55 protein-coding genes (1 of these 55 running past the window's edge) are annotated in these 57671 nt (G+C 36.6%); 37 read left to right on the forward strand and 18 right to left on the reverse strand.

The window, feature by feature from the left end:
* The first annotated feature begins 15 nt into the window (after positions 1 to 15).
* Genes ACO052_RS05855 through ACO052_RS05865 form a run of 3 tightly spaced genes read left to right on the forward strand, consistent with a single transcriptional unit; the run spans position 16 to position 2928 of the window.
* Positions 16 to 393, forward strand: coding sequence for a BlaI/MecI/CopY family transcriptional regulator (locus tag ACO052_RS05855; protein WP_422107066.1), 378 nt, complete (start codon positions 16 to 18; stop codon positions 391 to 393).
* A complete protein-coding gene (locus tag ACO052_RS05860) occupies positions 386 to 1564 on the forward strand; it encodes a hypothetical protein (RefSeq protein ID WP_422107067.1) in 1179 nt (392 codons plus the stop codon). The genes ACO052_RS05855 and ACO052_RS05860 overlap by 8 nt, the downstream gene beginning before the upstream one ends.
* Entirely contained in the window at positions 1561 to 2928 is a 1368-nt protein-coding gene (locus ACO052_RS05865) for a serine hydrolase domain-containing protein (protein WP_422107068.1), read from the forward strand. The genes ACO052_RS05860 and ACO052_RS05865 overlap by 4 nt, the downstream gene beginning before the upstream one ends.
* 72 nt (positions 2929 to 3000) lie before the next feature.
* Here the strand turns inward: ACO052_RS05865 and ACO052_RS05870 are convergent, their stop codons facing one another.
* Genes ACO052_RS05870 through ACO052_RS05890 form a run of 5 tightly spaced genes read right to left on the reverse strand, consistent with a single transcriptional unit; the run spans position 3001 to position 6816 of the window.
* Positions 3001 to 4038, reverse strand: a complete 1038-nt coding sequence (locus tag ACO052_RS05870) for a S1C family serine protease (RefSeq protein ID WP_422107069.1) — start codon at positions 4036 to 4038, stop codon at positions 3001 to 3003.
* Between the two features lie 12 nt (positions 4039 to 4050).
* Positions 4051 to 4806 carry a LytR/AlgR family response regulator transcription factor gene (locus ACO052_RS05875; RefSeq protein WP_422107070.1) on the reverse strand — a complete coding sequence of 252 codons (756 nt, stop codon included), beginning with the start codon at positions 4804 to 4806 and terminating at the stop codon, positions 4051 to 4053.
* Positions 4803 to 5810, reverse strand: coding sequence for a sensor histidine kinase (locus ACO052_RS05880; protein WP_422107071.1), 1008 nt, complete (start codon positions 5808 to 5810; stop codon positions 4803 to 4805). The genes ACO052_RS05875 and ACO052_RS05880 overlap by 4 nt, the downstream gene beginning before the upstream one ends.
* A gap of 47 nt (positions 5811 to 5857) precedes the next feature.
* A complete protein-coding gene (locus tag ACO052_RS05885) occupies positions 5858 to 6241 on the reverse strand; it encodes a hypothetical protein (protein WP_422107072.1) in 384 nt (127 codons plus the stop codon).
* A 20-nt stretch (positions 6242 to 6261) separates the two neighbouring features.
* Positions 6262 to 6816 carry a DUF6515 family protein gene (locus tag ACO052_RS05890; RefSeq protein ID WP_422107073.1) on the reverse strand — a complete coding sequence of 185 codons (555 nt, stop codon included), beginning with the start codon at positions 6814 to 6816 and terminating at the stop codon, positions 6262 to 6264.
* Between the two features lie 399 nt (positions 6817 to 7215).
* On the opposite strand from ACO052_RS05890, the gene ACO052_RS05895 reads away from it, so the two are divergent.
* The 4 genes from ACO052_RS05895 (at position 7216) to ACO052_RS05910 (ending at position 10887) form a co-directional block, all read left to right on the forward strand.
* The gene (locus tag ACO052_RS05895; RefSeq protein WP_422107074.1) at positions 7216 to 7419 is read left to right on the forward strand and encodes a hypothetical protein; all 204 of its coding nucleotides are present in this window, start codon (positions 7216 to 7218) and stop codon (positions 7417 to 7419) included.
* Positions 7420 to 7770: 351 nt separating this feature from the next.
* Positions 7771 to 7944 carry a hypothetical protein gene (locus tag ACO052_RS05900; RefSeq protein WP_422107075.1) on the forward strand — a complete coding sequence of 58 codons (174 nt, stop codon included), beginning with the start codon at positions 7771 to 7773 and terminating at the stop codon, positions 7942 to 7944.
* Positions 7945 to 8074: 130 nt separating this feature from the next.
* The gene (locus ACO052_RS05905; protein ID WP_422107076.1) at positions 8075 to 10105 is read left to right on the forward strand and encodes a sensor histidine kinase; all 2031 of its coding nucleotides are present in this window, start codon (positions 8075 to 8077) and stop codon (positions 10103 to 10105) included.
* A 113-nt stretch (positions 10106 to 10218) separates the two neighbouring features.
* Entirely contained in the window at positions 10219 to 10887 is a 669-nt protein-coding gene (locus ACO052_RS05910) for a DNA-binding response regulator (RefSeq protein ID WP_422107077.1), read from the forward strand.
* 253 nt (positions 10888 to 11140) lie between these two features.
* Here the strand turns inward: ACO052_RS05910 and ACO052_RS05915 are convergent, their stop codons facing one another.
* The gene (locus ACO052_RS05915; RefSeq protein WP_422107078.1) at positions 11141 to 11638 is read right to left on the reverse strand and encodes a DUF456 domain-containing protein; all 498 of its coding nucleotides are present in this window, start codon (positions 11636 to 11638) and stop codon (positions 11141 to 11143) included.
* A gap of 117 nt (positions 11639 to 11755) precedes the next feature.
* Here ACO052_RS05915 and ACO052_RS05920 point away from each other — a divergent pair, with 117 nt between their 5' ends.
* Together ACO052_RS05920 and ACO052_RS05925 are read left to right on the forward strand one after the other, a co-directional pair.
* Positions 11756 to 12889 (forward strand): tetratricopeptide repeat protein, encoded by a 1134-nt coding sequence (locus ACO052_RS05920; protein ID WP_422107079.1) that lies wholly within the window; start codon positions 11756 to 11758, stop codon positions 12887 to 12889.
* Between the two features lie 41 nt (positions 12890 to 12930).
* Positions 12931 to 13407, forward strand: a complete 477-nt coding sequence (locus tag ACO052_RS05925) for a hypothetical protein (RefSeq protein WP_422107080.1) — start codon at positions 12931 to 12933, stop codon at positions 13405 to 13407.
* On the opposite strand, the gene ACO052_RS05930 is transcribed toward ACO052_RS05925, so the two are convergent.
* The 4 genes from ACO052_RS05930 to ACO052_RS05945 are packed head-to-tail and all read right to left on the reverse strand — an operon-like array spanning position 13400 to position 17152.
* A complete protein-coding gene (locus tag ACO052_RS05930; protein WP_422107081.1) occupies positions 13400 to 14140 on the reverse strand; it encodes a Bax inhibitor-1/YccA family protein in 741 nt (246 codons plus the stop codon). The genes ACO052_RS05925 and ACO052_RS05930 overlap by 8 nt on opposite strands.
* A 2-nt stretch (positions 14141 to 14142) precedes the next feature.
* A complete protein-coding gene (locus ACO052_RS05935; protein WP_422107082.1) occupies positions 14143 to 15006 on the reverse strand; it encodes a hypothetical protein in 864 nt (287 codons plus the stop codon).
* Between the two features lie 53 nt (positions 15007 to 15059).
* Positions 15060 to 16187 carry a glycosyltransferase family 2 protein gene (locus ACO052_RS05940; protein ID WP_422107083.1) on the reverse strand — a complete coding sequence of 376 codons (1128 nt, stop codon included), beginning with the start codon at positions 16185 to 16187 and terminating at the stop codon, positions 15060 to 15062.
* Entirely contained in the window at positions 16184 to 17152 is a 969-nt protein-coding gene (locus ACO052_RS05945) for a lysylphosphatidylglycerol synthase domain-containing protein (protein ID WP_422107084.1), read from the reverse strand. The genes ACO052_RS05940 and ACO052_RS05945 overlap by 4 nt, the downstream gene beginning before the upstream one ends.
* 27 nt (positions 17153 to 17179) lie before the next feature.
* Between ACO052_RS05945 and ACO052_RS05950 the strand changes: the two genes are divergently transcribed.
* The 21 genes from ACO052_RS05950 to ACO052_RS06050 all read left to right on the forward strand — a co-directional run bounded on the left by ACO052_RS05950 (position 17180) and on the right by ACO052_RS06050 (position 37620).
* Positions 17180 to 17818 carry a cell envelope biogenesis protein OmpA gene (locus ACO052_RS05950; protein WP_422107085.1) on the forward strand — a complete coding sequence of 213 codons (639 nt, stop codon included), beginning with the start codon at positions 17180 to 17182 and terminating at the stop codon, positions 17816 to 17818.
* A gap of 17 nt (positions 17819 to 17835) precedes the next feature.
* Positions 17836 to 18477 carry an energy transducer TonB gene (locus ACO052_RS05955; protein WP_422107086.1) on the forward strand — a complete coding sequence of 214 codons (642 nt, stop codon included), beginning with the start codon at positions 17836 to 17838 and terminating at the stop codon, positions 18475 to 18477.
* A 48-nt stretch (positions 18478 to 18525) separates the two neighbouring features.
* On the forward strand, positions 18526 to 19080 hold the full coding sequence (gene ruvC / locus ACO052_RS05960) for a crossover junction endodeoxyribonuclease RuvC (protein WP_422107087.1): 555 nt from the start codon (positions 18526 to 18528) through the stop codon (positions 19078 to 19080).
* A 104-nt stretch (positions 19081 to 19184) separates the two neighbouring features.
* Positions 19185 to 20852 carry a hypothetical protein gene (locus tag ACO052_RS05965; RefSeq protein WP_422107088.1) on the forward strand — a complete coding sequence of 556 codons (1668 nt, stop codon included), beginning with the start codon at positions 19185 to 19187 and terminating at the stop codon, positions 20850 to 20852.
* Positions 20853 to 21980 (forward strand): radical SAM family heme chaperone HemW, encoded by a 1128-nt coding sequence (hemW, locus tag ACO052_RS05970; RefSeq protein WP_422107089.1) that lies wholly within the window; start codon positions 20853 to 20855, stop codon positions 21978 to 21980.
* Between the two features lie 64 nt (positions 21981 to 22044).
* The gene (locus tag ACO052_RS05975; protein WP_422107090.1) at positions 22045 to 22329 is read left to right on the forward strand and encodes a GIY-YIG nuclease family protein; all 285 of its coding nucleotides are present in this window, start codon (positions 22045 to 22047) and stop codon (positions 22327 to 22329) included.
* Between the two features lie 42 nt (positions 22330 to 22371).
* Positions 22372 to 23121: a cyclase family protein gene (locus tag ACO052_RS05980; RefSeq protein WP_422107091.1), complete on the forward strand. Its 750-nt coding sequence runs from the start codon at positions 22372 to 22374 to the stop codon at positions 23119 to 23121.
* A 41-nt stretch (positions 23122 to 23162) separates the two neighbouring features.
* Entirely contained in the window at positions 23163 to 23774 is a 612-nt protein-coding gene (locus ACO052_RS05985; protein WP_422107092.1) for a DUF4230 domain-containing protein, read from the forward strand.
* 91 nt (positions 23775 to 23865) lie between these two features.
* Complete coding sequence (locus ACO052_RS05990) at positions 23866 to 24165, forward strand: hypothetical protein (RefSeq protein ID WP_422107093.1); 300 nt, start codon at positions 23866 to 23868, stop codon at positions 24163 to 24165.
* Positions 24162 to 24863: a hypothetical protein gene (locus ACO052_RS05995; protein WP_422107094.1), complete on the forward strand. Its 702-nt coding sequence runs from the start codon at positions 24162 to 24164 to the stop codon at positions 24861 to 24863. The genes ACO052_RS05990 and ACO052_RS05995 overlap by 4 nt, the downstream gene beginning before the upstream one ends.
* Before the next feature lie 2 nt (positions 24864 to 24865).
* Positions 24866 to 25228 carry an MmcQ/YjbR family DNA-binding protein gene (locus ACO052_RS06000; protein ID WP_422107095.1) on the forward strand — a complete coding sequence of 121 codons (363 nt, stop codon included), beginning with the start codon at positions 24866 to 24868 and terminating at the stop codon, positions 25226 to 25228.
* A 126-nt stretch (positions 25229 to 25354) separates the two neighbouring features.
* On the forward strand, positions 25355 to 25765 hold the full coding sequence (locus ACO052_RS06005) for a response regulator (RefSeq protein ID WP_422107096.1): 411 nt from the start codon (positions 25355 to 25357) through the stop codon (positions 25763 to 25765).
* Positions 25766 to 26305, forward strand: a complete 540-nt coding sequence (locus ACO052_RS06010; RefSeq protein WP_422107097.1) for a heme NO-binding domain-containing protein — start codon at positions 25766 to 25768, stop codon at positions 26303 to 26305.
* 3 nt (positions 26306 to 26308) lie between these two features.
* Positions 26309 to 27904, forward strand: coding sequence for a sensor histidine kinase (locus ACO052_RS06015; protein ID WP_422107098.1), 1596 nt, complete (start codon positions 26309 to 26311; stop codon positions 27902 to 27904).
* Positions 27901 to 29034 (forward strand): FIST signal transduction protein, encoded by a 1134-nt coding sequence (locus ACO052_RS06020; RefSeq protein ID WP_422107099.1) that lies wholly within the window; start codon positions 27901 to 27903, stop codon positions 29032 to 29034. Before ACO052_RS06015 ends, ACO052_RS06020 begins: the two co-directional genes overlap by 4 nt.
* On the forward strand, positions 29031 to 30098 hold the full coding sequence (locus tag ACO052_RS06025) for a sensor histidine kinase (RefSeq protein ID WP_422107100.1): 1068 nt from the start codon (positions 29031 to 29033) through the stop codon (positions 30096 to 30098). Before ACO052_RS06020 ends, ACO052_RS06025 begins: the two co-directional genes overlap by 4 nt.
* Positions 30085 to 30402 (forward strand): Hpt domain-containing protein, encoded by a 318-nt coding sequence (locus tag ACO052_RS06030; RefSeq protein ID WP_422107101.1) that lies wholly within the window; start codon positions 30085 to 30087, stop codon positions 30400 to 30402. Before ACO052_RS06025 ends, ACO052_RS06030 begins: the two co-directional genes overlap by 14 nt.
* 9 nt (positions 30403 to 30411) lie before the next feature.
* Positions 30412 to 31125 (forward strand): LytR/AlgR family response regulator transcription factor, encoded by a 714-nt coding sequence (locus tag ACO052_RS06035; RefSeq protein WP_422107102.1) that lies wholly within the window; start codon positions 30412 to 30414, stop codon positions 31123 to 31125.
* A gap of 361 nt (positions 31126 to 31486) precedes the next feature.
* On the forward strand, positions 31487 to 34090 hold the full coding sequence (locus tag ACO052_RS06040) for a DUF6923 family protein (RefSeq protein ID WP_422107103.1): 2604 nt from the start codon (positions 31487 to 31489) through the stop codon (positions 34088 to 34090).
* Between the two features lie 256 nt (positions 34091 to 34346).
* Positions 34347 to 36794 (forward strand): DUF4114 domain-containing protein, encoded by a 2448-nt coding sequence (locus ACO052_RS06045; RefSeq protein ID WP_422107104.1) that lies wholly within the window; start codon positions 34347 to 34349, stop codon positions 36792 to 36794.
* A 520-nt stretch (positions 36795 to 37314) separates the two neighbouring features.
* Complete coding sequence (locus tag ACO052_RS06050) at positions 37315 to 37620, forward strand: GIY-YIG nuclease family protein (RefSeq protein ID WP_422107105.1); 306 nt, start codon at positions 37315 to 37317, stop codon at positions 37618 to 37620.
* Positions 37621 to 38170: 550 nt separating this feature from the next.
* On the opposite strand, the gene ACO052_RS06055 is transcribed toward ACO052_RS06050, so the two are convergent.
* Positions 38171 to 40228, reverse strand: coding sequence for a tetratricopeptide repeat protein (locus ACO052_RS06055; RefSeq protein WP_422107106.1), 2058 nt, complete (start codon positions 40226 to 40228; stop codon positions 38171 to 38173).
* Positions 40229 to 40384: 156 nt separating this feature from the next.
* Between ACO052_RS06055 and ACO052_RS06060 the strand changes: the two genes are divergently transcribed.
* The 3 genes from ACO052_RS06060 to ACO052_RS06070 all read left to right on the forward strand — a co-directional run bounded on the left by ACO052_RS06060 (position 40385) and on the right by ACO052_RS06070 (position 43441).
* The gene (locus ACO052_RS06060) at positions 40385 to 40657 is read left to right on the forward strand and encodes an STAS domain-containing protein (protein ID WP_422107107.1); all 273 of its coding nucleotides are present in this window, start codon (positions 40385 to 40387) and stop codon (positions 40655 to 40657) included.
* Positions 40658 to 40682: 25 nt separating this feature from the next.
* A complete protein-coding gene (locus ACO052_RS06065) occupies positions 40683 to 41939 on the forward strand; it encodes an oligosaccharide flippase family protein (protein WP_422107108.1) in 1257 nt (418 codons plus the stop codon).
* Positions 41940 to 42214: 275 nt separating this feature from the next.
* Entirely contained in the window at positions 42215 to 43441 is a 1227-nt protein-coding gene (locus ACO052_RS06070; protein ID WP_422107109.1) for a glycosyltransferase, read from the forward strand.
* Here ACO052_RS06070 and ACO052_RS06075 read toward each other — a convergent pair.
* The 3 genes from ACO052_RS06075 to ACO052_RS06085 are packed head-to-tail and all read right to left on the reverse strand — an operon-like array spanning position 43431 to position 49247.
* Positions 43431 to 44951, reverse strand: a complete 1521-nt coding sequence (locus tag ACO052_RS06075) for a cellulase family glycosylhydrolase (protein WP_422107110.1) — start codon at positions 44949 to 44951, stop codon at positions 43431 to 43433. The two genes, ACO052_RS06070 and ACO052_RS06075, sit on opposite strands and share 11 nt — an antisense overlap.
* A complete protein-coding gene (locus ACO052_RS06080; protein WP_422107111.1) occupies positions 44944 to 46158 on the reverse strand; it encodes a hypothetical protein in 1215 nt (404 codons plus the stop codon). Before ACO052_RS06080 ends, ACO052_RS06075 begins: the two co-directional genes overlap by 8 nt.
* A complete protein-coding gene (locus tag ACO052_RS06085; RefSeq protein WP_422107112.1) occupies positions 46158 to 49247 on the reverse strand; it encodes a hypothetical protein in 3090 nt (1029 codons plus the stop codon). The genes ACO052_RS06080 and ACO052_RS06085 overlap by 1 nt, the downstream gene beginning before the upstream one ends.
* A gap of 183 nt (positions 49248 to 49430) precedes the next feature.
* Between ACO052_RS06085 and ACO052_RS06090 the strand changes: the two genes are divergently transcribed.
* The 4 genes from ACO052_RS06090 to ACO052_RS06105 all read left to right on the forward strand — a co-directional run bounded on the left by ACO052_RS06090 (position 49431) and on the right by ACO052_RS06105 (position 52727).
* Positions 49431 to 50618, forward strand: coding sequence for a response regulator (locus tag ACO052_RS06090; protein ID WP_422107113.1), 1188 nt, complete (start codon positions 49431 to 49433; stop codon positions 50616 to 50618).
* A 7-nt stretch (positions 50619 to 50625) separates the two neighbouring features.
* Positions 50626 to 51126: a glycosyltransferase gene (locus tag ACO052_RS06095; RefSeq protein WP_422107114.1), complete on the forward strand. Its 501-nt coding sequence runs from the start codon at positions 50626 to 50628 to the stop codon at positions 51124 to 51126.
* A gap of 9 nt (positions 51127 to 51135) precedes the next feature.
* Positions 51136 to 52137, forward strand: coding sequence for a type I phosphomannose isomerase catalytic subunit (locus ACO052_RS06100; RefSeq protein WP_422107115.1), 1002 nt, complete (start codon positions 51136 to 51138; stop codon positions 52135 to 52137).
* A 296-nt stretch (positions 52138 to 52433) separates the two neighbouring features.
* On the forward strand, positions 52434 to 52727 hold the full coding sequence (locus ACO052_RS06105; protein WP_422107116.1) for an STAS domain-containing protein: 294 nt from the start codon (positions 52434 to 52436) through the stop codon (positions 52725 to 52727).
* Positions 52728 to 52824: 97 nt separating this feature from the next.
* Here the strand turns inward: ACO052_RS06105 and ACO052_RS06110 are convergent, their stop codons facing one another.
* The 4 genes from ACO052_RS06110 to ACO052_RS06125 form a co-directional block, all read right to left on the reverse strand.
* Entirely contained in the window at positions 52825 to 53292 is a 468-nt protein-coding gene (locus ACO052_RS06110; protein WP_422107117.1) for a YybH family protein, read from the reverse strand.
* 42 nt (positions 53293 to 53334) lie between these two features.
* A complete protein-coding gene (locus ACO052_RS06115) occupies positions 53335 to 54435 on the reverse strand; it encodes a DUF4407 domain-containing protein (RefSeq protein ID WP_422107118.1) in 1101 nt (366 codons plus the stop codon).
* A gap of 115 nt (positions 54436 to 54550) precedes the next feature.
* Complete coding sequence (locus ACO052_RS06120; RefSeq protein ID WP_422107119.1) at positions 54551 to 57319, reverse strand: M56 family metallopeptidase; 2769 nt, start codon at positions 57317 to 57319, stop codon at positions 54551 to 54553.
* Between the two features lie 83 nt (positions 57320 to 57402).
* Positions 57403 to 57671 carry the 3' portion of a BlaI/MecI/CopY family transcriptional regulator gene (locus ACO052_RS06125; protein WP_422107120.1) on the reverse strand. 97 nt of this gene lie beyond the right edge of the window, so the window shows 269 of its 366 coding nt (coding positions 98-366); its start codon lies beyond the right edge, outside the window — the gene reads right to left on this strand; its stop codon occupies positions 57403 to 57405.

A 57671-nucleotide genomic window follows, 5' to 3' on the forward strand; every position in this document is an offset into this window, starting at 1 on the left:
ATCTATGAAAATAGTATGAAAAAATTAACAGTGGCAGAAGAGGAATTAATGAAGTATTTATGGGAAATCGGTCCCTGTTACTTCGGGGATTTAAAAGATAAGTACCCCGAACCAAAACCGGCAACCACGACAATTAATACCTTAATAAAACGATTAATCGATAAGAAATACATACGATACAAGCTCAATGGGCATAGTAGAAAGTACTACGCGATGATTAAAAAGGAACGGTATTTTTCCACGCATGTGAAAGGGCTGATTTCAAATTATTTCAATAATTCGATCGAACAGTTTGCGTCTTTTTTTACAAGGGAGTTGGAGATTTCGGATGAGGATTTAAAGAAACTTAAGAAGGTGGTGGATGAAAAAATAAAATCGAATCCAAATGATTGAGTATATCATCGAGTTTGTTATCGTCTCCTTGCTGAGTTATCTGGGATGTCGTTTATTGATCAACTACTGTTTAAATCATAAAATAAATCGGTTTTGGTTGCTGTTCTGTCTTTGCTTTTCTGTTTTAATACCCCTAATACATATAAAGATTGCCACTGATAGTACTATTGGGGCTATTAATTTAGATCAGGTGGTCAACGGGGCCAATGTAGAGGGGTTAGTCAGTGATGTCTCCAAAACTGATAGTGGAATACGACCATTGTACCTATTGATCCTCGCGCTTTATCTTGTCGTTGTCTTAGTATTACTATTTAGGTTCTATTTTAATATTAAAATCTTATTGAACAAAAAAAACAATGCTGAGTCAGTAAATTATAAGGGGACTGCTATTTATCTGTTAGACGAAACTATAAAACCCTTTACATTTTTGAATTTCATTTTTATGAGTAAAGTCGACTGGACCAATCATAAGAACAAAGATGAATTAATCAATCATGAGCTTTATCATAAAAACTTTAAGCACTCGCACGATATTTTATTTATAGAATTACTTAAGGCTGTGTTCTGGTTTAATCCGGTATTGTATGCCTATAAATTACTCATCTTATCCAATCACGAATATGAAGTAGATAAGGCGATTATTTCTGGTGGATTTGATCCTAAGTCTTATACGCACATCTTAATTGATTACACCTTTAAACCAAAAACAAAAAACTACAATTTATCCAGTGGTTTTTCCCTATCCTTAATTAAAAATAGAATTCATATGATTTCAAAATTTAAGCAAAACACCTCGTCTTTTAAACACTATCTCGCGATGAGTTCTTTGATAGTTTTATTATTTCTTTCATCGGCATTTACGCTGGACACCTCAGGATATTTCTTAGCGGAAAAAATCGCATATTCTCAAAAAGAACACAAGTTGTATTTACAGGGCGATCGTATAGAAGTTAACTTTCAGGGGAATGATATTTCAGGTAGAGGATCCTTCTCATTTTTAGGTAAAGTAGACTATTTAGAGATCGATAACCAAACAATAGAGCGTGATATCACTATAAACGTAGCTGGTAAAAAATGTTTAATTAACCAAATAGTAGATCAAGAGGTCCTATCTGGCTTGGGCCTTGATGACCAGGCAAAAGCCTTTCAAGTTAAAACAGTTGCGGAATGATAAGAGTCTTTTTGTCGGTGCTTCTTACGTGTTCTGTTTTTTTAATAAGTCATAGTCAAGTCTCAGATAGTTTAGCTATTAGCGGCACTTTATTATGGGATAAAGAGGGTATTTCAGGGTTCCCAAATACGTTAAAGGTTACAGACGTGGCTGATAATACCCATGTAAAAAATGTCACTGTTGACAGTTTAGGACACTTTAAAACACAATTAACAAAAGGTAAATACCGGTTAGAACCGTTGCGCAGTTACCATTGGCAGGGCGAAGATATCGTTCGAATTGACATGATCAATACGCAACACCAATTTGAGGTTTCAAGTAGACAACCCAAATCTGATATTGTTTTAACCTTAAGGACAATCAATAAGCCACAACGCATTCCGGATCAGGGCATACTTCACAAGTTTAACACCGATGCTGCAAAGGATATCAATGCTTTTGTGCAGGCTTATATGTCCTATTATGAAGTGCCAGGGGCTTCTTTGGCCATTATCAAAAATGGGGAAGTTGTTTTTCATAATCATTATGGGGTGAAAAACAGCGCTACCAATGAAGAGGTCAATGCTGAAACGTTGTTCGAAGCTGGTTCTATAACAAAGACCGTACTGGCCTTTATCGCTATGCGAATTTATGAAAAAGGGCTTCTTGATTTGGACCAACCCTTATACCAATATCAAAGCTTTGAAGATATTAGCCATGATGATCGCTATAAGAAAATTACAGCGCGTATGGTATTAAGTCATCGCACCGGATTTCCTAACTGGGCAAGAGGTAAATTTGATTTAAAATTCGAACCAGGGACCAAGTTTGGTTATTCGGGTGAAGCCTTTGAATATTTGAAAAGGGTATTGGAAGCTATGACGGATAAGCCCATGTCTGAGCTGATTAAAGACGAATTCTTAAATCCCTTAGAACTCGAAGATATTTATTTTAAAGGGAGCGAATTTGAGATAGGACTGGCGGCCAACGGCCATAAGTTTGGTGGTGATGTGTCTGAAAAACGCGACATAAAGTCTCCCATGATGGCGTTCAGTATGGTTACAAATGCTTTGGCTTTTGCACAATTCGCTTTGGCCCTAAGAAATCGAAAAGGTCTCAAGGCGGATACCTATAACGAATTATTTAAAATCCACTCAACAAGAGACGACGGCACGCACTGGAGTCTCGGCTTTAGAATAGAGGAAACGAAGTTCGGCCGGAGGTATGGCCATAGCGGAAGTACAAATCCAGGTTTTATAGGTAATTATGTGTACTATGATGCCTTGGATATGGGGTACGTGGTCATAACCAATAGCCAAACGGGAGGCTGGTTGTCTTTACCATTGCTAACACAGTTCTTAATCACAGGAAAGGATAACCCCTAGAGGAATTAGAATTATGAGGTCATAGCAAGGAATTCTCCTTGATTTTAGGATTAACATCAATTCTAAAACATCTTAGTCCTTAAATGAGAGCGTCATGTCTTGGATTTTTCCGCCGCGAAGTACCTTCAGCGTAAAGGAGTTTTGATTAAGAAACCCTTCGCGCATACTTTCCGTCGAGTCAGATGCCACCTGATTGAGTTGTTCAAAGATATCACTTGTAAGCGGATAGTCATTAACCGCTATGATAATATCACCACCCAATATTAAATCTTCTCCATCGATAACCGTTTTTTCAAAGCCTCCTCGCAATCCGGCGAAGTCGGCCGGAGAAAAGCGTACGACGGATTCTACAAGTAAGCCCCCTTTAATTGGTACATTCAGTAACCATGCGGTTTTTGCATTTAGAAAATAGCCATTAATACCTGTCCAGCGCCGTTTGCCATCAACAACGATGTTTTTTGCCAAATTGATAGTCGCTGCAAAGCCTAAACCTTGAAATCCACCTGATTCGGTGATAATATAGCTAGAGATGCCAATAACTTCACCATCGAGATTGAACATGGGCCCTCCTGAATTGCCTTGATTGATGGAGGCATCCGTTTGAAAAAATTCATTTAGCGTAAACCCAGAGGTTCTCGTTTTTTGCTCTTGCCGTCCACTAATATGGCCTACGGATAGTGAGTGTTCTAAGCCATAAGGCGCACCGACAATGATAATTTGATCACCAACAGACACTTGGTCAGAATCTCCCAGTTCAGCCACCTTATAGGCTTTGGGCATCCAGGATAATTTAATAAGCGCCAAGTCTGCCATAGGCGCAGACCGAATAACTTTGGCCAATATTTCTTCTCCGTTTAAAAAGCGCACTGTGATTTTTTCGGCGTCATTGACCACGTGTGCTGCTGTGAGAATCTCACCCTCGTCCGAAATTAAGACTCCAGATCCTAGACCTTCATCCGTTGCCATTTGAAGATTGTCTTTCAAGACCTTAGTCTCGGTGAGTATGGTAACCACCGATGGGTTAACCTCTTTATAGAGTTCGGCTATGCTTTGGGAGTGTCCAGTAAGTAGCACTAAGTTGAGGGCTAAGAGTAGGGTTAGTTTTTTCATTGCTTTAATATTTCAATTCATCCATTTTTTTAATTGTGGGGCCTTAGCTTTACTGACGACGATTTGTTCGTCTGGTTGCGGGGCAATGTTTAAAATCAACTTTCCATTAAAGTAGAGTTGTAAGTTTTCAATTGCTTTTTTCTGAACAATAAACTGTCTATTGGCCCTAAAGAATTGGTCAGGGTCCAACTGTGCTTCAATATCTTCTAACTTTTCCTCAATGATATAGCCTTTTTTATCAAAAGATGTGGCTTTAACGATTCCGGTATCAATAGTGAAATAAGCAATATCATTGACACTTAGCGGTACTAAAGTGTCGCGCTGTTGTACTAAATAAGTGGCCTTGTAGCTTTTCTTTTCGGTGTTGAGCATCTGCAGCATCTGCTGAAATTGTTCGTTGACTGGGACCTGTTGTTTGGTAGATTTATACTTGGCTATAGCTTCCTTTAACTCATCCTCGTCAATCGGCTTTAATAGGTAATCCACACTATTCACTTTAAAGGCTTTAACCGCATATTCATCATAAGCCGTCGTAAATATGACGGGAACATCAACCTTTACGGTATCGAAGATTTCGAAGGAAATACCATCTGCCAAATGAATGTCAAAAAAGGCCAGCTCGATATCATGAGCTTCCGAAAAATAGTCCACCGCCCCAGAAACCGTATCAATAATCGTATCGACATGAATGGAGGCATCCACTTCTGATAGGAGAATTTTCAAATTTTCGGCAGCGGCTTTTTCATCTTCTATAATAAGGACTCTCATACTAATGGTATTTTTACGCTAAAGTGGGTGTCATCTTTTAAAATCTCAATGTTTTTATCCATCTGTAATTTAAATCTGGTATTTAGGTTGCTTAAACCTGTATTGGTACTTTCGATGTGTCCCGTTCTTTTCTGCAATTTATTTTTTATAACCAACCAGCCGCCTTCATCAAATACATCGACATAAAGCGGTTTATCATTTGAAATCTCGTTGTGTTTTACGGCATTCTCCATGAGTAACTGCAAGGCCAAGGTCGGGAGCTTCTTTTGAAGCAATGCGTCGTTGATATGGATGTTTACATTAAAATTGTCGCGATAGCGTTCCTTGATGAGATGCACATAGCTCTCTAAAAACTTCAGTTCTTCTTTCACCGTGACCAGATCCTGATCTTTGCTTTGTAATATGTATCGGTATAAAAAAGAGAGCTTATTAATAAATTTTCCAGCTGCTTTTTGATCCTCTCTTACCAATAAACTCAAGGAGTTAAGTGAGTTGAATAAAAAATGGGGATTGACCTGATTCCTCAATGCGGCCAATTCGTTCTGAAGACTTTGCTGTTTCAGACGTTCTTTTTCAATAACATCGAGTTTGGATTGGTTATTAAGCAAAATGGCTCTACTAATAATTAAAAGCATGACCATAACAAAAAAGTAAACGAAAGCATTAAGTCGTGGGTTAATAGAATAGTCGTTAAAACTATAGATGAGATCATTGACCAGCGTAAAGGACAGTACCCATACCAATAAGATCAATAGATTTAGGCCAAGGTAGGCCCAAACGCGATGTTTAACACGTAACTTTTGCAACCAAAGTAAATTGAATTTTAGGACGATATAACTAAACCCAAAAAGCATAACAATCCTAAAAATGGTATCTTCTACAGAGACTTCTAGAAGACTATTCATCACTGGGCCTTCACTTCCAAATAAGAAAATGATTCTTGGGATGTTGACCAGAAGCGAAAAGCTGGTAGCGATGATAAGAATGAGTCTGTTGGTTGTCATTTTAGATGGAAAAAGGCTTGCTTGGCAAGCCTTTAAATTTATGAATTCTAGTTTTTATTCTTATGTCTTTCTTTCATTTTCTGCTGCATTTTTTCTTGGGTTTCCAGATATAGGGCATATTGCTCTTTTGAAAGTAAGGCATTCATTTCTTCGTTCTTATTTTTAAGAATAGCTTTATACGCTTTGTACTTTGCCAGCCGTCCTTTATCACTGTCTTTTAAATCCATCATTTGCTTCGCGTAGCGCTTGGTGATGTCTTCAAACGTTGGTTTTTGCACCTCGGATAAATCCAAGGTATCAAAATAGGCTTCGAGCTGTTCTTTTAGTTGCGCTTTTTGGGCTTCAGTTAATGGACGTTCTTGGCCTCTGGCAGTCGTTATACCAATTAAGGCTATAGCGACTAAGATTAAAATAGGTTTTATAGTTTTCATTTTTTATAATTTGTTTATAATTAGTCTTCAATTTCACCAACCACTTTATAGGCTTTGCCTCCCACGGTTTTTACTTTTTTATAGAGCGTGGCATTGTGTTGATAGTAGGTCTCGCCATCGATTTTCACCTTTTCCGCTTCATCGGGCAATTCGTAAACAATGGCATTTAATGGGGGTTGTACAACCTTATACTGTTCACCATCCTTAACGTAAAAATTTCCTAGGTAATAGTAGTAAATATCGGTTCCGACAACCACTTGTTTATAGCCTTCAGGTAAGGAGGTGATGCTAATACCCACAGGTGGATTTACTACGATGTAAGAGCCGTTATAGTATCTGTAATACAAGCCAGCGTAATAATGATATCTTAAGCCTCCAAAACGTACCACAACGGTTCTTGTAGGTAAGGTTCGCACAACCCTTACACTTGGTATAGGACGTGTGTAAACCACTTTTGGTGTTGTTCTTACCACGGTTCTTGGTGTTCTGATGACGACACGTTGCGCATTGAGCTTTTCAGAAATAAAAAATAGTCCTAGAATACTGAGTATCGCTACTGATTTTGATGTTTTCATGTTTTCTTCGTTTTAATGATTATGATTCAAAGGTATAGTGAAGAATAGCGCGCATTGAAAAATTTAAAGTGAGACGTCCAAAGACCTTAGTGAACCATCTCATATGTTAAGTTGAAATGTTCTCCGGTAGAGAAAAATTGACATAAAGCTTGTAAATGTTTGGGAGTGTATTTACATTTGCCACCAGATTAAAAGTTATCACTTTTAGAGTGATCATTATATAAAAATGTTGTGTTGTCTAGGAGCAATCCTAGAGTAGTTGTAAGTTATCCAATAATCTCAATCCCGATAGCTATCGGGACTATCGAGAGGATACTTGCCAATGAAAGGCTTTCCTTTTTCCCTTGTTCTACGAAGCTTTAGCGAAGTAGAACTTTACAGGTAAATCGGGATGCTTTTTTGTTTTACAAGCCTATTAGATATACCTTAGGCTACTGCCTATCGCATCAATGGACGCAAAACTTTGCCTATGCCATTCAGGTGAAATGGTGGTATTTCGCGCTAGTCACTTTAATGATGTTTCTGATATTTTCGCTCACCGTACTGTCCCAGATTTTAAAAGTAGTACAGACCAAAGTGGTCGATTCTTTGAGATACGAATAACGATTACTATTAAAAAATGCGAAGAAATTGAAACTAAAAATTTGGAGTTTTCAACAGGATTTGAACAATAAAAATGCATTTAATCGGTGTTTAAACGCATTTCATCGATGATTCTTTTGGTTATGAATCAAATCCTTATATATTTGTTAGCTCTTGTAAGCCCTCAAATTCAACTTTCAAGATTTTTATTAATCCATTAGACATTTACTAAAACGTCCCTCGTTTTATTTTAGTACAATTTAGGTTAAGAACCTACAATAGTTAATTATCCATTTACCTCCCTCAAGATGTAACGAAAAATCGTTACGGCATTTAATATTGACTGTTAATAAACCCTAAATTGATACTTTTATGAAAACCCTAAAAATTACTCTTGCTTTAGTAGCTATTGCCATGTTAACTGTATCTGGTGTAGAATCTGATAAGGCCATTGCGGACAACGAGCCGACTTACAAGACAAAATCAACAAACGTGAATTTATTAGCTCATAATAAGGCTAAGATGAAAACGCCAACTAGAGGCTAATCGGAATAATATCACTGTTTTTAATATCAGTAGTCCTTATCTTTTGGTAAGGACTTTCTCTGTTATTATTGCCAGAAAATAGGTAAGATGATATTTTATTTTAACTTTGATTATTCATATAAGCAAAGTATTGAAATCAAAAGCTTTCATCACAGCATTACTAATTCTTTTGGCATTTATTTGCTCTGCTCAGTCCGAAAAAGATCAAATATTATTAAAGGATATTGAGCGTTTGATAGATTCTTCTAAGAATCAAGATTATGAAGAATATAAACGTTTTCAGTTTGCAAATGAAGCTAATTCGCTCGCAAGAAAGCTGAATAATGATTCCATTTATTTAAATACAAACTTAAACATAGTTGACTTTTATTTTTATGATGAAGATTTTGAAGGATATATTAAAACTAATCATAAGATAATAACGCTTTCAAAAAAACTCAATGATTCTCTTTCCTTGGGATTTGCCCATTATGCAATAGGATATTCATACTCAATAAAAAAAGTAAGTGATAGTGCCTATTATTATTATTCAAAGGCTGCTAAAATATTCGATAGAATCAATAACATGCCTCAACTTTCATATAGTCTAGGTAGTTTATCTGTGATTCAACTAGATGGGAAAGATTATTTTGGTGCAGACGAAAATGCCGTTCGAGCACTAAACGTATTGGAAAAAGTTAAAGAAACGGATGATATTCTTGATCAGAAATGGATTCTTTATAATACATTAGGAAGTGTTGCAAATTCGCTTAAGGATTATGATAAAGCATTAGAATATCATAATAAAGCCTTTAGTGTTGCAAAAAAAATGAAAGATGATTATAACAATGGTCTTTACACCTTAAATAATATTGCCTACGTCAAGAGGGAACAAGGTAATCATTTAGAGGCAGAGAAAATTTTTAGAGATGTAGCCGAAAGAAAAGGACTTTACAATGATGATCCTTCATTTTATGCTTTAATATTAGAAAATCTAGCTTACACAAAATACTTAACTGGGTTATATGAAAAAGAGAATATTCTTAATCTTTTTGATAGGTCGTACACCATCAGTGATAGTTTGAATGATAAGATCACTCTGACAGGTACTGTTATTAGTTTAGCAAAATTTCATGATGGTGTTGGTGAAAAAAGTCTAGCAGAAAAATATGCGAAAGAGGCGTATGATTTGGCAAAAGATATTGAATCTAATCAGATTTATTTAGAATCAATGCAGCTATTATCGAAATTAAAGTTAGGGGAAGAAGGGAAAGAATATTTATATGAATATATAAAGGTAAGCGATAGTCTCCTTCAAGTTGAGCGAAATGTCAGAAATAAATTCGCACGTATTGAGTTAGAGACCGATGAATTAGAAGCCGAAAACGAGCAAATCTCCAAAGAAAACTTCTATCTGGCCCTATTATCAGGAGGTTTATTGCTGGCCGCCATATTAACCTATCTCTTTATCTCCCAACGTGCTAAGAATAGAAAGCTTAAACTTATCCAGGTACAGCAAAAAGCCAATGAGGATATTTATAACTTAATGCTGAGCCAACAGGATAAAGTAGACGAAGCCAGAACTCAGGAAAAGAAGCGCATCTCCGAAGAACTACACGATGGTGTTTTGGGCCGTCTTTTTGGTACGCGTCTCAGTTTGGATAGCATTAATTTTAAGGACGGAAAAGAAGCTATGATGACTCGGGCTAATTATATAGGTCAACTTAAAACCATAGAAGAAGACATCCGTAAAATTTCCCATGAATTAAACACCGATTTTGTGTCGGGTTCGGGCTTTATGGACATTGTTTCGGAGCTTATTGAGAATCAAACACAGGCTTATGGCTTAGAATACGACTTTAATTATACGGATGATATCAGTTGGGATTCGGTATCCAATAAAACTAAAATCAACATTTACAGGATTATACAAGAATCCATGCAAAATATCTACAAACACGCCAACGCAAAAGCCATAAAAATTAGTATTTCACTAGAAAAAAACGTATTTTGCTTAGACATCATTGATGATGGAGAGGGATTTGATACATCGAAGAGTAAGAAAGGTATTGGTTTAAAAAATATGACCTCTCGTGTTGAGGACATTAACGGAAAAATCGCCTTCACCTCTCAGCCTGGCCACGGTACAACGGTTAATGTTAAGATCCCCTATGCAAGCTAATCGACATGAAATGTGCCCTAAACTATCTTTAATTGTTGAAGGTAATTTATGGGCCATTCCACCTGTTTGACAGCGAGATAGGTTAGTCAATACGATTTAGAATATAAAAACGGATGAAGCATATAAACATTTTAATGGTTGATGATCACCCCATAATCATTGAGGGCTATCAAAATGTATTAATGGCAACCAAAGACGAGGACCAAACCTTGCTGATAGATACGGCTAACAACTGTGATACAGCGCAGCTTATGATTAACAGAGCTTCAAAAGGAACGCCTTACGATGTCTGCTTTTTTGATATCAGCTTGCCACCGTCGGAAGATGGTAGATACGCCTCAGGAGAAGACTTGGCACTTTTGGCCAAAAAAGTGCTGCCAGACGCCAAAATTATTATCCTGACGATGTTTAATGAATCCTTTAGAATTCACAATATCATCAAAGAAATAAATCCGGATGGATTTCTGATAAAGAGCGATTTAACCTCGATGGAATTGGCTGATGCTTTTCAGCAAATCCTAAAATACCCGCCTTATTACAGCAGTACGGTGAGTAACTATGTAAAAAAGACCATTACCAGCGAAATCTATGTCGATGATGTCAACCGGAAAATTCTTCACCTGTTATCCCAAGGTATCAAAACAAAGAGTCTAAGCGAATATATCCCCTTATCGACGAGTGCCATTGAAAAACGCAAAAAGCAACTCAAATTACTCTTTTCTGTAACCGACGGTAAGGATGAATCCTTGTTACAGGAAGCGCGTGAGAAAGGTTATTTATAAAAAAGGGCGAAAAAATCAACATATTTTACAGTCAAAAAAAACGCTTGTAGCACTTGCTATTGCTGGAAATTACGGTTTTTCCGCATCAAGTTTGCGGTTTTACCGTAAGAAAAAAATAATGCATTGGCTTACATTTACACAAGTCAACAAGAATTAATTAATCCCTCTTAAGTAATTGTTGAGTTAATAGCAAGAAAAATTAAACCTAGTTGTACTTTGCAACTAGGTTTTTTTCTTGCTTTATCTTTTGGGTTTAGAACCAATTGCCTTGATGCTCAGAGAGCTTTACAATAAAAAAACCGAGGAATATAATAGCGACAATAAACTTTAAAAATGTCGAGGCAATAAATCCTAAAAAGGATCCGAAGGCAGCTTTTAAGGCCTTTCCTATATCATTTCTGTGAATCATCTCACCGACCAAAGCGCCTACAAAAGGGCCGATAATAATACCGAAAGGAATTGGCGATAGCAATCCTATGAGCAAGCCCAGAGTTGTGCCAATCATTCCCGCCTTGCTGCCACCAAAACGTTTGGTGCCTATAGCTGGGATGATGTAATCCAAAACATATATAAATAGTGCTATGATGAGCGTAACGATTAAAAATGTCTGGCTTAATTGTATGCCTTCCGTAAAATGCAGTACTAAAAACCCGGCCCAACTGGTTAAGGGGCCAGGAATGACAGGTAGAAAACTACCCAATATGCCCAATAACATTAGAAGCAGAGCCAAAATGATTAAAAATAGTTCCATATAAATAATATAAGTACCGATATGACGCAAGAAGTCAACTAAAGTTACGTTTTAGTAATAATTGCTCTTTAATTTGTCGAATACCAGCATTCCTGCTATTTTAAAGAAAATTTATGTATGAATTATAGTATTGCAATTCTTGTTGTTTTAAACGGATGCCTCTTTTTACAGTCTCAAAACTCAAAGCGTCTTGGGGATGAACTCTACGCTGTAGGCAACTATTCTAAAGCGATAGAGCTCTATAAAACGGTAGAAGATTTAGATAGTGTATATGACGAAATTGCTAAGGCATACCTAGCCATAGGCAACTATGGTGAAGCACTATTCTATTATGAAAAAGCTCTAAAAGCAGATCCCGACAATGGTCTTATAAGCTATGAATATGCTAAGTTATTGGTAAGAACTAAAAAGTATGATAAGGCCAAACTGCTTTTCAATAATTTAGTTTCGAGAGATAGTATAAATCCTAATTATCACTATGAGTTGGGAGTTGTATTAGAAAAGTTAAATGATAGTACAGCGTTCGAGGCATTTAAAAAAACATACAACTTAGATCAGACCCATCAAAAAGCCATATTTAAAATGGCAAAACGTCATATTTTTAAGCGACGCTTTAAAGAAGCGCATAACATCATTGATATTGGTCTCGAGTCCTACGCTGAAAACGTGGATCTTATCAGTCTAAAAGCTCAGGCTTATTACTTTCAGGATTATCATACCCATTCGGTAGTATGGTTCAATAAGCTACTAGACTTAGATGAAACATCTGAATTTATACATGAAAAATTGAGTATTAGTTATGCTCAGAATTCAGATTACCAAGACGCCATTTATCATAGAAAAGAAGCATTGAAGTTTAATCCGTCCGATGCTAACGCCATGTATGTTATTGGTGCTTATTACCAACGATTGGGTGATTTTGAAAAAGCAGAAGAGTATATGTCAAAGGCATTAAACATTTTGGATGTTTCATTATCTCATGAATACCAACAATTAGGTAGTGTATTAAATCGACAGAAGAAATATGATGAAGCTATAAAAGCATTTCAGAAATCATTAAAAGAAGACCCATCAAACATCAGTTCGGAGTTTTTTATACTTAGGACAAAAGATGCGTATTATGCCGATCTCGATACCAAGATAAAGTTATATGAGAACTTCATTAAAAATAAACCGGATAGCCCATTTAAAGTATATGCCGAGCAAAGACTTAAGCTGTTAAAAGAAGAAAAATTCATTGAAGAAAACTGAAATCTAAAAATATCGTACATTTCGCTATCAGAAATGTGCTAATGAACCGAATAGCTTGTCTTTTTTTAATTGTTCTTTTAACGTCTTGCAATTATTTTGAAAAGCAAAGAGTTAATGCAGACGATTTGTTAGAGGAACAGTTGCGAACCTTCAATTGGAATGAAGTCGATATGTATCCGAGATTTAGCAATTGTGATTCCATTATTGAAAAAGAAGCCGGTAAAATTTGCTTTCAAAATACGCTTTTATCCCATGTTAATAGTTATTTAGCAGCTCAAAACATTGTTGTTTCGGAGGACGTAAATGACACCATATGGTTACAACTCATTATTGATAATAAAGGGGTTTTGAATATAGAAAACATCACCCTAAAGCCAGAAACTCAATTCCAAATTCCTGAAATTGATAGCTTACTACGCCAAAGTTTGAAACAGGTGCCAAAAATAGAAGCGGCAACGCGACGAAGTCAATATGTAACCACCGCTTTTGAATTACCCGTCATTGTGAAAATTAATTAAAACGTATGGTGAGCTTTTGCATCAACCGCAGTACTTCAACATACAGCCAAATAAGCGTGGCCAAAAGTCCCCAAGTGGCAATCCACTCTTTATATTTTGGGGCTTTGTTCTTGTAGCGCTCTATATAATCAAAATCCAAAAGCAAAGCAAAAGACGCTACAATAGCAGCCAAGATATTAAACCCGATAGCGAACCAACTAGTACCCCAGATATAGGGCCTAATACCAAAGAAGCTCAATATTAATGATATGATATAAACGACTAGAATACTCACGGTTGCCGTAATAATGACACTTCGTAATTTTTTGGTGACTATGATAATCCTTAGTTGATATAGAATGAGCATTACAAAAAACGTCACAATGGTTACTCCTATAGCTTGGTAGGGTAATTCGGGGAAATTGCGATGTGCATAGGACGAAAACCCTCCTAGAAAAAATCCCTTAGCGATGACATATAAGGGTACTAAAATGTGAGCCCAATGTTGCTTGAAGGAAATTAATACGCTAATGATAACAGACCCTAACATGCCTCCTAGTGTAAACCATCGCATAGACGTACCAGCCTCGTTGAGTTTCCAAAGATAAACCGTAATGACCGCAATCACTAAAATTCCGAGCATGGATTTTATAAAGATACCTAGGACCGACATGGTTCGGGTTGAGGCTTTGCCGTCATCCCAAAAGTAGCCGTTAAAAACAGGGTTAGAGGTTTTAAAATTCCTTAAGCTCATTGCTATAAATTGAATTTATAACCAATGGCGATATCTGTAGAAAAGTTGCCTTGATTGTCGAGCAAAAGTGCGAATAGCTCACCGTAAATAATGGTGATAAAACTATTATCTCCAACTTTAATATCAGAACCTACTCCAAAAATAAAAGGGATATCGAATGCTGTATCACTGGAATCAATTTCCATATCATTTTCATCTGCAAAAGTAACGTTAGAAAAATTTAAGGTGGCTAATTTCACCTGACCATAAATCGAGAAGCTTTCCTTATTGATGAATCGATAACGATAACCTATAGAGAGTTCGGTTGTACTATATGGAAAATCGTCACTGTCGAACGTATGCCTTGCTTGTAAAAAACCAGAATGCCTAGGAAGCACATTAGCTTCAAAAATTTCTAATTCAGCACCGACCATTGCTGTGTTTTTGTTATCTGGATTGCCAACAAAAGGATTGTTGGTAATGCCACCAGAAAACCCTAATCTAAACTGAACGCTGCGCTCTGAAGACACAACATTATAGTTGGAATCCACGGAAGCATTGTAGGCATCTAGATAATTTCTCAAACTGTATAGTGTTAATTTTAGTTTGTCTGTAGACATGCCGTTGGTAAGATTACTCAAGGTCGATTTATACTCTTCCTGATAGTCGTTATTGCTACCTTTTGTATTCTTTAACTCTATGACGCTGCCATCTTCGCTACGTACAAAATAACGGTACTTGCCATCGATAATATTCCAGAGTAGATCTAATTGACCGTCTATTTCGGTGTTCAGTTCTAAAGTCTCTCCATTAACGGTGTAGGTTTGTTGGCTGTAGTTAAGTTGAAAAACAAAACATACAAAAAGTAACAAGATGATTTTTTTCATTTTATGCTAGGATTTGGTTTTAGTAAAACTACCAAAAATATATGAAAATACCCTTATCTTTTGAAGACTCTACCTTTCCAGCTATAGGACTTAAACCAAGACAATGCTACAATGTAAACACTAAAAAAAGGATACAAAACACTGGCGTAGATATACGACAGCAATATACTTTCTTGCCCTAAAAAACGTGCCGTCTTAAATAATAATAGAAAATCAATAGCAAATTTTATCACAAATAATGCGATGGCTATTCTAAGTTCCATAAGACCTGTCAGTACTGCGAATGGTACCGCCACACAAACAAGATTAGCTAAAAAGACGACCAGCCCCACCATTTTAGAAAATCCATTAGGGTTACGACTTGTTTTCGAAGCCCAACGCAATCGCTGTTGTATTAATTGGCTGATATAATCTACAGGGCTTGTCAAGACTATGGCATTATTGGATTTTAAATAAGCCACCTTTTTAGCGTTCAATTGTTTGAGCTTTTCTAACAAAAAAATATCATCACCGCTTGCAATATCCGAATTACCCGTAAACCCATTGGAATTTTTAAAGGCCGTTTTTTGATACGCAAAGTTAGCGCCATTACTAAGAAAAGGTAATTTAAGCCCAAAGCCTCCAATAGTGGCTCCTTGCAGACTTAAAAAATCAAGCGCTTGAAACCGATTAAAAAATGAATGATTTTGGGTATAACTTACAGGAGCTACAATACAATTTGGGTGCCGTGTCTGAATATATTCATCAAAAGTATCCAACCAATATGTTGGTACGATACAATCCGCATCTGTAGTGATGATCCATTCGTTTTTGGAAAGTGCAATGGCAGTGCTAATAGCGTCTTTTTTAGGCGAATTAGACATGCGCTTGTTTTTGATGATTGATAGGTTTTGAGCAGAACTAGCCATGACCTTATGAATCATCTCAACAGATTGGTCACTAGAATCGTCGTCAACCAAGATAACTTCAAATAGGTCTTTAGGGTAGTTTAAGCTTAAAATGGAATCGAGCAGTTTTGGTAGGTGTTTTGCTTCGTTTCGAAAGGGAATAACAACCGAAAACTTGGTTTTGGCTTTTAAATCCTGAAGTCTAAACGTTTTGATCTTGTCAAAGCCAAAGCTGAGACTGCCGATGAGCATCAGATAAATCACAATGATGATTATGGCTATTGTAACAATCATGCTTCGATTTTAGGAAGTTTAAAATTCAATACAAAATAACTTCCAAACAGACTGGGAATAGCAAAGTTCAACACCCACATGATGGTGATAACCGATAAAATGGTAAGCTCATTGACCTGTACATAACCAAATAAGAAAACGGCAACACTTCCTTTGACCACCACATCAAAAATAGAAATAGATGGTATAATTGAAGCTAAGAGGTATAGACTTGTAATAACGACCATAGCTTTTGAATAATCCACATCAACACCAAAAATGGTGAGTAAGTAATACAATTGAAATGAAAAAATTAAATAACGAATCAATGACAATAGCAGGTTGACCGCATGGGTTTTAAGAGCCATCTGTTTAATATAGGCTAATATTCTAGCAATGGAATAACCTTTAATACTAAATGCTTTGTGCTTAATTCCAAAAGCGGCAAACAAACCTATAACAATTAAAATAAACACAAATCGAGCGACCTGATAATAATCGACATCAATTTGATAGCGATTGACAAATAGGATAAGTCCGATGATACCCAAACTAGTGGTTATGGCCATCTGTGCCATATTGCCCAAGAGATTTATCAAAATAATACGTTTTCTAAACGGCTTCGCATAATAAATGGCTTTTGCACCATAATCACCAATACGATTTGGTGTTATGAGGGAAGCGGTTAATCCACCTAAGCTTTGCTCTAAAGCCTTTTTAAATGATATTTGTGTAATCGTATTTACTAAATACTTCCATTTTAAGATTTCAAAAAACCAATTAAAAATGCTTAAAATGATCAAAAAAAGGATGTTTTTGGGCGAAAATGTCTTATTCTCTTTTAAAAATGCTAAAAAATCACTGAAGCGCAGATGCTCGTTTTCGGCCAGTTTTGAATAAATAAAATAAAAAGCACCAACAACAATGGATAACTTAATAAGTACAACAAAGAATTGCTTAGTTTTGTATGGGATGCTATACAACATGCTGCAAATTAAATCAAAAACTCATACATGAAGTACCATTATAGACTTTACCTCTTCATTTTAATGGCCTTTTTTATGACTTTGCCCGGTTACGGGCAATTTAAAGCAACCAGTAAATGGAAAGCACTTTTTGCGGTAGGGGTTAATTATCCCACTACAGATGGCTTTGTGGACGGCACCTATGCGAAGCCTATTAATTTTCCAACAGTAAATATTGGGATACAGCATATGTTTAAGCGCACTTATGGTGTGAAGTTAGATTATGGCTTTAATCGTTTTAGAAATGATGATGGATCACCAGAATTTAAGGTCAACTATTCGCGTATCAACGTGCAATTTGTTTTGGATCCTACAGAATACTTTGGGTTCCTGCCACGGCGATTCCGAACGATACTGCATGCAGGGCCTGGGTACAGTTTTACGACGCCATTAGGAAGTTTAGGGGATAATAAACAATCGTATTTAAATATTTTGGGAGGACTGGAGGTCCACTACGCCATAAACGAAAAAGTATCAATTTATACCGATGTGGCTTATATTTATGGGTTGACCTCATTAGACGATTATGATCCGGTGCTTAGTGGCTTGGGAGCGTTTAATGGTAGTGTGTTTAATGTCACTTTTGGATTGGCAGTGTCCTTAAGTGGCTGCCAATATTGTGATTAAGTATATCGAATAATCCAATGTGCAATTCATCAATAAATGGAATAGAATTTGAGGCTACTGGAGTCATGTATGAATCCTTAAATTTAAAAAGTATGGTTTTAAAAAGATCCAAAGCCCATCCAAAACTTAGGAGTTTATTGTTCTTGGTATGCCCTGTGTCCTTAGTGTGCAGTTTTAGTTTCGCTCAAGAAAGCGACGTAAAAACAAAATCTAAGGAACCCGCCATAGAAGGTGTAGAAATTGTTGAAAATATTGAAATATCTAGCGATCAAGAACTAGAATATATCCCTTTTGCTGTCGTAGATCATGTCCCTTATCCTTCAGAATGTAAGGGTATGGAAACAAAAGACGATAAGAGAAAATGTGCGGTTGAATTTATTCAGCAACATACGCTCAAAAAGTTCGATACAAGTTTGGGAACAACGCTGGGATTATCACCTGGGAAGAAACGAATATTTGCTAGGTTTAAGTTTGACAAGTCTGGTAAAGTCATTGATGTAGAAGCGCGCGGACCACATCCTGAAATTGAAAAAGAGGCTGTAAGAATTATAAAACTATTGCCTGATTTTATTCCAGGAGAACATCAAGGCGAGAAGGTTGATGTAAGCTATTCATTACCAATGACGTTCTTCATCTATGAAAATGAAAGGAAGAACTAAAAAAGACAGTGTGTTACTCGCTTTCTGCTGGGCATATAAGGATATTAAATGAGTAAGGAAAAAATTATATTAGGAATAGATCCAGGAACGACCATTATGGGTTTTGGTCTTATCAGAGTGGTGGGCAAGACCATGACTTTTATGCAACTCAACGAACTGCATTTAAAAAAGTATGATGACCATTATTTGAAACTAAAACTCATTTTTGAGCGTACTGTAGAACTCATCGATACGTATCACCCAGATGAAATTGCCATTGAAGCTCCTTTTTTTGGAAAAAATGTACAAAGTATGCTAAAGCTGGGAAGAGCCCAAGGTGTTGCTATGGCCGCTGGCTTGTCTCGAGAAGTACCGATTACGGAGTATTCACCTAAGAAAATAAAAATGGCCATAACAGGTAATGGTAATGCGAGTAAAGAACAGGTGGCCAAGATGTTACAAAGCCTTTTAAAACTTAAAGAACTGCCTGTAAATTTAGATTCGACCGATGGTTTGGCTGCGGCGGTCTGTCACTTTTACAATCAAGGTAAGGTTGAGCTTGGTAAAAGCTACTCAGGCTGGGCCGCTTTTGTAAAGCAAAATGAGGATAGGGTGAAAAAATAGTCCATTCGTTAATTTGTGATTCCTGCCTTGGCAGGAATCTATTCATTATGAAATATTTCAAGTTTCTTCTTATATGTATAGTCATTAATTCATGCTCAAGTTTTATGAGTGATGAAGAGTTGCAAATACGGTTTGATGAGGCGTACAAAAGCAAAGATTGGGAGAAGTCTAAAGCTCTAATTGATGAAGTTATAGAGCGTCATCCAGATAGTGTAGAAATATATTTAACAAGAGCTATTTTGAGTTCTAATTTAAAACGTAAAAATCAGAGAGAGATAACTTCGGATCTTACTATATATTTAGATAGCTTTCCTGACAATTACGTTGTTAAGACACTTCGCTTTCAATCCAATTATTTAGATTCAAAATTTGATGAAGCACTAGAAGAAATAGATCAAATAATAGCCAAAAAAGGAAGAAATCCTTATTTATTGGCGTGGAAAGGTAATATTGCATTTGCAGCAAAGAAGTATGACATAGCATTAGACAGTTACAATCAAAGGTTAAAGTTATCAGGATCTTATGAAGATTTAAGAAATACATACTACTACAGAATATTTTCAAAGTATTTTTCAGGAAATAAAGAAGGCGCTAGTTGGGATTGTGCTTTTTTACCCGATAGAGGTTTTAAAGAAGATCGTGAATTAATGCAACGAATAGAAGAAGATAAATTGGTTTTTGAAGAACTAACGAATTTTATAGTTCCGTCATCATCACTTAACAGCATCGAAGAAGCCTTAAACAATTATTGTTATGATATTGATATTTTTCAGGGAGAACGCCTGCATAGGTCCAAACTGATTGATCAGTTTTTCTATTTAGAAAAGGTTGACGATTTAAAAGAATTATTAAAAAATCCGGATGAAGTCTATGCCTTAAACCTCAGTGATTCTAATCTTAAAGAATTGCCGACAGAACTATTTGAGTTTAAAAATCTAGAGTACTTAAATCTGTCATCAAATAGATTCAGAGACAATGAAAAACTATTTGATGACCTTTCTAAGTTTCCCAATTTGATTTTTCTAGAACTGAATAGATGCTATTTAAGACGATTGCCAGACAATATTTCCAAGCTAAAAAACCTTATGATGCTTAGTCTAACCTTCAATGACTTTAGAAAAATCAATGAACATATTGGTGAACTTTCAATGCTGAAGTATTTAGATTTAGGGGCAAATGGAAAATTGAGAGAATTACCTGCGTCTATTGGAAATTTAAGGTGTTTGCAAATGTTAGATATTTCGCCGAATGGCCTAAATGGACTGAGAGATGAATTGGCCAATTGTAGCGAATTGATTAGTATCGTTGGTAATGCAGGCACTATTAAAAGATTACCAAAAGATATAGGTCGCTTAATCAATCTCAGGCATCTTAATTTAGGATCAAATCGAATTAAGGAGCTTCCAGAATCCTTTGGTGAATTGGTGGGTCTGGAAGATTTGTCCCTAGGTAGTAATGATCTTCGGGTACTGCCAAAATCATTTTCACAATTAAAGAATCTGGATTTCTGCGGTCTAGCCTATAACAGATTTAATGATTTCCCAGAGGAAGTTCTGGGTTTAGAAAACATCTTGACCTTGTGGTTACACAATAATGCGTTTAAAGCTATTCCTGATGATATCGCGGAACTTCCAAAGCTTAAATATTTGTTAGTGGACCACCAGATTATTACAGATGAAAACATTGAATCCTTAAAGCGTATTAATCCAGAGTTGAAAATTTCGCGTCATGATACGCGCAGATATGTAAGAGGACCAAAACGTAAAAACTAAATGGCTGGTATCTATATTCATATTCCCTTTTGCAAACAAGCTTGCCATTATTGCGATTTTCATTTTTCGACTTCGCTAAAGAAGAAAGACGAACTCATTCGATCACTTGCGAAAGAACTGGAGCTTCGTAAGGAGGAATTCAATACGACTTTAGTTGAAACGATTTACTTTGGCGGAGGTACACCAAGCATCTTATCTAATGACGAATTGCAGTTTTTAATGGATGCGATTTATGCTAACTATCAAGTTTCGGAGCATCCCGAAATTACTTTAGAAGCCAATCCAGATGATTTGTCTAAACATCGAATCATCGAATTATCTAAAAGTCCAATTAACCGCTTATCCATCGGTATTCAATCGTTTTTTGAAACCGATTTAAAGCTGATGAATCGCGCCCACAATGCCAAAGAAGCTAAAGCCTGTTTGGCGGAGGCTACGACGTACTTTGATAATATTTCGCTCGATCTAATCTATGGGATTCCCGGGGCGTCCGATGCGCAGTGGCTAGAAAATATTGATACTGCACTTAGTTTTAATATACCACATATATCGAGCTATGCCTTAACGGTAGAACCTAAAACAGCACTGGCGGCATTTATTAAAAAGGGTATTATTGCCGATGTTAATGACGCTCAGGCTTCCGAGCAATTTTACCTTTTAAAGGATCGACTGGAAGCTGAGGATTATGTGCATTATGAATTGTCTAATTTTGGTAAGACAGGTTATTTTAGCAAGAATAATTCGGCTTATTGGCAAGGGAAATCCTATTTGGGGATTGGCCCTTCAGCGCATTCATTTAATGGGAAACAACGCGCTTGGAATGTAAAAAATAACACCAAATACATAAAATCTATTCAAGAGCATACCTTGCCCATGGAGATAGAAACTCTCACCAAAACCGATCGCTATAACGAGTATATTATGACAGGCTTGCGTACCATTTGGGGGGTATCTTTGGTTAAGGTTGAAAACGATTTTGGTACTGTTTTTAAAACCTATCTTTTGGAGCAAGCGACTATTTTTATTAACCAACATTTGTTGTATATTGATGGAGAGCATTTGCGGGTCACTAAGAAAGGTCAATTTCTAAGTGATGGCATTGCCTCGGAGTTATTTATCCTGAACTAGTTTCAGGATCTATAGAATTGAAACTAAATCATTATTAGGACCAAAATCTATATTTAAATCTTCTATGCAAGAGGGATTTACTTATAGTCTTTCCAACAAAAACAAAACAGTATTATATGTTGGTGGGTCAAAGTTTTTAAAAGATAGAGTTGCACTTCATAAGGAGGGTAAGGCTACTAAGTTTACAAAAAGATATAATGTTAACGAGTTAGTGTATTTCGAAGAATACGCTGATTTTCATGAGGCTTTTGCTAGAGAAAAGCAAATTAAACAGTGGAAAAGAGAATGGAAATGGAATCTGATTAAAGCTATGAATCCTGACTTAAAAGACTTATATTTCGATTTATAACACGACAAAAATTAATAAGATACTGAAACAAGTTCAGCATAAATGATAGCCCAAATACAATACAATTCTAAAAAACTAAAAATAGATTTATCGCAACCTTTGGATATTTCAATTGCTACAAGAGCTGATAAGCCTAATGTTAATGCTTGGTATATTGGTCCACCCAAAATAGAGCCCGAAGTTTTTGATAATGGTGTTATAAGTGTGGCTGAAGGTGCTCCGGTTAATTTTAATACCATCACTTTTAATCCGCATTCACATGGCACCCATACCGAAACCGTTGGTCATATCACTGAGGAGAGGTATTCTATTAACAAGTACCTAAAACAATTTTTTTTCTTGGCTGAAGTCGTTACGGTTGCTCCAGAGAAATTTGGTGAGGATTATGTCATTTCAGCAAAACAACTTCAATTTGCGATAGGAAATAAAAAGCGCGACGCGTTGGTGATTAGGACCATTCCTAATACCAAAGACAAGAAATGGCGACAGTATTCGCATACCAATTGGACCTATTTTCAAGAAGATGCTATTAAACTGCTGGTAAGAAAAGGGGTTAAACATTTATTGATCGATCTGCCAAGTGTAGATCGAGAAGAGGATGGAGGTGAACTGAAAGGGCATCATACGTTTTGGAATACCCAAGGAAAAATAAGAAAAGACGCAACAATAACAGAATTAATTTACGTTTCTAACAAGATTAAAGATGGGACTTACATGCTCAATCTTCAAATAGCTTCGTTTGAAAATGACGCTACACCGAGCAAACCCATACTCTATAAATTAATAGAATAACACCTTGTGACGACGAGCTACCTTCAGGGGTCATATTAAATATGGAAACATTTTTTATAATTATCATTAGTATTCTGGTAACCTTAGGATTGGTTACTCTAGTAAGACAGTGGAAAGTCAAAAAGAAAACCAATGAACAGTCTATTGTTTTATTGGATAAAATAAAGCGCGTCTGCAAGTTTATCACAGTTGAAGGTGATTTTGCCGAAATCTATCATTACGAAGACGTTAAGGAGAAATTTTTAAAGTTAATTTCGAGTAAAAAGAAAGCTTTGGTGGTGATTAATGCCAAGGCCCATGTCGGATTTGATCTGAGCAAAGTACAGATGTCGTCAGATCTAAATTCTAAAACCGTTGTTTTATCGCATTTTCCGCAACCTGAAGTCTTGTCCATAGAGAGTAATATCAACTATTACGATAAGCAGGATGGCATGTTTAATAAGTTCGATGCCTCAGACCTTACAGAACTGCATGCACAGGCAAAAGAACATATTAGAGATAAAATCCCTGAAAGTGGCTTGTATAATGTGGCAAAACAAGAAGCTTTAGAAGCCATACTATTGATTGAAAACTTAGTCGAGACTATTGGTTGGACCTTAGATTACTCCGCCTTAAAAATTGAAGCTGGAGCGCATAAAAAGTTATTAGAATAGAATGATCGTCCCGTATAATAAAAAACGCTTAAAATTAAATCTCTATCTAGCTGTGGTTTGGTTGATGCTAGGTGTTTTTCAAATGTTCTTAATGAAGGATCAACCCTGGCTAGGCTTGGGTTGGATAGCTTTATCTATGATCTATCTGGCTATTTTTATGTATCGAAAAAAAAATCACTACATCACTATTAGTCCAGAGTTTGTTAAACAAAATTGGCCATTTGGTAAGAAACTTAAGGTGGTGGAAATAGTAGATATCAGGTACTTCTCTCAAGATTATATAGTTAAAACAAACTCAGAAGAGCTAAGAATCAATACCAACCTAATAGACGAGGCATCGCTTGATGCTTTAAAAGATATGTTGTTGAACATCAATGTTAATAAAAAATGAGCGCTGATAATAAAAGGCTTTCAAAATTCTTTAAAGATAATTGGGTCATTACCTTGTTTTCGACCATGTTTGGTGTTATTGCGGGTTTGTATCTCACCGACTATTATGAGGATCAACAACTCAACAGATCAAAGCTTAGTGCTTTGGAAATGGTAAAACAGGAGATCGCCAACAATAAAGAAACACTTTCAACCTATGATTCGATTTGCAGATCCATATATGATAAATCGTCCTATGTGTTTTCAAAAATGAATACAAATAAAGAAATTTTTGTATCCAAGGATTCTGTTGAGGTGTTTAAAAGTAAGTCTGATGGGATAATTGAAGATTTAGAATTCGAATCAAGCTCAACATATACCGATAAACTACGGGTTAGAGGAGATATGAATATGTTTGTGGGGTCTAAATTGGCCTTAGTAGATTTAAATGATGTGATTTGGAAATCTTATAAGCAAACCAATTACGTCAATGTGACGGACTTTAGTTGTATCACGTCGATTGAGGAGCTTTATCAGTTTCAAACGAAAAATAATGCAACCAATAGCGATTGGATGGATTATTTAATGCAGGGCCATTTTTTACGGGGCGAAGAGGAGTTGGCCGAATTTATGTTTAAGTGGGTCAAAGCTTTAGAGATGAACGAAATCCTCCTCAATGCCTATAACAATATAGAAGTGATATTTGAAGATTGTAAATAGAAATGAACATTGAAGATTACAGAAATTACTGCATGTCTAAAAGGGAAGTAACAGAACATTTTCCTTTTGATAATGATACCCTTGTTTTTAAGGTGTGCAACAAAATGTTTGCCTTGGCTTCATTAAAACGCTGGGAAGAAGGGGATGCATTTATTAATTTAAAATGCAATCCCGAGTATGCGCAAGAACTAAGGGCGGACTACGATAGTATAAAGCCCGGTTACCATATGCATAAGCAGCAATGGAATAGTGTCTATATACACACGGGAGAGTTACCACCAAAACTCATCTTGGAACTGATAGACCATTCCTACGATATGGTCGTTAAAGGTTTACCGAAAAAAGTGCGGGATACTTTAAAATAACTAAAAAGCCATTCATCTACACTTAACTACCATTCATCTACACTTAATTTCAAATAAGCGAAAATTAAATAAAGAAATTTTGTTTTTCGCCTATTTTGCATTACCCCTTAATTAATAAGTATAACGATGAAAAACCTTAAGATTTTATTAATAGAAGATGATATGATTGAAGTCATGAAGCTTAAAAGAGCAACAGCATCATTAGAACTCAATCATCATATTTCTGAAGCCAATAATGGTGAAGATGCCCTGAAATTGCTAGAACAAAAAGACAATTTGCCAGATATTATTTTATTAGACCTAAATATGCCGAAAATTAATGGGATAGAATTTCTCAAAATACTGAAGGCAGATGAAAGATTGAGATATATTCCTACTATTATTTTAACCACATCAAATAACCAGCGTGATTTATTGGAATGCTTTAAGATAGGAATTGCTGGTTACATACTAAAACCCTTAAAATATGAGGATTACGTTTCTAAAATTGAAAAATTATTTGCATATTGGAGCGTCAATGAATTAATTACCGTATAAATGAAGGGAATCATCTTTACAGAATTTTTAGAACTCGTAGAAGAAAAGTTTGGTTTAACAATGGTTGATAAAATTATCAGTCAATCCGAGTTAGATTCGGGAGGCATTTATACCTCCGTTGGGACTTATGAGTTTTCTGAGATGTTACAACTTATTACACATCTTAGTAACAATACAGATATTTCTGTCGATGATTTATTAATGGTGTATTCAGAGCATTTGTTCGCTGCATTGATTAAGTCACATCCAGATTTGGTCAGTCATTACAAAGACCCCATGGATTTGCTGGCGTCTATAGAAAATCATATTCATGTTGAGGTTAAAAAGATTTACCCCGAAGCCCAATTACCGACCTTTGACTTAGAGGAACGAACGGAAACAAAAATGGTGTTGATCTACAAATCTGATAAAGCGTTATATGTACTTGGAAAAGGCCTAATGTTAGAAACGTTCAAACTTTTTAAAGTACCTGTAGATATCACTTTTGAAAAGCTAAATGAAGAGGGCACAGAGGTGCGATTTGTTATCAACAAACGCTAATGAATGAGTCAAGAAGAAGTAGACATCCTAAAAAGGGCCTTAGCGCGCGAACGTGCAGCTAGAAAGGCGGCTGAAAAGATTCTGGAGGAAAAATCAGCAGAACTTTTCGAAGTCAATAAAAAACTTGAAGAATCTCATGCCGAGCTCACAGTACTTTACAATAAAACATCTTCGCAACTTCAAGGGGTCTTTGAAAATATTGTAGACGCCTACGTCATCATGGATTTGTGGGGAAATATTCTTAAAATGAATGAAGCTGCTGTTGCCTTGTTGGATTTTAAGACGGTTCATGATGAAGCAAATCTAATTACCCTAGTAGACCCAAAAGAAGTAGATAAAGTAGAGCCCGCGTTTAAACAACTCTTTGAAGAAGGCTCGATTACTGATTTTAAAATAAAAATTCGAACCCAACAGAACGTTTCAAAATATGTGCATATCAATGCCAGTATCATCTATGAGGATGGTAGGGCGGTTGCTGCACAAGGTATTGTAAGGGATATCACATTAGAAAATGAATACCAGCGTGCTATTGAGACAGAACGCGAAAAGTATGTAGGTATCATAGCCAATATGAATCTCGGCTTGGTTGAAGTTAATAACGACGATGTTATTCAGATGGTCAATCAAAGTTTTGTGGAAATGTCTGGTTATAATAAAGACGAACTCATAGGAAGCAAAGGGGGTGAGCTTCTTATAGCTGACAAGTCTTCTACAATTATTCAAAAAGAGAATCAGAAGCGCCAAAATGGGGAGTCTAATTCCTATGAATTGGTTGTAAAAAACAAAGCTGGTGACATAAGGCATTGGCTTATTAGTGGCGCACCAAACTATGACCTTAAAGGAAACGTTACAGGGTCTATCGGGATACATTTAGATATTACAGCGCTAAAGAATCTCGAGTTCCAAAAAGAAAAGCTGCTTCAAAAGCTTGAAAAGAGTAATGATGAGTTACAAGAATATGCACATATCGTATCGCACGATTTAAAATCTCCATTGCGAAGTATTGATGCTTTGGTGAGTTGGTTAAAGGAAGATAATAAGGATAAATTAGATGCGACAAGTCGTCAAAATCTAGATCTTATTCAAACGACCTTGGAAAAAATGGAACAATTGATTTCTGATGTTTTAAACTATTCCAGTGTTTCGGTAGATAATAGCGAAAACGTGGAGGTCAATCTTCATACTATTGTAGAAGACTTAATCCAAATATTATATATACCAGATCATATAACAGTAAGTATAGTCAAGAAGCTACCAAGGGTTTATGGCGATAAAACCAAACTACAACAGCTATTTCAAAACCTTATAGGTAATGCCATTAAATTTATTGATAAAGACGAAGGAAAAGTTGAAGTTTCAGTAAAGGATTTACCTAATTACTATGAGTTTTCCGTTAGTGATAATGGTATTGGTATAGATAAGCAGTTTTATGATAAGATTTTTAAGATTTTTCATTCACTAAATAAAAGCAAAGATTCTTCAGGGATTGGATTGTCAATAGTTAAAAAGATTGTTAATCTCCATGATGGCCAAATCTGGTTGGAGAGTGAACTGGGTAAAGGAACAACGTTTTACTTCACCTTAAAAAAGCAAAAATGAAAACAGTACAGCTGAAAAAAGAAACTAATACAGAGTGGCAATATGTGTCCGAGGCTAGAGAACTTAACGAACCTTTGGTACTAGTATTCGGGAATAGATACTTGTTAGAAGATGAAACGATTTACGATGAAGTGCGAAAAAAATTTCCGGACGGACATATTGTTTTTGGGTCAACAAGTGGGGATATAACGGCAGATTATGTCAGCGATGATAGCATAACCATTACGGCTATAGAATTTGAAAGAACGGCTTTTGAAATTAAAACAAGTAATGTCTTAAATTCAGATTTAGATAGTTTTAAAACAGGAAAAGACTTGGTAAATCAGTTCGCTAAGGAGGGTCTAAAACATGTTTTTGTAGTGTCTGAAGGAAGCTTTATAAACGGGAGTGAACTCACGAAAGGTATGAATGATGCCACTGACGAGGCTTTATTGATAACCGGAGGGCTTTGTGGGGATGCAGCACGCTTTGAGAAAACTTTGGCTGCCTATAACGAAAATCCCAAACCAGGTGAAATTGTAGCCATAGGGTTTTATGGGGATACTTTTGAAGCCTCTTTTGCCATACATGGCGGTTGGACGCCCTTTGGACCAGAACGTATCGTGACGAAGTCCGAGTCTAATGTATTATACGAGTTAGATGACCAACCGGCTTTGGATCTTTATAAGAAGTACCTAGGGGATAAATCTAAAGAGCTCCCTGGCGCGGCGCTCTTATACCCATTAAATGTAAAGTCCGAAGATGAACAACAATCTTTTGTCCGAACGATTTTAAATATCGATGAAGAAAAAAACACAATGATTCTTGCTGGCGATATTCCTGAGAATTCTAAGGTGCAATTAATGATGACTAATGTAGACAATATTGCAAATGCATCAGAACTGGCCGCAAAGCAAGCATTAGAAAAAAGACGTTCCCAACCACAATTGGCTTTATTAGTGAGTTGTATCGGAAGAAAACTGGTTCTAGATCAACGTGTTGAAGAAGAGATCGAAGAAGTGGTGTCGATCATAGGCACAGAGACTACGGTTTGTGGATTTTACTCGTATGGTGAAATAGCCCCATTTAATTTGGAGATTAATTGCCAACTTCACAACCAAACCATGACCATAACGTTAATAAGTGAATGATGAATTCCCTTTTAAAACGTCAAATAAGAAAATACCTTACCGAGGATCTAAAATCTAATACAGACTTAGAACAGTTTTTAGATGCGGTAGATAGGTCTTATACAAATTTCAATGAGCAGTTTGCCATGCAACAGCGTGCAATGACCATTAGTTCGGAAGAGCTATTCAATGCAAATCAGCAGTTAAAGAGTGAAGCAAACGCCCAAAAAGAGGTGATTGATAAATTGAAACATGTCATTGAAACCCTGAAGTTTTATAATTTACCAGAACATCAAGAGACCGATAACATGGATTTGGATGGTTCTAAGTTGGTAGATTTTATTGATAATCAAACCAAGGAGATTGTAGCTATAAATAAGCAAAGGGAAAAACTATTAGATGAATTGGCTTATCAAAACCAAGAGTTAAGTGATTATGCCCATATGGTATCTCACGACCTAAAGTCTCCATTGCGCAGTATAGATACGTTAACGGCTTGGTTAAAAGAAGATTATAAGGATAAATTAGATAAAAAAGGACAAGACAATCTAAATCTCATTAGAAGTAGCGTTGAAAAAATGGATACACTTATCAATGGTATTTTAGATTACTCTACCATTGGTAAGACCAGCTTTGAGGTCTATGATGTAGATACCAATATCCTCATTGATGATGTTCTAAAGATGATTGAAGTACCAAATCATATAGATATCATTAAACCCAAATTGCCCACGATTAAAGGCGATAAATACAGGCTTCAGCAACTATTTCAAAATTTAATTAGTAATGCAATTGCTTATAATGATAAAGAAAAGGGGAAGATTGAAATAGGGGTTTCTGATGAAGATAACCATTGGCAGTTTTATATAAAAGACAATGGAAAGGGTATTGATGAGGTATACTTTGAAAAGATTTTTAAAACCTTCCAAAAATTGGAAAACAATCAAGAATCTACAGGTATTGGTTTGTCAATTGTAAAAAAGATCGTTGATCTCTACGGTGGCAAAATTTGGTTAACATCAGATTTAGGAAAGGGGACCACCTTTTATTTTACCTTAAAAAAACAGCCTCATGGAGCAACCTAATTTATCGTATATAGAAAGCATGTCCGGTGGCGATAAGGTCTTTGAACAAAAACTCATAGACATCATACAAAAAGAATTTCCGGAAGAAAAGCAGGTTTACTATGACAATATCGCAGCCAATAATTTTAAAGCAGCGGCGGAAAACGTACATAAACTTAAACATAAAATTAGTATTTTAGGTCTCGTAAAGAGTTATGAAGTTGCTGTAAATTATGAGCATCATCTCATAGAAGGAAGCAAAGAAGGACAAGATGCGTTTGAAGCTATTTTACAAAACATGACTGATTTTTTAAAGACCCTATAAGCCTATTTTATGAATTGCATTATTATTGATGACGAAGCCACAGCAAGAGCTATTATTGAACAATTATGTAGCAATGTACCAAGCTTAACTGTTTTAGAGGAGTTTCCCAATGCAATTCAGGCCATTAAGTACCTAAACCAGAATCCCGTCGATCTTATCTTTTTGGATATTCATATGCCTGATTTTACGGGCTTCGATTTTATTGAGACCATCAAGAATCCACCAAAAATTGTATTAACGACATCAGATGCCAATTTTGCTATTCAAGCCTTTGAATATGACTGTATCGTAGACTATTTGGTAAAGCCAATCACACCAGAGCGCTTTCAAAAGGCTATTCTAAAAGCAGAATCTTCACCTGTTAGCGCATCTCCTAGTTCAGATGCTTCAGAATCTGTTGAGACGACTTCGGGTAACGATTTGTATGTCAATATTGATAGACGATTAATCAAGATTGATATTCCAAGCATTTACTTGGTTGAAGCCAAAGGGGATTATATTTTGATAAAGACCGAAGATAAAAACTACACCGTACACTCAACACTAAAAAAAATAGAAGAGAAATTACCAGACAGTCTATTTTTAAAAATTCATCGTTCTTATATTATCAATGTGCAGAAGATTATCGATATAGAAGACAATAGTGTTCTGATTAAAAAGGATGTAATTCCTGTGAGCCGATCCAACCGCCCCGAGTTAATGAAGCGCCTCAATTTGTTATAAAAAACCCACTGTCATTCTGAGGGAAGACTAATCAAGCATTTTTATCTATCTATATACAATTCATCGGTTTAATACCGTTATCTAACGCTTCAATGTGTTTAATCAACGAATTTCAAGGTCTTTACAGAAATAGTCTATCTATCTTTGAATCAGATTCATGAGTAGGTTTAAAGATTGAATTCATAGCGCAGCAAGGCAGTAGAGTTTTCTACTGCCTTTTTTTAACCGGCTTTAGAACATCAAAAAACCATTCGTCGACACTAAACGGTGTCTTAACGTTAGTCATCTCAGGTCAATCGAAAATCCCTAAAAAAGCTGCAACGACATGGTAGATTTGTTTCAGAATTTAAAATGAAACCATATGAAAACCCAACTTTACACTTTAAAAAAGCAACTATTTCTAATCGTAGTATTAGTGATCAGTTTTAATAGTATCGCACAAGAGGATATTCCTTTTAATTGCGATTATAACGCTTACTTGTTTCAGTTTAATGATGTTTATGCTGTAGATTTAGCCTCTGGTAACTCCTATTTGGTATATGAAAACGTCACCGAAGCGTCTATCAATGCCGCCGCCTATAATCCTGCAGATGGATTTATTTGGGGCTCACTAAAAGGTTCTAAAGACATTGTGAGAATAGGTAAGAATTTTACAACGTCAATTCACTATGTACCGGAACTTCCAAATTACAATCGTTATATTGGTGGGATTAGTGCGGAAGGCATGTACTACTTAAAAGGAAGTGGTACAACGTACTTTAAGATTGATTTAGACCCCGAGTCACCAAATTATGTACAACACAACGCAACGGAGACTTTGTCTCTAAATATAAATATTCATGATTGGGCTTTCAATGCTGTAGATGGGCAGTTATATACCGTAGAAAAGAACTCCAACAAATTATATAGAATTAATCCTGATAATGGTCAGGTAACATCCCTGGGTATTGTACCAATCTTAGATGGTAACAATTATACCTATGGTGCTGTGTATTTTGATGCTGATGGACGTTTTTATATTTCCGCTAATCAGACAGGAACCATTTACGTGATTCAAAATGTACAAACAGTGAACACGTCTGCAGATATGGATTCTAACTTATTTGCATTCGGACCGTCTAGTTCTAGTAATGATGGTGCACGTTGCCCAACGGCTCCAGTACCTCAAGAAATTTGTGATAATGGAATCGATGATGATGGTGATGGTTTAATCGATTGTGAAGACCCTTCATGTTCTGGTTATGGATCTTGCGACGTGATTGAGCCGCCGACTTCTGGAGGTAATGATGGAGGGTTGGAAAGTAATAATCGCTTATCTGAGCAAATTAACCAACGCAACTTCAACAGAGCCAAAACCGGTTATACCTTCGATAGATCGATGGCACCAAAAGTAAAGCGCAAGTTAAGCTATGCACAGCCTAAGAACAATAACAATTTTAGTTTGCAAGACTTTATACCTTTGGAGGTTATTGGAGAAACAGAAGCTATTGAATCTACCCCAGCGGACTTGGTCAATATTACCAATGCTACTGAAATCTATGCCGTAGATTATATGAACTTGGGTACACCAATAGCAACTATTTTAGCATTGAAAACCGAAGACGGTGTCTATGAACATACCAAGTATATCTGTGATCGTTTATTGGGGGCAGAGTTAATTTCGGTAAATACCATAACGATTAATGAGCAGGCCTTTATCAAGTCAATCATTAAAAATGTGGATGGTACTTACGAATTTGTATTGAGCTTATCGGCTAAAGTGGTCAATAATGACGAGAACTTTGCGATAGAAAGCCACTGGAATCTAGATCAGTATGAAGATAATACGACCTTCTATAATTTTCAGATATGGGCCAATACAGTAGATGATTTATATCTATTAGGTGAAGAGGTGTTGAATTTATTGGATATAGAAAAGCCCATTACCGAGTACAACAACTCAACAGCACCAACGGTATTTGTAAGAAAAGGACAATATGTTAATGGAGGTTTGGATTTACAGATCGTCAATACCAATGGCACTGAGTCTATAACATTAGACGCAGGATATAGAACTACGGAAACAACAACATTTAATACACTCAATTCTACCATAGACTTGAACGGCAACTACATCACCAATCTCACCGTGGAGACAGGACGTTTGTTTGATATAGGATTTAGGATTGGTGATGGCATTGCCACACCAGATGATCTGTTTATGTCTGATGGGCCTTGGGGTATTGATGACTCTCAAGAGGGTACAACCGTTGGACTCTATAATGTGACCGAGAACGACTTTGATTTTGAGGCTACGGATTACCCTATAGAGCGCAATGTCGCATTAAGAGCAACAACCAATACCTATGTGGCAGCATACAGAGCGTTGACACCACGTTTTAAAGCGGTAGACCTCACCGGTTACAATAGCTTGAAGCTCAGTGCATCGGGTACGGGTAACTTAGAGATTGCTTTTGTAAAGCAAAGCATTACGAACTGGGAGGATCAGTATAAAATGACGATTGCATTGAACAATACACCGCAAGAGTTTGTATTGCCGCTGGCCGATTTTATGAGTGCTAATGACATAGATCCTGTATTGGATGATGTCGTGACTATCGTCTTTACGATGGCCTCTGAAGATGGTACGATGAGTTCTAAAATGATGAATTTAGACAACTTAAGATTGTCACAAGACAGTGCCTTATCCATCGATGAGTTCGATACGGCAACCAATACCTTAGGTGCTTATCCTAATCCGATGAGTTCACAAGCTACCATAACTTTTAGTATGGCACAAAATGAAACGGTTCAGTTTGTAGTCTATGACCAGTTAGGCAAGCAAGTGTATAACACAACCTATGACGCTGTAGCAGGTAAAAACAGTATTACCTTTAATAGAGGTCATTTAAGCACAGGCTTATACTTCTGTAAAATTGGTAGTACTCAGCAAGAGTTTAACCCCTTAAAACTGATTATTAATTAACCCTAATTATTGACTAACTTGGTAAAGGCAAAAGCGAACGCTTTTGCCTTTTTTTTGTTATTCAGACACCGAGTAGAGCGAGATGGAAGCATCTAGAAGTTTTTACCTTTTGTTTTTATATAAGCCAATCAAAAAAGCACATAAAACCATTCATCGAAGCTAAAAAGCTGCCTATCTACATTAGTCTAATGTCAATCGAAAATAAAAAAAGAAGCGCTTTGTAAGGCCTAGTTTTACAGTATAAAAACAAGAAATCATGAAAATTAAATTACTACTTTTTTGTTCGATAGTAACAATAGCAATTTCAGCTCAGAATTATCAATTTCTGGGCGACTTTACATCAAACGGAACACCGTTGTACTTAGAAAACCCCGGTGATACCGTTTCTGGAGAAACATTACAAATGATTGATAACTCGCTTCCAGAGAGTTATCCAGTACCAGACTACAATCCACATTATATTTCCTCTGGATACGATACAGATGTGCAACTTGATAGCATGGCAGATGTTTGGGTCACCTTTGTGAGTGAAGGCGCAGGATATAGAAATGTATTGGGTTTCTATACTTATGATATTAATAATCCGCCAACTACGGCCCCGCAACCAGAAGATATTACTATTATTTTCCCCAATGCATCTGCTTTATATAGTGGAGGTGGCTTACAGGCTGGAGACAAGGTAAAGCTTGGTACATTTTCTGCAGGCACAGGAATAGGTTGGGTGTTACTGGCAAATGCTTGGAGTTCATCTACAAGTAGCGTAGGTTATGGTCATTGGCAGTTATATTCTAATCCAGATTATAATCCAGAATCAGAAGAATCCTTACGGTATCATAATGTCCTTTTAAATGACCCAGATAACGAACGCATTATTTTAGGTTTTGAAGATATAAGAAGAGACTATGCGTCTTGTGATAACGATTTTAACGATGCCATTTTCTATGTCACGGCCAATCCTTATACGGCTTTAAGAACAGTAAATTATGCTGATGTTAGTAGCGCAACCGATGTTACCTCAGGGAATGATGGTGGATTGGAGAGTAATGGTGACCTGGCAAGCTTAATAGCCAAGAGAAACTTTAACCGTACAAAAACAAATAGTGTACGCAATCAAAAAAATAAACAATCCAAGTTTTTAAGACTTCAGGGCTTATCGTCCAAAACTTCAAATGTGCAAGGGCTAGAATCTTATTTACCAGAAACAGGTATGTATGGTAACGAAACGGCCTATATCTCCAGTCCAGAAGATTTAATTGGTATTACCAATGCTACGGAAGTGTTTTCACTCGATATGTACAACGAGAGTACTAGAGTTTCTGCGGTTTTGGCAACTGCAACACAAAGCGCAGTTTACGATCACTCTAAGGTGATTTGCGATAGACTTAACAGCTCTAGCTTAGAAGATGTAAGAACTGTAAAGGTTCGAGGACACCAAATCATTAGTGCAAAAATTTTAAGAGCCACAGGTGAAATGGAATATACCCTAAGTTTTTCTGTAAAATTAGGAGATGGGCAGAATGAATTATTCAGTTTTTGGAATATAGAGCAATATCCTGAAGGGGATTACTACAATTTTCAGATTTGGGGCAGCTCATTATCACAGGTCTTTTCTATTGGGAATCATATTATTGATACACTTACTGAAGAAAAACCTCTGGTAAGTACTACAGTTAACGATGTTATACCCATGGTTTTTGTAAAATCAGGGACCTACAGTCAAGGTGAACTTCAACTTAATATCATAAACAAAATCAATGCAACAGCCTTAAATTTTAATGCTAATATCGCTCCAACAGAAACCACAGCCTATTATAGCGACTCACAGACAATAGCACTGTCTGGAGATTGGAACGAAAGCATTACTATAGCAACAGGCAGTTTGTTTGATGTTGGTTTTTCGCTTCAAGTAGCAGGTTTTGGACAGCAAGATGCTTTGTATTTAGCCGATGGTCCTTGGGGCGTAGATTATAACGCACACTACGCCGAGATCCATAGTTTTAATGTCGCTATCGAACCAATAAGTTACGATGATGAACTTTACGAGGTTGAACGTCAGCCTACAGTTTCAGGGATGGTTACCGGGAATGTAAATCTATTCAGACATGTACTGCCAGGCGACCAAACCTTAGACGTCACCAATTTTGAAGCGATTCAGTTCTATATGACCAGCGATACGCCTATTGAAGTAGTGCTTATGCCAGAACATTTAGAGGATTGGAATAACCGTCTACGCTATACCATACCAGCGAATATTGAAACTACTTTTTATAGCATTTCCTTTGATGAATTTGTAAATGCTAATGGACAAAGTGGAACAATTGCGGATGTTAAAACAATCGTGTTTTCGGTAATTGGCGATTATGCGAATTCCATACCGTTTAACTTGGGAGTTTCGGAAGTGGCTTTTAGTACAAACCAGAGTTTAGGTATTCATACCTTTGGAGTTGAAGACCCTACCTTGGGCGCTTACCCCAATCCTATGAGATCTCAAACCACCTTGACCTTTAGGATGGCACAAAATGAAACGGTTCAGTTTGTGGTCTACGACCAGTTAGGGAAACAAGTATACCATAAAAGCTATGATGCCGTAGCAGGTAAGAACAGTATGACCTTTAATAAAGGTCATTTAAGCACAGGTTTATACTTCTGTAAAATTGGTAGTGCTCAGCATGAGTTTGATGCCTTAAAACTGATTATTAATTAACCTTTTTAATAGCAATTTGATAAAGGCAAAAGCGCACGCTTTTGCCTTTTGTTTTTATGTCATTCAGAGCGGCTTGTTCAACGTAACTTCTCGGCTGTCGTAGCCAAAGCTACTATAGCGAAGGAAGCTAGTGAAGTTAAAAAGCGAAACATCTCTCCATTATTTGGAACCCTCAATTTATATAGATTCATCGGTCACTTCGACTGGCTCAGTGCAATGCATTCTTCCCTCTGAATGACACTACATTTTCATTGGGCTTAAATTGTTATCTTGATCTGCATTGTCATTCAGAGCGCAGCGAAGAATCTAAGGTTTTTTTAGTTTAAATAAGATTCATCGGTCATCCTTCCCTCTGAATGACATCTATTTTTATTTAATGGGTTGCTTTAATAGGTGCTATGCTGTCATTCAGAGCGGCTTGTTCAACGTAACTTCTCGGCTGCCGTAGCCAAAGCTACTAAAGCGAAGGAAGCTAGTGAAGTTGAAAGCGAAGAATCTAGAATTTCATTATATTAAAATAATGAAAACTAAAGGCTCACATAATTATTATGTCTACATCCTCACCAACAGAACTAAGTCCGTATTGTATACTGGTGTCACAAACAACCTTATAGAGCGACTACATTTTCATTCAAATCCACTTCCGTTTTCCAAGTCATTTACTGCTAAGTACAAATGTTTTTATTTGATTTATTACGAACACTTTTTTGAAATTGATGATGCCATCAAAAGGGAAAAACAGATTAAAGGTAAAAGCAGAGTCAAAAAAGAATCGATAATTAACGAATTCAATCCCGGTTGGACTTTCTTGAATGATACGATTTGATATGAGATTCATCGGTCACTTCGACGCGCTCAGTGCAACGCATACTTCCCTCTGAATGACACTACATTTTCATTGGGCTTAAATTGTTATCTTGATCTATATTGTCATTCAGAGCGCAGCGAAGAATCTCAGAGCTTTTTTATTTGAAATGGGATTCATCGGTCACTTCTACTGGCTCAATACAACACATGCTTCCATCTGAATGACCGGAGTTAAATTGTCATTTTGAGCGGCTTGTTCAACGTAACTTCTCGGCTGCCGTAGCCAAAGCTACTATAGCGAAGGAAGCTAGTGAAGTTGAAAGCAAAGAATCTCCTATGTCATTCAGACACAAACATGGGGAAGTGGAACAATCTCTTTGGTATTAAGACCTTCATTTTATACAGATTCATCAGTCACTTCGACTGGCTTATTGCAACGCATACTTCCTTCTTAATGACAGATAACCTTAACCTTTTGCTTTTGTGATACTTTAGATAATGTTTTCTTTATGAACTTTTTTATCATTAAGATATGGATCGATTCATTGGAGAAATAATTATTTCAATTTTTAAAAACTGCTTCTTTCCAAAAACACCCATTTAAATCGTAATCCAATCTCCGTAAAGGTAAACCCAGCCGCTGTAGCAGACGCAATATTACTATGTGTACCATAGATGTTCAATAAACTACGCTCAGAGAATTTATAACCAAAAGCCCCTTGTATACGGTAAGCTGTTTGTTTCGGGTCGTCTTCAATAAACTGGTAGCCAAAGGCTCCCGTAAGGTTATAAAACCATTCCTTTGGTTTGGCAACTGCTTCATCTTTAATCAAATTGATAAAGACTTCGTAAGCATTAAAACGCTCTGGGCTAAAGTAAATGGTTGGCAGCTGGTCCTTAAAGGTGATGTATTGGTAATTCACCCCAACTTTTAAGCCTGGTTTTGGCAAGATGTTATAATAGAGCGAGGTAAATAACAGGTTTCTAGTGTTGTTATCACTTTGTGTGGTATGCATCAGTTGCGTATACCAACCCAAGTTAAAGTTGGTGCTTAAATTATAGTTGGCGTAATAATTATTCTGTACCAACTCTCTATCCAATAGGTCCGCATTAAAGCTCTCCACTTGACGCTTGTAACCGACATCCAAGGTTTGCAATTTAAAGGCTTTAATATTCATCGATAGATCCGTTAATAGTTGGGTGTAATCCGTTGTTTCAGCGCTTGCAGTCGTTAGTCCAGCTGTACCTCTAAAAGTGATATTTGGGACGATTTGGTAAGCTAATCCTAAGGATAAGCTGTTGGAGTTAGCCGTATTATCGGTCACCGTATTGTTGGTGTTTCTGTAGCTATAATTGCCTAAAAGGCTCAGTTTTGTCGATAAGGGATAGCTTATAGCAGTACTAAACATATAGGCTTTGTTATCGCCATTATCAAAGGTGTGAGCTACTTTACTGTCGAGCTGAGGCGAAAACTTTACATCCAATTGCTCAATAAAGTTGACCGCATCCTTTTGATTATTGTAAAACCTTAAGGTATTCTCGGCTGAGGTATAGGCCTCGTCATATCTTCCCAAAGCTTTTAAGACATTGGCTTTGCCCAAGTTGCCATCAAAAGAGGTACTATCATTGGCTAAGATTTGGTTGTAATCCGCCAAGCTCTGCTTAAAGTTACTCTTGTAAATATTTAAAGTCGCTCTTAAGGCCAAGACCCAATTTTGGTTGGGGTAATCGGTAATCAGTTGCTCGATTAAGCGTGTTGCTGCTTTGTACTTTTTAGTCCAGATCAGAGCTTGTATATAACGTTCAGTGGTTTGCTGCGCGACTGTGGCTTCAGTGGTTTCCGTTAAACGGTTATAAGCTTCAGTGCTTAAAGCTAAGGCTTGCTTTTCTTTTCCGTTTAAATGCGCAACCAATGCCAATCCGTTTAAAGCTAAAGTTTTATGTTCTGCTTGTTCTGCTAATCTTTTGTATATGGCTTCAGCCTTATCCAATTGTTCCCAGATCAAATAGAGATTGGCTAAGTTCAATAAAGTGTCTTTATCATCCCCAAACAATTCGAGATTCTTGGTTAAAAGGGCTTCAGCGCTTTCGTATTGCTGTGCTTGTTGGTTTTGGTAAGCATACCCTAAGTAGATATACTTTTTAGAGGTCATAGCATTTGGATTACCTGGTGAAACCTCCAAGGCTTTGTTCACATAAGTTAAGGCTTCTTCATATGCCTTAAGATTAGAGAGTGTATTCGCATAACCTAATAATGCAGCAAAACTGTTTGGGTCTTCACTCACTAAAGCCGCATAATAGGTTTTGGCTTCCCTGAAGTTAGCGTTCCATAATAAGGACTCGCCATAATTCAACTTTACTTCAAAATCATTAGGGTAATCCTTTAAAAGTTCAGTAAACAATTTTTGAGCAGCCTCGGCTTTACCATTCAATCCAATAGCGCGACCGTAGCACAGTCTTGCTGTTTTGTTATTAGGATAGTCCTTTAATATGATTGTAAAGAATTGTTCCGCTTTGGCGTACTGTCCAGATTCTAAATAGCTAAATCCTTCTTGCATGTTTTGCGCTGTTGCATTGCATACAACGACTAAAAAGCTCATACAAATTATTGATTTTAGGGTCTTCATGATTGTTACATTTTAACTACTTGCAAGTTACGGACAGGTAGTGCTTCATTCATCTACAGTAAACTGCCATCCGTCGAAATAGAACGCTCATACATGGAATTACGCCAGATATTTACGTCAGAATTGAACGAATAACAATTAAAAAACAATAAAATTATGGCACTTACAATTACAGAATACAACGGAATATTATTAGTAGAAGGAACCATCAATACTACTACAGTAAAAAATCTTAAATCCCACTGCGAAACTTTATTAAGAACATGTGGTGAAGCAACGATTGATATCCAACAAATCACTTATATCGATGTGAACGGTTTGTTAGCCTTACGCGAATTATATGAGTACGCAAAACAAACACATACAGCATTCTTTATTGTTGGAGATGGCTGCAAAGAGATCTATGATGAATTTAGACTAGCCGCATAACCAATTGCTTTAAAACAGAAATACCATGCAAACCTTAGCCCTTTTAAAATCGAGAAAATTAACGCCAGAACAATTCTTTATGTTGAGTGTGTTGATCGTCAATGGTGGTAACTACCTGTACAATCTTATATTAGGACGTGTATTGGGTCCAGCGCAGTTTGCTGATGCCGCAGTGCTCATTACCTTTTTATTGGTGTTGTCGTTTATTGCCATGACTTTTCAGTTGGTTACGGCAAAGTTCTCAGTGCTTTTTGAAGAAGCTACCTTTAAAAGTTTTATCGCTAAAGTGTACAAGCAAGCTTTAGTTGTCGGTATCTTTTTAGGCGTGCTGATCATTGGCTTTGCTTCACAATTACAGGCGGTGTTTCATACTTCATCTTCCGATATGTTTGTGATATTTGGCTGTGGTGTACCATTATACTTTTTAATGAGCGTTAATCGTGGTAGCTATCAAGGTAAAAAGGCCTATAAGTCCTTATCCATCACTTATCAAGGAGAAATGTTGAGCCGTTTGCTCATCACACTTGGTATTATCCTACTATTCGATATTAAGTCGTCTTGGGTGATTGCTATGGGGATTTTATTATCCTTTGGCTTTGGATTGTTTCCATTTAAAGTGAAGCAACTTAACTTTAAAACGGTATGGCCTTTAGAGAAGACCTATAGCAGGCAAATAAAGCATTTCTTTTTGCTCACAGCTTTTTACGAGCTGACACAGATTATCATAAATAACAGCGACATTTTATTGGTCAAGCATTATTTTGAATCTTACGAAGCTGGTTTATATGCCTCTTTGGCTTTGATAGGACGTATTGTATACTTTATAGCATGGATGTTTGTAATGCTGCTTTTACCAGCCGTGGTGGAGTTACAAAAAGAAGGTAAGGCCACCGCATCTGTATTGTTTAAATATGTCGGTTATATCGCAGCAATTGCTTCGGTTATCGTATTGGTGTGTTTAGCCTGTCCGGAATTAATTATAAAACTATTATTTGGTGAGGCCTACATAAGCATGGCGCCTTTGTTATGGAAATATGCTATAGCAACGTCTATGTTTGCCATCTCAAATATATTTGCGTATTACTATTTGTCTTTAGATCAGTATGTACCGGTGATCATCTCAGGTGTTTTTGGAATGTTACAGGTTGCTTTAGTCGTGTTTTTTCACGATAGTTTAGCGCAAGTGGTGCACATGCAAATTGTAGCTATGGCCTTATTATTAGGGATTCAATTGAGTTTCTTTTTATTTGGCAATAAGTTTCAAAGCGCCTTGTCATTCTGAGCAAAGCGAAGAATCTCAAAATAAAGAATTCATATTAAGAGAGATTCATCGGTCACTTCGACGCGCTCAGTGCAACGCATACTTCCTTCTGAATGACAAAGTATTTACATTAGAGTAAAATTGTCATTCAAACACACTGCAAAGCGAAGTGGGAGAATCTAAAATCTATACATTATTACCATTCACCGACACTAAAAAGCAATCCATCTAAAGCCACCGGATTTTATAGCATTTAAACCCCAAATTTGTAGAGTAAATAATAAAAAAATAGTATCATGAAATTAGCAATCGTAACAGCATATCCACCAAGTAAAGTCACTTTAAATGAATATGCCTACCATTTAGTAAAACAGTTTAGACAACAACAAGAGGTCACTGAATTGATCTTGCTAACGGATAAAACCGAAGGAGAAAAAGATTTGGAATTTACAGAGGCAGGCTGTAAGATCACCGTAAAAGAATGCTGGAGCTTTAATAGCTATAAGAACATAATGTCAGTAACAAGAGCGATTAACCAAACGAAGCCAGACTCCGTATTATTCAACCTTCAGTTTATGAAGTTTGGAGATAAGAAAGTCGCTGCAGCTTTAGGTTTAATGTTACCATTGGTATGTCGATTAAAGAAGATTCCTAATGTGGTGTTATTACACAATATTTTAGAAGAGGTCGATTTAGGAAGTGCTGGTTTTACTTCTAATAAATTGATGCAAAAGATTTATGGATTTATCGGTGCGACATTAACTAAGTTGATTTTGCAAGCAGATACCGTAGCGGTAACCATGCAGAAGTATGTCGATATTTTAGGAGCTAAATACGGTGCTAAAAATGTAAAGTTGATCCCGCACGGCACATTTGAAATACCTCAGGAACCAGATTACAGTTTACCAAAAGGGCCATTGCAGATCATGACCTTCGGAAAATTTGGAACGTATAAAAAAGTAGAGGGTATGATCGAAGCAGTTGAGATGGTCCGCCAATCAACAGGATTAGATTTAGAAGTTGTAATCGCTGGAACAGACAATCCTAATGTACCAGGTTATTTAGAAGGTGTTAAAGCACAGTATAAGCATATACCTCAAGTTCGATTCACGGGTTATGTTGAAGAAGAAGACGTACCAGTCATCTTTAACGAAAGTGCTGTGGTTGTCTTTCCTTATACGTCTACCACCGGAAGTTCAGGTGTGTTGCATCAAGCAGGAAGTTATGGCAAAGCCGTTGTGATGCCAGATTTAGGAGATTTGGCCTTATTGGTACAAGATGAAGGTTACAAAGGGGAGTTTTTTGAACCCACTAGTGTTGAAAGCTTGGCATTAGCTATAGAAGCCTTAGTGACTAATGAAGCACATCGCTTAACTATTGCAAAAGCAAATTATAAAGCAGCTACGGCACATCCCATGTCTCAAATCGCTGAAATGTATATAGAAACGTTTAAACAAATTATGGACCGAAAGCGCGTTGTTAAACCCTTAATTAATAAAAAGACGCATGAAGCTATTCTTTAGTTGAGATATACTTGAGAGAAGGTTTCTTACCCCCACTTTCGTCTATAAATCCAAAATGCTTTTGCGCATTTTGGCGCCAAGGAAGTCGTCCCACGACTTCCTTTGGTATTTCAGAGAAATCGTAAAGCGTCCACGACATAAACTGGATATCATGGCCTGAAAACGCCTTTTGCATGGCTTGATGGTAGTCTGCCTGATCATCCTCTGAATTTCCAAAAGGGTTCCAAAAACCACTATAAGACGACCTTCCATATTCGGTTATCACAACAGACTTGTCTTTAACCTTAGCTTTTAATGTGTTATACTTATCTAAGAATTGATCTTCTTGGTCATAGTAATGAAAAGACACAAAGTCTAACTGGTCTTTAAGTAATTCTGCAGGTTCTGGATGAGACCAACCTATAGTTATAGGGTGATTAGGATCTTGAGACCTTACAAAGCGGACCATCTGATCTAACCAAGCTAAGACTAAATCTTCACCGCGATTTTCAAAATCTAGATTAGGTTCGTTTTTTATATCCCAACCTAATAAGGCCTTATGGGCTTTTAAGGCATTGACAACAGATTTGGCATGGCGTTGCGTTAAGGTCCAATCGCGTACAGAATAATCCCCATAGAAGTCAAAAAGTGTGATCAAAACTTTGAGGTGTTGTGCTTCAGCCATATCTAAAACCTTGTTTAGTTTTTCTAGTTTCGCTTTTGAAACACTCGATTTTCCAAAGTCCTCATAAGGCACAAAAATCCGGATACTATTCAACCCCGTATTTTTTATGATTTCAAAATCGGTGCTGATGATAGCCTCGTTAAAATGATCTCCATACATGTCCCAAGGGGTAGCTTGCGGGTAATAATTGATGCCCTTTATATCGGAGACTGTTAGCGGATTGATCTCTTGTTCTGTGGAATAAGGCAAACTTTCTATACGCACCATATGTCGTATGCGCCAAAACCCATCTTCTAAGAGTAAGGTGACCCTATAGGTGGATTTTTCATAGACTTCAGCAACCAGCTTTTCACTATTGAAGATTCTTTTATATTCGATAACCCCATTATCTGTTAGCACGGCAAGCTGTCCGTCTTCACTAAAAAATTCTAGGTTTGGATGATGTGCTAATGTGGTAGCTTCTATAAAGGTGTTGTTCTCCGAATTCATCGAAACAATGCGTTGAATGTTCTCCCGAGCACTTTCAGTATAAAAATCATCTACACCTTCCATAGAGTTGGTCATATAAGCAACATGCCTTACATACCAGGCATCTAGATAATCATCTTCTATAGCTTTGAGGTTTTCCTTATCCATAGGACGTCCTTCATTGGCTAAAGGAGTCCAAGTAAGCTCAGGCAAATATTGATCAGCTTGGTGCACTTCCGTATGGAGTATTGTACTGCGATCAGCGCCAGTGTTGAGGTAAGTAAAAATAGCGGCAATACCATAAATCACTAAAGCGGTGATAAGTACATAGCTTAATAGAATAACACCTCGCAATATGGCTTTGTTGTAACTATTCATAACGGATATCTGCGAATGATTTTGTGATACCTGCAGCTTCAATATCTAGCTTATAGCGACCTTTTGGGTAACGATCTTTGTTTAATTTGAACTTGGCGAAGCCATCAATACTTTGTTCAATCATCTGATGTTCAATAGTGGCATCTTTGTAAATCTTTAGTGTCACATGGAGTCCATTAGGAATATATTGATTCATAAAACTCTGTAGCGGGCCAACCGTTATTGTCCTATGGTCTTCAGAAAAAGAGACCTCAAAATCAGTAATGGCCTGTTCATAATTTAAAGTAATGACCTCGCTATTGGCCATCCCTTCAATATAGGCTTTAACTGTCCATTGGTCTTCATGGTCTGGATGTACTAGTTTTGCTGTGGCTATGCCGTCTATAGTTGTACCAGAAGTTTCCTCTTTATAACCCGATGTATTAGTGATGAAAAACGTGACGAAGGTACCATCGCTCACTACATTGTTAAAACGGTCTTTTATAATGGAGGTCTTAAAGGTGGTCATCTGGTTCCCATCGGCATAATTGTGAATACGATTCGCCGAGATCGTAAAGTCGGTTGGTATGGCAGGTACGATATTGACATCAAACTCTTTTGAATTAAGGCCTAAACACTCAGAATTGATGAGCATACGACCGCTTTTTTCATAGGCATACAAGTTTTTATAGCCAATACCATATTTTGTGTATATATTGTCACGTTTCTGGGTTTCTAAAAACTGATGTTTTACAGTGACTTTGGTACTGTCGATGAGTGGATTATCTAGGTCATCTGTAGGGATGGTAACCAACATGGTGTAATCAGTATCACCAGCCTCAATACTCGGCGGCCCAATATAGGTTTCTATGGCATGTATATCGTTTTTTGGTAATATGCTGATGTGTCCAGAGTTTCGTTTGGAATCCGAGTGTAATTCCCAATTCAATATACCTGACTTGTCGGACAAGATATTTGGGATCTCAAATTTTAGTGAATTGTCAATTTCAGGTTTTAAAATCAGCGACCCATAGCTATTTGAACAATATAAAAATACATCAGAACTACCTGTAAAAGTAAACACTAAGGTAATGGCATCTCCTGCGGTATAAACGCTCGATTCATTAATCAAGGTATAGTTATGATTCGAATCATCTTGTTTGCTTTTGAAACCAGTGATAAGGATTACTACAGTAATTAACGCTATATAAAGAGGTTTAAATGACATTAGTTGGGATTGCCAATATAAGTATTGACATCTAGTTTTACGAATTTATAGTTGGAATGATTTATGATCTGCAATTCCTGATGAGAATGATTAACGATCCTGTTGGATACAATTTTATTGGAAATCGATGCATTAGGTAAGCCGTTAACATAACAATTGCGCATATCATTACTAATAATTTTTAGTGTATTGTTTTTTAGGATGGGGTATTGAAACGATTGTTTTCGTTGTTGGCGAATGCCATCTTTTACAAACATATGATCTACCCATACCAAGTCTTTGTTTTCGTTATAATAGGACACCAGTAGTTGTGGAATCGTCACCTCTTCGGTACCGCTATTAAATAGGGAACCAGAGATATGGTTACGGTCTATTTCGGCAATAGAGAGTGTTGTAGTTTTGTATAAATCTGAACCTGAAACATTACCAGCAACTTGGAGATTAAATTTTGTAGGTTGCTCTTGGAACTCAACCGGTGTAAATTCATCAGGGTTAAAGGTTTTGGGGATGGAATCCTTAGTCTTGGACCAAGCGATACCTTCAAAATTAATTCTGAATGCACTCACTTCCTTGGGCATCAACTTGTGCTTTACATGGTATTTTGCGTTATAGGTGGCCAGTGCTTTATTAGCATCGTTATATAAAGTGCCTTTTAAAACCACATCGGCAGGAACATTATCTATATTTTGAATTTCGCCAACAATAGCATAGCTCTTATTAAACTTAACGAGTTTAGCCGTTAGAATTTCTAAAACGGGTTGCTTTAAAACGTCTTCGTGATAGGTTTGTTCGGTTGTGATTCTTCGACGTCCCTGATTAAAGTAATTCGTTTTATTACTTGTATAAAGTTGGTCTGGTGGTAAATCGGCTGTAATATCTTCGGGTTCTAAATACCATTTTCCATTGACCTTAGTGAGCGACCTGTAGTAAGTCTTGTGTATTTTTTCTAAAGGTGTAATCCAATAGGTGTTGACTTTTACACTAGCGAGGTTGTCCAATTGACTTATAATTTCTGTAGTGATAGCATCTAGTTTTGCATACGAGCTTAATAAACCATCCGTCACAGAAACTTCTAACATGTATTGTGCAATAGTCATTTCACTTTCGGGATTGATTAGGCTGTGTGCCTTTTCAAATTCTTTAAAATCCAAGGCGTCATAATAGGCTAAAATGGCATTTTCTGGCGAATGATGCGATTCATTTTTGATATAGAATTGATAAATCCCAAAACCGACAATAAGGGCTAAAATGATGGACCATATATGTGTAAATTTTAAAAGACCTTTTGAAAACTCAGAATAGTTGTTCTGAAAATTAAAGTAAACAGGTAGTGGTTTAATTTTTGTTTTTAAACTACGAATTAAAAAGGCTTGTATGTTCAGAATAAATGCTATTAATACCGTGAGAAAAGGTATAGTTCCCCATAATAATTTTTGCCAGGTGCCAACATCATCTTTTGGTAGTATGGATGATAATGGGGGAACATTTAGCTTCTCCCACACCATGATGTTGTTTTCAAGTTGCCTTAGTCGCTGCCAACCACAGAAATACAATATAGGATCATAAAACTTGTCATTAGAAAAAATATATTTCAGATTGTACTTCTCTGGAGTCGTTAAGAATTGCTGTAAGGAACCAATACCTTCAACGCCTTTAAATTTCGAATTTTCTAAGCGCTCAATAGGTCTAGTTGTCAACTCGGGCAATCGCCTTGCCGAATGGTAATTACCATCTACGGACATGGCATTGGTTTGTGCGGATAGCCATGCCATCTGATCGCCAAAACCTAAAGTCATATAGCGCCATTGATCGTGTTGGTCTTGGTTGAGGAAGTTGACAATGGGCAACATTTTTATTTTCTGTGGCTGCGAAGGTTTAAAATAGCCAAGGCTCATCGTAAAGATGGTCATAAAAAGAAACAGACTAGCCAAAATGCCACCAGCGATCCGATGGTAAACAGCACCAAATCGAGACTGTATTAATGTCTTTAAATCGCCTTCTACAAATCGGTAGGTGAATTCACCAAATAAGGGCAAAGCCATGATTGAAGCCCAAAGGGTAAAACGATCTAAGGTTAATATATTAAAAGCTGTTTCACCTAATGCTAATCTTGGAATCGGTGTAGTGCCGCCAGTTCCAAGTATAAATAATATAGTTATGGATAAGCCAAAGAATAGATAGCGCTTGCTATAAAATCTATAAAATATATAGGGTAGTAGAATCAATAAAACGCCCCAAGGAATTAAAAAGAAAACAAGTCCGGATGAGGTGACTTCTAAGAAGTTGTCCCTTGAACCGTGAGGTATAGGTACCTGTGTAATAGGATTGTTTTTAGAATTTATCCAGTACGGTAGTATGCAAACTATAATGATTATAAGTGAGAACAATCCAAATCCAACAATGCGTTTAAATAGCTTTAAAAAGCTGCCGATAAAAAGCTTAATGGTAACTGCTTTAATGGATTTTACTTGCTCACTGGCATGATCCATAGTCACCATTCCTATTAATGGAAAAATAAAGAATACCATTCCAAAAATTGGAGTGACATGATGGGAGGTTACCGTAACCGCTATTAAAGAAAGGGATGTAGCCAGATAACGCCATTTCCCAGTTTTTAACCAGAGATAGATTTCCGGTAGCGCATGCATGAGTACGGATATACCTATGATACTCGGAAGTTGTCCAAAAATATGTAGGGTCTCAACAAATGAAGATGAAAACACTGCCAAAATTGCCGCATATCCTGCAACGGTTCTGTTTGAGGACAGCAATAACGCAAATCGGTAGACACCAGTAATGAACAGAATAATCCCGATAAGCGCGACACTAAATAAACCAAACTTAAGTCCTCCTATAAAAGAAAGGGCTGCTATAGATTGATGTACTAATGGTGGATAACTCATAACCGTAAATCCCGTATACCATTTATAGTTCCAAGGCTCAAACCAACTATTGGCATAGTGGTCAGCAAAAAATAAATGAATTAGTGCATCATAGGTCGTTTCTAAAGTGAAGAATATAGAAGTCCCATGAAAAGCAATACCAATTAAAAGTGCAGTAATTAAATATTTGTTTGAGGCATTTTTCATTTAAATCATTGAGAATGTATTCAATACTGTAAAGATATATAATTTAAATACGGATACTGATTTTAATCAACTACAGTAATCTACCATTCGTCGACACTTACTGCCGCGCTTATCTAAATTAAAAATTTTGGGAGGTCTTCTCAAGTACTTTTGAATTGTAAATAATCACAAAACCCAATTATTATGAAAGTTTTAGCCATAGATGACCAACAATTAGTATTACTTCCGTTACAGAAGCGTTTAACAGATTTGGGATACGATGTAAAGATTGAAACAAATGCACAAAAAGGTTTAGAGGCGTTTAATGCTTTTAATCCAGATCTAGTCATAGTCGATATTAATATGCCAAATATATCAGGTTTCGATGTTATCACTCATATTAGGATTACAGAGTCATCAGATACACCAATAATGATTTTGTCTGGTAACACGCTTGATGATAATATCACTAAGGCTTTTGAATTGGGCGTAAATGATTATATGAAAAAACCTTTGAGTCTTAATGAAATTTGTGCCAGAGTAAAACGATTGATAGGTGCACCAGTATTAAGTACAGCAGTGAAGGTAGAAAATAATGTCATAATTCAGCAACGGTGTGTTGGAGTGGTTATTCCATGCTACAATGAAGAAGAACGTTTGTTAAGTGACGAATTTCTAAGCTTTGTAAATGAAAATTCGGGCTATCATTTATGTTTCGTAAATGATGGCAGTAAAGACAATACGTTAGAGGTTTTGCAAAATTTACAGAAAGGGAGAGAAGACTTTATTACGGTTTACGATTGTGAGAAGAATGGTGGTAAAGCAGAAGCTGTAAGGCTTGGGATGTTACATATGGCACAAAAAGAAGATTTGGATTATATAGGCTTTTTAGATGCAGATTTATCTACGGATTTAGCTGATTTTGATGACTTGGTAAAAACCATAGAAAGTTCTGATTTTAAAATCGTCAGTGGATCTCGTATTGCAAGAATGGGGGCCAATATTACCAAAGAATCCGCTAGAAAAATAATCAGCTTAACCATAAACTTTATCATAAGAAAAATCCTTTCTATGGATTTTAAGGATACACAATGTGGTGCTAAAATTTTCCATAAAGATGTTATTGACATTGCATTCAAAAAGAAGTTTGTCACCCAGTGGATTTTTGATGTGGAGATTTTTAAGAGAATGACGATTCATTTTGGTCTTAAAAAAGCAAAAGCGATGCTTTGTGAACAACCGCTTAAACGATGGATACACGCAGATGGTTCTAAGCTATCTATGAAAGATTCTATAAAAATTGTGATGCAGTTAGCTCAAATAGCTTGGGTATATAGAAGCAAAAAAAAAGTATCGAATTATGGGGTTAATCACGAACTAGAAATAGTTTAAAAGCGTAATGAATTTAAAGATGAATATTGGCATAATTATCATATTTTCTAATAATGCAGCAGACATAAATGCCAGAGCTTTTGTTGAGAGTATTAAGTCGACAAATTATATTAAAATGTGTTTTGTCGATAACGAAAGTAAGGACGAAACGCTCGACAAATTATTAGAGATCAAGGAGGCTTGCGAAGACAAAGTCGCTGTAGTGCAGATAAAAAAGAAGGTGGGTCGAGAGTCAGCAAAACGGGCAGGAGCCAGATTCATGTTTAACGATTTTGATTTAAAGCATATAGGTTTTATAGATACGCATAGTTTAATGGAACACAACTATAATATCAATGAAATGCTAAACGCCTTGTGTGTGGAAAGAGATAAAATCATTGCATTTAATAACGAGAATAAACGCAAACAGCATATAAAATCGACTTTATTTAAAAGTATTTTTTCAGTCCTTGATTATTTTAAATCTCAGGATTCAAACAAGAACAATATACAGCAGTCAATATTTTAAAATTAGATTATGAAAGCATATCCAATAAAATTCAGGCCCATATTAAAGGAGAAAATCTGGGGAGGTGAAAAACTGTCCAAGGTTTTAAATAAAAAAACGACATCTAAAACCGTAGGTGAAAGCTGGGAAATATCTGGAGTAGAAGGAAATATTTCTGTGGTGTCTAATGGTCTTTATAAAGGGAAATCGCTAAATGACTTAATAAGAGGTTTTAAAGGAGAATTTCTTGGGAATAAGATCATCTCAACTTTTGGTGAAAGCTTTCCTTTACTCATTAAATTTTTAGATGCAAAAACAAACTTATCCGTTCAGGTTCATCCCGATGATAAGATGGCAAAAGTACAGCACAACTCATTTGGTAAAACAGAGATGTGGTACATTATGGATAGCGAAAAGGATGCTGAAATTGTGTTGGGATTAAAAAATACGTTGACCAATACCGATGTTTTGAAGCATATTAATGCAACCAATGTTGATAATGTATTCAATAAGGAGAAGGTAGAACAAGGAGACAGTTATTTTATACCTGCAGGAAAAATACATGCAATTGGTGCAGGGGTTTTAGCGGCCGAGATTCAACAAACAAGTGATATCACATATCGTGTTTATGATTGGGATAGAGTAGATGATAAAGGTCAGAAACGAGAGTTACATACTGATTTGGCCCAGAGGGCTACGAAAGCCTTTAAATCTAATGGTAAGTGTCAATATAACTTAAAAGATAACGCTACGAGTAACTTAGTGGATTGTGATTTTTTTACTACCAATATCTTTAATGTAAATGGACTAAATCAGAGAGCTTATTCAGCTATGGATTCATTTAAAATATTTATGTGTGTTGAAGGAGCAGCTAGAGTGACGATTGATGACCACAGTGAGTTTGTAGCTAAGGGAGAAACTATTTTAGTACCCGCAAATTGTGAATCGGTAGTTTTTAATTCTCAAGGCGCAAAGTTTCTAGAAGTGTATATAGATTCCAAGAATTCAAAATCTAGAAACATAGCATCTTAATAGTTGTAAGATTTGGTATAGATTAAAACTGTTTGTTCAAAACAATAAAGCCATCTGAAATGTCAATACAACCCTAAGAACTTTTCTTACATTCTGTCTGTTTTGAAATGTGTTGTTTATCGAAAAAAAGAACAATCCGTTTCAAATCAACTTGTCAAAATGGTCATTTATCGAATTTCTGGGAACTCCAGAATAATATGTCGGATATTGAAGACATCCCTCGCAATATTAATAGCACCAAATTTACTGATTAATAGCCCTCGATTTATTATTAATGATTTAACACATTATGTATTATGGATTTACAAATTACCAGCTACAACAATCGTTTTCAGATTAAAGGGACACTTAACAAATTAAGCCTTAAGACCTTCAACGCACATTTCGCCAACATTTTCGATGAATTGGATGATATTCTTTTAGATATTGAAAGTGTGGAAAGTATCGATAGAGCCGGAGTCATGGCTTTGGCAAGATTACACAACGAATCCATTAATAAATCGAAAAAGCTATCTATAGTTGGTCTTGGATGTAAAGAATTGTACGATCATTTTAAGAATCAGGAGCATGCCACAGTAGTAGCGGCTTAGTTTCAGATTAGATTATAAATATAATATAATAGTGTTTCCGACTAGTATTCTTCCTGACAGTTGAATACTCTCGGAAGCACTTTTATTTTTCAAGATGTTAGCAAGACATATCCGCTACAATCTTCCACGCTCCGTTGATTTTTTTGAAAATGATAATAAAAACGCCGTTGGCATCCCCAATCTCGCGCTTTAAGTGATACTCACCCATAACCCAGTAATTATCGCCTTCAATCCTTGAGATATCATTAATCACAAAACTCAAAGTGCCACTTTCAGCTTTTGTCGGATAATTGCGCTCATATCTGGCCAGTGTATTGTCCCAACCAAGCGTTAAGCCATTGGGGCCATAAAACTTTAAATCGTTGCTTTTCCAGTAGCCTTCCATAAATCCTTCTAGGTCGTGATTGTTCCATGCGGCTTCTTGTTTCTGCATGACAAGTCTAATACCTGCCTCCGCCGCATTATTTCCTGTGATTTCGGTACCGGAGTTATCGGTTATATCTGTACGCACACTGATACAACTTGTTAATAGGACGAAAAGCAATAGTCCGAATATAGGTTTCATAAGACTGAATTTAAATTCAATCTTAAAAATAAGGACAATTCGTTAAAGTATTCCCTTTTGCTTCTTTAAAAAAGCATCCGCTTGATGTTGCATCAACTCTCTTGCCTTTTTTCGCTTGTAGTTCATCACCTCTTCTTCATCGGCAATCTCGGTATAGACCTTATTGTTAATGTCATTATCGGTTTTTACAAGAAGTCTACGTTCGGCGACCTGCTGCATAGTCCAACTTTCTACCACCGTTTCCTGATCCTGGAGCTTAAAATCGTACGCTCCCTTTGGGGATAAAAGTTTAGCAATGATTGGAGAGGTTTCAATGGCCAAAAACAGCAAGAATATAAAGAAAGAGGGTAGCCAGGGTAACTCACCCAAGGCATTGACGCGTGCCATTAAACCATCAAAATTATCAATAACAGGTTGGGACTCGGCTACATTGGCTTTATAAGCACCTTGAAGCGTAATGATTTCGTTTTCTATTGCCGAAATCTTGGCTTTGTTGTCTGTTTTCAGCTGTTGTAGTTCTGCTAATGCAGCATCGTGTTTTTCACGCTTTTCTTTATAAACAGGTCCCTTGCCTAACTTCATGGTGCCAGCAGTACCTTCGGCTTCCGTAATATAGGTGTCATAAAGGGCATTCACTTCGGCTTCCTTGGTGTCAATTTGAGACTGTAAGCCCACTATTTGATTTTCTAATTCGGCAATTTTAGGGTTAAACTGCTCGGCAATTTGATTTTGATTAGCTAAGGTTAATTCGTTTTTCTGTTCGAGAAGGACCTGGTTGATTTCCTTTTCAAAAATTTTGAGTTCCAAGGGTTTCGATATCACAATGGCTATGATTACGGCTAGAAAAATCCGTGGAGTGGCCTGAAGGATTTCATCTAAAACATTATCGCGTTTCTTGATGGTAGAGACTATATAGCGATCCAGATTAAAGATGAGCAAGCCCCAAATCAGTCCAAAGAAAATAGAGGTGTATAAATTATCGAAAACAGTATAAAGGGCATAACTAGAGGCAATGGTAGCCATTAAAGCAGTAAAAAACACTGTGGCGCCTATACCAGCGTATTTGTTTTGCTCACCAATAGAACAGTCGTTTAGAATATCGGTATCAGCTCCAGAACATAAAATGAAGAATTGCTTTAACATAAGCAGAGGTTTTGATTGATAGTATATTAGAACGCAAAAACTTTAGTTTTGTTACATAAATAAATAAAAAAGCCTCAAAGGAGATGAGGCTTTAACTTAAATATAACGAAGGGATTTAATTCCTTTTCTTGTCTTTCACTTCGATGACTATGGGGAGTTTTGAAATATAAACCACGGGCTGCTTAGTATCCGTTTTTGTAGCTCTTAAGTTCAATTCAGGATTCTTTTTAAGCAGTGCAATAGCCTTATCGGAAGAAATCTGTTTAGAATCGTAATAGAATATAGCATTAGTTTTGGCCATCTTTATCACAAAATCTAAGGGTGATGGTGTTGGTGGTGGCGGAGGAGGAGGCGGTACTTGAGCAAGCTCTGCCTTTGGAATCTCAATCTCTTCTACTTCGACAACTTCGCCATCCTTAGTTTTCATTTTTAGTTTTTTAGCTTTCTCAGGATACTTTTCCTTGTACACCTTGGCACGTCTTTTTAGTTGCTTCTTTTCTTCAGCGCTTAATGCCTTTGCTGGTACTTCGGCTTCATCTACCCTAGAAATCGCTTTGATTTTTACAGGTTTAGGTGGTTGCGGAGGTTTTATGGCCTTAACCTCCTTGACTTTGACTTTTGGCGGTTCAGGAACTGATGGCGCTGGTGGCGGCTCAGGAAAATCTGGAAATGGCTCAGCATTTTTTCGTTGCGTTTCTGACATTAGGCCATAGATATACTTAAGCTTTTCGACATCTTTCATTTGGATACGAATATTTCCGCCACTGGCGATCATATCATTATAATGTCTAGCGATCTTATTATAAGTCGAAATCTGTTCCTTTGTGGCCTTCTCCTGTGCAGAAACACGATTCACAATGGCGAAGGGCGTATTACCCTTGGCTCTATTTATGATTTGATTAGGTGTTACAATACGATAAAAGCCATAAGCTTGAAGTGAGTTGTAGATAAACCAGACTTCTTTGTTAGAAATCTCCGTTGCCGAACTCACATGGATATTCATGATTTTATTTCGTACTTCAGGCGTAATATCCTGATGTATTTGATTAAATGCACTCATAAAAGTCTTTTTAGTCGCTTTAATGCCATCTATGACATAAGAATCATTATCTAAAATTTTTAATTCAATGCTTCGGGCATAGACATGATTCTTTTGAGGCTTGGATAGTTTTACGAGATAATGCCCGTCTTTATCCTTCTGAGTGGTCATGTCCGTACGTTTCCCTTTGTTGTTTTTAGCAATGGCTTTTGCCGCTTCAGGTGTGATTTTTTCCCCATCGAGATAAAAGGACGCACCTAGTTGTTCCATTTCTATAATATATTCTAAAAATGAAGGGTTATAGAACTCTTGAGTGTCTTCAAAGTTGGGTCCGCCTTTAGATTTTGATTTTGGGGGTGTAGTGCGCTGCTCTGCCGGAACAGGTGGGGCGGGTAAAATCTTATAGCTTTCTAATTCGTCTTTTGTGAATTGATTGTAAAGCTTATCTGCCTGAGCTTTTAAAATTTTAAGTTCTGCATTGTTGGTCTGTGAGCCTTTGAGATAAAGTGCTACAGCCTTTGCATACTTTTCGGTGAGTTCCCTATAGTCTGATACAGCATATTCCTTAAAGTGCTTTTTAAAACCCTGTTTCGTGTATAAATGAAACTGAAAAGGTTGTGGAAACTTTTGACTTCTAGCATTTTTATAAACTTTAGATCCATTATAATGTACAAAATCGCTCAGTTTGTAATTGTCCAGAGCAGCATTAGGGACGTACTTGCCATCGATCCATATCGCAAATTCTTTTTCGTTTTTCCAAGACTTTAACTGTGCTGGTGTTGGTTTTTTTGGTTCAACTTTAGATAAATTCGTACTCGGCAAAACGGGATATGGCGTAACGGATTTGCGCTGGGCGTCCGTCATAATATCGTAAATCGCTACAATTCTTCTATAAGATGTATTGTCGATATGACGCGTTTTTTCAAAGTTCTTAATCCACGCTTTATATTCTTGCATCATGGATTCCGTAGCGCCGTCAGAATACTTTATTTTAGATATGTCATCGTCTGACTGTTGGTAATCCATGTCAGTAAGATCTTTCTCTATATATTCTTTTTCGGCAAAACCGTAGAATAGCATAGCAAAAATTGGCAAAAGTAAAATGGTACTCAACCATATTCTAGTTTTTGATGTGTGTGTTTTCATAACTGTAAATCGTTTTTTGAATGATGAATAATTGATGGCACTCGAGAGTTGATAATTCCGAGTGTCCCGATAACTATCGGAAGATGAAAATTGTAACAATATAGTTTGGTAGCTTTTGGTGTCCGTACCTTCGTTTAACACAGCTTCGTCAGCTAAAAACTCATGATTGAGTTTTACATGGTGCTTTAAAATGTAAACTAAGGGATGGAACCAAAATAAGATTTGCAAAAGCTCTAAAATGATAATGTCTAAACTGTGTAGCTGTTTGGCGTGTGTCTCTTCATGCAATAAGACCTCTCTTGGGATAATAGCGCTTTCAAACTTCGATTGATTCAAAAAGATATACCTAAAGAATGAATGCGGGATACGATACGCTTTCAACAAGACATAAATGAAGGAACCTTGAGCGACCTTTTTATTTTTTGCAATGGTAGTATAGAGTTTAACCAGATTAATGACAAAACGTGTGCTAAAGAGTAAAACACCAAACCCATAAAGATACCAAAGGATAGTTTCTAGGTCTATTGCAGGTGCCTCTTCAATAGAAGCCTGTGTAAGTGTAGATGTAATTGGGATATAAGAAGGAGCTGTTTCTAGGTCTAGGACTACTGGTTCTATATAATAGGTAATACTTAACAGCGGAATGATTAAGGAACCGGCAAAAGCAGCTAGTAGATAAAAGCGTTTAAATCGATGCATTTTTTGCTTTTCAAGTAGAAGCACATAGACCAACCAAAACACGAACAAGCATGCCGAAAATTTTAAAACATATACTCCCATGGCTACTTCCTTTTAATTTCGTTGTCAATTATAGATTTAAGCTCTTCCAACTCTGCTTTGGTCAAATCCGTTTTTCTTGTAAAGAATGATGCAAATTGTGAAGCGCTATCATTAAAGAAGGTCTTTATTAAACCATTAACATGTTTAGAAAAGTAATCCTCTTTTTTTACTAAGGGATAGTACTCTCTAGACTTGCCATAGGTCTTATAGGCGACAAACCCTTTGCCTATCATGCGCTTTAACAAGGTGGCTACTGTGGTGGTGGCAGGTT

The organism is Winogradskyella sp. (assembly GCF_965228925.1).
GTDB lineage: Bacteria > Bacteroidota > Bacteroidia > Flavobacteriales > Flavobacteriaceae > Winogradskyella.

Coding starts and splice junctions, on each gene's coding strand:
- ACO052_RS05925 (WP_422107080.1), top strand. CDS start 12,931: ATGAACCGAATAGCTTGTCTTTTTTTAATTGTTCTTTTAACGTCTTGC.
- ACO052_RS05900 (WP_422107075.1), top strand. CDS start 7,771: ATGAAAACCCTAAAAATTACTCTTGCTTTAGTAGCTATTGCCATGTTA.
- ACO052_RS06100 (WP_422107115.1), top strand. CDS start 51,136: ATGAAAGCATATCCAATAAAATTCAGGCCCATATTAAAGGAGAAAATC.
- ACO052_RS06075 (WP_422107110.1), bottom strand. CDS start 44,951: ATGAATAGTTACAACAAAGCCATATTGCGAGGTGTTATTCTATTAAGC.
- ACO052_RS06070 (WP_422107109.1), top strand. CDS start 42,215: ATGAAATTAGCAATCGTAACAGCATATCCACCAAGTAAAGTCACTTTA.
- ACO052_RS06060 (WP_422107107.1), top strand. CDS start 40,385: ATGGCACTTACAATTACAGAATACAACGGAATATTATTAGTAGAAGGA.
- ACO052_RS06065 (WP_422107108.1), top strand. CDS start 40,683: ATGCAAACCTTAGCCCTTTTAAAATCGAGAAAATTAACGCCAGAACAA.
- ACO052_RS05915 (WP_422107078.1), bottom strand. CDS start 11,638: ATGGAACTATTTTTAATCATTTTGGCTCTGCTTCTAATGTTATTGGGC.
- ACO052_RS06080 (WP_422107111.1), bottom strand. CDS start 46,158: ATGTCATTTAAACCTCTTTATATAGCGTTAATTACTGTAGTAATCCTT.
- ACO052_RS06005 (WP_422107096.1), top strand. CDS start 25,355: ATGAAAAACCTTAAGATTTTATTAATAGAAGATGATATGATTGAAGTC.
- ACO052_RS05860 (WP_422107067.1), top strand. CDS start 386: ATGATTGAGTATATCATCGAGTTTGTTATCGTCTCCTTGCTGAGTTAT.
- ACO052_RS06055 (WP_422107106.1), bottom strand. CDS start 40,228: ATGAAGACCCTAAAATCAATAATTTGTATGAGCTTTTTAGTCGTTGTA.
- ACO052_RS05965 (WP_422107088.1), top strand. CDS start 19,185: ATGAGTGATGAAGAGTTGCAAATACGGTTTGATGAGGCGTACAAAAGC.
- ACO052_RS06085 (WP_422107112.1), bottom strand. CDS start 49,247: ATGAAAAATGCCTCAAACAAATATTTAATTACTGCACTTTTAATTGGT.
- ACO052_RS05980 (WP_422107091.1), top strand. CDS start 22,372: ATGATAGCCCAAATACAATACAATTCTAAAAAACTAAAAATAGATTTA.
- ACO052_RS06025 (WP_422107100.1), top strand. CDS start 29,031: ATGATGAATTCCCTTTTAAAACGTCAAATAAGAAAATACCTTACCGAG.
- ACO052_RS06000 (WP_422107095.1), top strand. CDS start 24,866: ATGAACATTGAAGATTACAGAAATTACTGCATGTCTAAAAGGGAAGTA.
- ACO052_RS06020 (WP_422107099.1), top strand. CDS start 27,901: ATGAAAACAGTACAGCTGAAAAAAGAAACTAATACAGAGTGGCAATAT.
- ACO052_RS05910 (WP_422107077.1), top strand. CDS start 10,219: ATGAAGCATATAAACATTTTAATGGTTGATGATCACCCCATAATCATT.
- ACO052_RS06115 (WP_422107118.1), bottom strand. CDS start 54,435: ATGTTAAAGCAATTCTTCATTTTATGTTCTGGAGCTGATACCGATATT.
- ACO052_RS06050 (WP_422107105.1), top strand. CDS start 37,315: ATGAAAACTAAAGGCTCACATAATTATTATGTCTACATCCTCACCAAC.
- ACO052_RS05855 (WP_422107066.1), top strand. CDS start 16: ATGAAAAAATTAACAGTGGCAGAAGAGGAATTAATGAAGTATTTATGG.
- ACO052_RS05890 (WP_422107073.1), bottom strand. CDS start 6,816: ATGAAAACATCAAAATCAGTAGCGATACTCAGTATTCTAGGACTATTT.
- ACO052_RS06040 (WP_422107103.1), top strand. CDS start 31,487: ATGAAAACCCAACTTTACACTTTAAAAAAGCAACTATTTCTAATCGTA.
- ACO052_RS05990 (WP_422107093.1), top strand. CDS start 23,866: ATGAAGGATCAACCCTGGCTAGGCTTGGGTTGGATAGCTTTATCTATG.
- ACO052_RS05975 (WP_422107090.1), top strand. CDS start 22,045: ATGCAAGAGGGATTTACTTATAGTCTTTCCAACAAAAACAAAACAGTA.
- ruvC (WP_422107087.1), top strand. CDS start 18,526: ATGAGTAAGGAAAAAATTATATTAGGAATAGATCCAGGAACGACCATT.
- ACO052_RS06030 (WP_422107101.1), top strand. CDS start 30,085: ATGGAGCAACCTAATTTATCGTATATAGAAAGCATGTCCGGTGGCGAT.
- ACO052_RS06120 (WP_422107119.1), bottom strand. CDS start 57,319: ATGCATCGATTTAAACGCTTTTATCTACTAGCTGCTTTTGCCGGTTCC.
- ACO052_RS06045 (WP_422107104.1), top strand. CDS start 34,347: ATGAAAATTAAATTACTACTTTTTTGTTCGATAGTAACAATAGCAATT.
- ACO052_RS06015 (WP_422107098.1), top strand. CDS start 26,309: ATGAGTCAAGAAGAAGTAGACATCCTAAAAAGGGCCTTAGCGCGCGAA.
- ACO052_RS05945 (WP_422107084.1), bottom strand. CDS start 17,152: ATGTTGTATAGCATCCCATACAAAACTAAGCAATTCTTTGTTGTACTT.
- ACO052_RS05985 (WP_422107092.1), top strand. CDS start 23,163: ATGGAAACATTTTTTATAATTATCATTAGTATTCTGGTAACCTTAGGA.
- ACO052_RS06090 (WP_422107113.1), top strand. CDS start 49,431: ATGAAAGTTTTAGCCATAGATGACCAACAATTAGTATTACTTCCGTTA.
- ACO052_RS05880 (WP_422107071.1), bottom strand. CDS start 5,810: ATGACAACCAACAGACTCATTCTTATCATCGCTACCAGCTTTTCGCTT.
- ACO052_RS06010 (WP_422107097.1), top strand. CDS start 25,766: ATGAAGGGAATCATCTTTACAGAATTTTTAGAACTCGTAGAAGAAAAG.
- ACO052_RS05950 (WP_422107085.1), top strand. CDS start 17,180: ATGAAGTACCATTATAGACTTTACCTCTTCATTTTAATGGCCTTTTTT.
- ACO052_RS05875 (WP_422107070.1), bottom strand. CDS start 4,806: ATGAGAGTCCTTATTATAGAAGATGAAAAAGCCGCTGCCGAAAATTTG.
- ACO052_RS05885 (WP_422107072.1), bottom strand. CDS start 6,241: ATGAAAACTATAAAACCTATTTTAATCTTAGTCGCTATAGCCTTAATT.
- ACO052_RS05955 (WP_422107086.1), top strand. CDS start 17,836: ATGTGCAATTCATCAATAAATGGAATAGAATTTGAGGCTACTGGAGTC.
- ACO052_RS05940 (WP_422107083.1), bottom strand. CDS start 16,187: ATGATTGTTACAATAGCCATAATCATCATTGTGATTTATCTGATGCTC.
- ACO052_RS06035 (WP_422107102.1), top strand. CDS start 30,412: ATGAATTGCATTATTATTGATGACGAAGCCACAGCAAGAGCTATTATT.
- ACO052_RS06105 (WP_422107116.1), top strand. CDS start 52,434: ATGGATTTACAAATTACCAGCTACAACAATCGTTTTCAGATTAAAGGG.
- hemW (WP_422107089.1), top strand. CDS start 20,853: ATGGCTGGTATCTATATTCATATTCCCTTTTGCAAACAAGCTTGCCAT.
- ACO052_RS05995 (WP_422107094.1), top strand. CDS start 24,162: ATGAGCGCTGATAATAAAAGGCTTTCAAAATTCTTTAAAGATAATTGG.
- ACO052_RS05935 (WP_422107082.1), bottom strand. CDS start 15,006: ATGAAAAAAATCATCTTGTTACTTTTTGTATGTTTTGTTTTTCAACTT.
- ACO052_RS05865 (WP_422107068.1), top strand. CDS start 1,561: ATGATAAGAGTCTTTTTGTCGGTGCTTCTTACGTGTTCTGTTTTTTTA.
- ACO052_RS05920 (WP_422107079.1), top strand. CDS start 11,756: ATGAATTATAGTATTGCAATTCTTGTTGTTTTAAACGGATGCCTCTTT.
- ACO052_RS06095 (WP_422107114.1), top strand. CDS start 50,626: ATGAATTTAAAGATGAATATTGGCATAATTATCATATTTTCTAATAAT.
- ACO052_RS05870 (WP_422107069.1), bottom strand. CDS start 4,038: ATGAAAAAACTAACCCTACTCTTAGCCCTCAACTTAGTGCTACTTACT.
- ACO052_RS05930 (WP_422107081.1), bottom strand. CDS start 14,140: ATGAGCTTAAGGAATTTTAAAACCTCTAACCCTGTTTTTAACGGCTAC.
- ACO052_RS06110 (WP_422107117.1), bottom strand. CDS start 53,292: ATGAAACCTATATTCGGACTATTGCTTTTCGTCCTATTAACAAGTTGT.